The following is a 47,677-nucleotide window of genomic DNA, read 5'->3' on the forward strand; positions in this document are numbered from 1 at the left end:
GTGCAGCGCCACGGTGCGCGCCCGGTTGAAGCCCTGGTTGTAGTAGAGCTTCTGCGGCTGCCAGGGCTCGCCCGCCTCCGGGTACTTCTCGGGGTCACCGGCCGCCTCGAAGGCCACCATCGAGATCTTGTGGGTCATGATGTGGTCTGGGTGCGGATAGCCGCCGTTCTCGTCATAGGTGGTGATCACCTGCGGCTTGAACGTGCGGATCAGCTTCACCAGGGGCTCCGCCGCGGCCTCCACGTCCTGGAGTGCGAAGCAGCCCTCGGGCAGCGGCGGCAGCGGATCGCCCTCGGGCAGTCCGGAGTCCACGAAGCCCAGCCACTCCTGCTTGACCCCGAGGATCTGGCGCGCCTCGTCCATCTCCTTGGAGCGGACCTCGTGAATGTGCTCCTCAATGTAGGGGTCACCCTGGAGCTTGGGGTTGAGGATGGAGCCGCGCTCACCGCCGGTGCAGGTGGCGACCAGCACGTCCACCCCCTCGGACACGTACTTGGCCATGGTGGCCGCGCCCTTGCTCGACTCGTCATCCGGGTGCGCGTGCACGGCCATCAAACGCAGCTGCTCAGTCAAGTTCGATCCTCAGTGATTCGTCGTGGAAGACGGCTTCTATAGTGACCTAAACCGGGGACGAATAATTCCGATCTCTCCCCCAGCAGGAGGAACGCCGATGGCCGCGGTGCGCGAGGGGCTGCCCGACGGGCGTTACGGCCGGTCCGCGGACGCGCGTGCCGACCGGACGCTGAAGATCGTCGGCGCCGTGCTCGGTGCCGGGCTGCTGGCCCTGATCGCGTGGTTCGGGTACGACTACATCGCCGGTCAGGACGTCAGCGGCCGGTTGACCGGTTTCAAGGTGGTCGCCGACGACGCCGTCGAGGTCCGGCTGGAGATCTCCAAGGAAAAGGACGCGACCGGTGTCTGCACGGTGCGTACCCTGGACAAGTACCACGACGAGGTGGGCCGGAAGGACTTCACCTTCGGCCAGCGCCAGGAGGACATGGTCAAGGTCGTGACCGTACGGACCACGGCCCGGGCGACCAGCGCCGAGTTGATCGACTGCGCGCCCGTTCGATAACCGAACAGGACGTGTCGGGCGGCTGCCCCGATCTGACCAGCGCTGACGCGTTTCCTACGCATTGCGCCCGGTTCCCTCCTCCCCGTTTCTTGCCGGAATTGTTAGGCTCGTGGTTTCGCCCGGCGACGAAGGCGCACCCTTCTGAGTAGGGCGTTCATTTGTATTCCCAGTACCGACGAGGAGCACCTGTGACCCAGACCAGCGAGAACGTCACCTGGCTGACCCAGGAGGCGTACGACCAGCTCAAGGCGGAGCTGGAGTACCTGTCGGGTCCCGCACGTGTCGAGATCGCGAAGAAGATCGAGGCTGCCCGGGAGGAGGGTGACCTCCGGGAGAACGGGGGTTACCACGCCGCCAAGGAGGAGCAGGGCAAGCAGGAGCTCCGAGTGCGTCAGCTGACGCAGCTCCTGCAACAGGCGAAGGTCGGCGAGGCACCCGCGGACACCGGCGTGGTCGCCCCCGGCATGGTGGTCACCATCGCCTTCGACGGCGACCCCGACGACACCCTGACGTTCCTGCTCGCCTCCCGTGAGTACGCGAGCGCGGACGTCGAGACCTACTCGCCGCAGTCCCCGCTGGGTTCGGGCGTGAACGGCAAGAAGGTCGGCCAGGACGCGGAGTACGAGCTCCCCAACGGCCGCACCGCCTCGGTGCGAATCCTCGAGGCCAAGCCCTACCAGGGCTGAACGCCCGGTGTGGAGCCCCGGCCGAACGGCCGGGGCTCCCCCGCGCCCCCGGGCCCCAGCCCCCTGGTCCCGTACTCGCGGAAGAACCGGTCAGGCGGTAGCCGAGCGGTACTTGCGCACCGCCAGCGTCCGGAAGACCACGATGATCAGGGCCGAGTAGATCAGCGAGGCCCAGACCGGATGCTGCATCGGCCAGGCGCCGGACCGGGACAGACCGGGGTCACCGAAGAGCTGACGGCACGCCTGCACGGTGGCGCTGAACGGGTTCCATTCGGCGATATGCCGCAGCCACGGGGTCATCTGGCTGGAGTCCACGAAGGCGTTCGAGATGAACGTCACCGGGAACAGCCAGATCAGACCGCCGGAGGTCGCCGCCTCCGGGGTGCGGACGGACAGCCCGATCAGCGCCCCGATCCAGGTGAAGGCGTATCCCAGGAGGAGCAGCAGACCGAAGCCGCCCAGGATCTGCCCGATGTTGGTCGAGTCCACGAAGCCGGGGCGCCAGCCCACGATGAGCGCGACGACGGCCAGCACCACCAGGGTGAGCGTCGTCTGCACCAGGTCGGCGAAGGTCCGGCCGGTGAGCACCGCGCCCCGGGCCATCGGCAGCGAGCGGAACCGGTCGATCAGCCCCTTGTGCATGTCCTCCGCGATCCCCGCACCCGCGCCCGCGGTGGCGAAGGTCACGGTCTGCGCGAAGATCCCGGCCATCAGGAAGTTCTTGTAGACGTCCGGGTCGGTGCTGTTGCCGATCTTCATCGAGCCGCCGAAGACGTACGTGAAGAGGATCACGAACATCACTGGCTGAACCAGCCCAAAGAGGACCATTTCGGGAATTCTGGTCATCCGGATCAGATTCCGTCGGGCGATGACCAGGGAATCGCTCATCGTGCTCATTTCGCCTCCCCCTTCCCGGCGCCATGGCCGGTGAGCGAGATGAATACGTCGTCCAGGGTCGGGCGGCGCAGCCCGATGTCGTCGATCTCGACACCGCGGGTGTCCAGTTCGCGGATGACCTCGGCGAGCAGCTTGGCGCCGCCCACGACCGGGACGGTGACCTTACGGGTGTGCTCCTGCACGGTCGTCTCGCCCTTGCCCAGGACCCGCAGCACTTCCTCGGCGGCCGCGATGTCCTCGCGCTCATGCACCACGACCTCCACGCGCTCACCGCCCGTACGGGCCTTGAGCTGGTCGGAGGTGCCGCGGGCGATGACCCGGCCGCGGTCGATCACACAGATGTCATGCGCCAGATGGTCCGCCTCTTCCAGATACTGCGTGGTCAGCAGCAGCGTCGTACCGCCGGCCACCAGCTCCTGGATGACCTCCCACAGCGCCTGTCTGTTGCGCGGGTCCAGACCGGTGGTGGGCTCGTCCATGAACATCACGGGCGGGCTGACCACCAGGGCCGCGGCGAGGTCCAGCCGTCGGCGCATCCCGCCGGAGTACGTCTTGGCGGTGCGGTCGGCCGCATCCGCGAGGCTGAACCGCTTCAGCAGCTCACTCGCGCGGGCCTTGGCCGCCCGCGCTCCCATCTGGTAGAGCTGGCCGACCATTTGGAGGTTCTCACGGCCGGTCAGATACTCGTCCACGGCGGCGAACTGGCCGGACAACCCGATGGAGCGACGGACCTCGTTGGGGTTCTTGAGCACGTCCACCCCCGCGACCACCGCCGTTCCGCTGTCCGGGCGCAGCAGCGTGGTGAGCACGCGCACCGCGGTGGTCTTGCCGGCGCCATTGGGGCCGAGCAGTCCGAGCACGGTTCCTTCCGGCACGTCGAGATCGACGCCGTCCAGAGCCTTTACGTCACCGAAGGTCTTCACCAGACCCTCGGCGTGAATAGCGCCTGGCATGTTGGCACTCCCGGGGTTGGGTCAGTTCCACACTCAATCAAGGCATAAGTCCGCCCATATGGGCAGCGCTCGGCAGCAACTGGACGGCAATCGTAACCGAGACGCGATACATCGCGACATACGCGAGGCGAACAAAATGAAGAAAGCGAGCTGCGAGCCGCGGGGCCCCTACCCCCGCGAGAGAAGCCCCGTTCCCGGGCTCCGGCTCGGACCCGTTACCGTCGTCAGGCCATCACCGTGTACCCGGCGCCGCGCAGCGCCTCCCGGACGTCCTCGCAGTGGCCCGGCCCCTTCGTCTCCAGGTGCAGCTCCACCTCGGCCTCGCTCAGCCCGAGCCGCGGGTTGGTGCGTACATGGCTGACGTCGAGCACATTGGCGTCCACGGTCGACAGCACCCCCAGCAGCGTGGCCAGCGCCCCCGGCCGGTCGGTGAGCCGCAGCCGCAGCGACAGATAGCGCCCCGCAGCGGCCATGCCGTGCCGCAGGATGCGCTGCATCAGCAGCGGATCGACATTGCCGCCCGAGAGCACCGCGACCACCGGCCCCTCGAAGGACTCCGGCGCCGACAGCAGCGCGGCCACCGGGCTCGCGCCCGCGGGCTCCACCACCAGCTTCGCCCGCTCCAGGCAGAGCAGCAGCGCGCTGGACAGCTCGTCCTCGGTGACCGTACGGACCTCGTCGACCAGGTTCTCGATGATCTGGAACGGCACATCGCCCGGCCGCCCCACCTTGATGCCGTCCGCCATCGTCACGGGCGCGTCGATCGTCACCGGCCGCCCGGCCGCCAGCGACGGCGGATACGCCGCGGCGCCCTCCGCCTGCACCCCCACCACCCGTACGTCCGGCCGCAGCGCCTTCACCGCCACCGCGATCCCGGCGGCCAGCCCGCCCCCGCCGATGCCCACCACCACGGTGCGCACCTCGGGACACTGCTCCAGGATCTCCAGCCCGACCGTGCCCTGCCCGGCGATGATGTCCGGGTGGTCGAAGGGGTGGATGAAGACCGCGCCCGTGCGCTCGGCGTACTCCTTCGCCGCCCGCATCGTCTCGTCCACGATCTGCCCGTACAGCCGCACCTCGGCGCCGTAGTCCCGGGTGGCGGCGATCTTCGGCAGCGGTGCGCCCTCGGGCATGAAGACCGTCGAGCGCACCCCCAGCAGCGAGGCCGCGAGGGCGACGCCCTGTGCATGGTTCCCGGCGCTCGCCGCAACCACCCCGGCCGCCCGCTCCTCGGGGCTGAGCCCCGCGATCCGCACATAGCCGCCGCGCAGCTTGAACGACCCGGTGCGCTGGAGGTTCTCGCACTTGAAGTGGACCGGCGCGCCGACCAGACCGGACAGATAGCGGCTGCCCTCCAGCGCGGTGAGCCGGGAGACTCCCGAGAGCGACTTCTGCGCGCCGCGGATGTCGTCGAGGGTGATCCTCGCCCCGGACCCGGTCCCGGACCCGGCCCCCTCGGAGGCGGAACGTCCGGATACGGATCCCTCGGGCCCGGACGGAGCCCCGGACGGAGACGCGGACGGAGACCCGGTCGCGGGGGCGGACGCAGGGGCGAGAGAGGCGGGAGGGGTGAGGTGCGAGGCCGGGCCGGACCCGGAGCCGGGCCCGTCCTCGTCGCCGTGTCGTGCAGCCATGGTCCCCAGTCTCGCAGCTCACCCCCGACAGACCCCGGCGGGCCGAGCCGGCGGCAGGGCCGGCCCTGGACCGGCGCCGGACGAGGGGCCGCCGACGGGCCACGGCGCCGGGGAACGGCCCAGAACGGCAGGTTGTGGCTCGGAGGCCGTCAGGTTTTTGCAGCCCCCGTACGGGCGGGCCCCCGGCCGCGTACTCTGTGCCACATCCCACAGACCACCGCATGAAGTGAGCCCTAGGCCATGCCCACCCAATCGGACATGACGACTCAACTCGACACCGGCGTACTGGACGCGCTCCAGCATCAGGTCGCCGTCTTCGCCCGCCGTGCGGAACAGACCCGGCTCGGCGGCGTCGGCCAGGCCCGCAATTCCATGGACCGAGCCGCGTATCTGCTGCTCAACCGGCTCGACCAGGAAGGCCCGATGGGGGTCAAGGCGCTCGCGGGGAGCATGGGCATCGACTCCTCCACCGTGACCCGCCAGGTCGCCCCGCTGGTCGACTCCGGCATGGTCAAGCGCACCTCGCACCCCGAGGACGGCCGGGCGGTCGTGCTGCAACTCTCCCCGCGCGGCAAGGCCCGCCTGGAGGAAGTGCGTTCGTCACGGCGCGATCTGATGTCCCGCGTGACCGGGGACTGGACGGCGGAGGAGCGCGATCTCTTCTGCGACCTCCTGACCCGCTTCAACGTCGCCCTCTCCGCCGCGCACACCACGGTGCCCCAGGCGACGCCCGCCACCTGACTCCAGACGACGCCCGCCACCTGACCCCGGCGCAGACATCTTGACCAGGTGCCTGTGCCTGCCGTGTCCTAAAAGGAACGGGAGGCGGAGGGCGTGGTGCGAGAGCGGCGGGCAGCACGGGATGGCCGCCGGGCCCGGGAGTTCGAGGCATTCGTCGCGGGCGCGGGTGGCCGACTGCTGCATGCGGCCACGCTGCTCACGGGGGAGCCGACGGGGGACACCGAAGCCGCCGAGCGTCTGCTGACCGCCGCGCTCGCGCGCACGTACGCCCGCTGGGACCGGCTGCGCGGCGAGGATCCGTACGACCACACCCGCCGGACGCTGGCCGCCCTCTTCGCCCACCGGGGCCACCGCTACCGCCGCCCGCGCGGCGGCACCCTGGCCCGGCTCACCCCGCAGGAGCGGCTGGTGCTGGTGCTGCGGCTGTACGAGGGGGTCGCGGAGGAGCAGACGGCGGCGGCGCTCGGGCTCCCGGTCGAGCGGGTCCGGGCGATCTGCACCCGCGCGGTCACGGCGATGCGCAGCGCGGCGGCCCGGCGCGGCACGACTGGAACGCGCCCGTCCGCCGGAACGTCGTCTTCCACCGAAGCGCCGCCCTCCGGCGGAACGTCATCCTCCGCCGGAGCGTCGCCCTCCGGCGGAACGCCCCCGTCCGGCGGCAGCCGGTCGGCCGCCGAGGCGACGGGGGCGGAAGCCGAGGCAGGAGCCGGAGCCGGAACGGGAGCGGGCCCATGAGCTTTCCCGACCGCAAGGAGACCGAGGTCCGCCGGATGCTGGAGGGCCCGCACCCCGCGCTGCCGCCGGATCTGGCGGGCCGGGCCGCCGAACGGGGGCGGCGGATGCTCCACCGCCACCAAGTGGTCCGCACCATCGGCTGGTTGCTGCTGCTCGCCGCGGTCGTCGCGTTCGGCGTCTGGGCGGCGATCGTCGAACCGTGGGCCGCGCCGCCGCCCACCGACACCACCCCTCCCCTCGAGGGGTGGTGACCCCTCGAGGGGTGGTGACCCCTCGAGGAGAGGTGATCGCTCGAGGAGAGGTGATCGCTCGAGCGGGTGACCACCCTCAAAATCCCGTAGTCCAGGCGTCAGCCCAGAGCCTGGCCCAGATCCATCAGCAGATCGTCGATCGACTCGATACCGACCGACAGCCGTACGAGATCGGCCGGCACCTCGAGCGCCGAGCCCGCCGCCGAGGCGTGCGTCATCCGCCCCGGGTGCTCGATCAGCGACTCGACGCCGCCGAGGGACTCCCCCAGCGTGAACAGCCGCGCCCGGTCGCACACCTCGACCGCCGCCTCCTCGCCGCCCGCGACCCGGAACGACACCATGCCGCCGAAGGCCCGCATCTGCTTGGCCGCGATCTCGTGCCCCACGTGCTCCGGCAGCCCCGGGTAGTAGACCTGGGTCACCTTGGGGTGCGCGGTGAGCATCTCCGCGATCCGCGTGGCGTTCGCGCTGTGCCGGTCCATCCGGACGGCGAGGGTCTTGATGCCGCGCATCACCAGCCAGGAGTCGAAGGGCCCGGCGATGGCACCCATCGCGTTCTGGTGGAAGGCGAGTTCGTCGCCGAGACCGGGGTCGGAGACGATCAGCGCACCGCCGACGACGTCCGAGTGCCCGCCCATGTACTTGGTGGTGGAGTGCACCACGACGTCCGCGCCGAGCGCGAGCGGCTGCTGGAGGTAGGGGCTGGCGAAGGTGTTGTCCACCACCAGCCGGGCCCCCGCTTCGCGGGCGACGTCGGCGACGGCGGCGATGTCGGTGATGCCGAGCAGCGGGTTGCTGGGCGTCTCGACCCAGATCACCTTCGTACGGGGGCGGAGCGCGGCCCGTACCGCCGCCGGGTCGGAGCTGTCGGCCACCGACCACTCCACGCCCCAGCGCTCCACGACCTTCGCGAACAGGCGGAACGTACCGCCGTACGCGTCGTTCGGGATCACGACGTGGTCGCCCGGCACCAGGAGCGTGCGCAGCAGGCAGTCCTCGGCGGCGAGACCCGAGGCGAAGGCCAGGCCGCGGCGGCCGCCCTCCAGCGCCGCCAGGTTCTCCTCGAGCGCGGTGCGGGTGGGGTTGGCGGAACGGCTGTACTCATAGCCGCCGCGCAGACCCCCCACGCCGTCCTGCTTGTAGGTGGAGACCTGGTAGATCGGGGGGACGACGGCGCCGGTGAGGGAGTCCGCCTCCTGGCCCGCGTGGATGGCGAGCGTCTCGAAACTCTGAGGATGCCCCTGGGGGTGCTGGTGACTCATGGGGCCGAGCGTAACGCCCGACGCGCCCGTGCTGGATTCAACGACCGCCGGGGCGCATAGGCTGGACCACAAGCCGTTCCGCACCACGAGCCGTTACGGGCCTTCACACGGGGACACCTCATGGAGCTTCTGATCTTCCTCATCGCCATCGTCATGATCGGCGGGCTGATCGTCGTACCGGCGTTGCGGCGGATGCGCGGGGGCCGCGGAGGCCGCGGGGCCGTGCAGGGTGCGATGCGCGCCTCGGACCCGCAGGAGTACGGCTTCGTCCCGCGCGAGCGGCTGGACGTACGGCTGCCCGGCCCGGACCGGCAGCTGATCGACGCGCTCGAGGAGGTCCAGGCCCGGCAGGACTGGCAGCCGGCCGCCCGGCTGCTCGCCCTCACCGAGGCCGGCTCGGAGCTGCGCTGGCAGCGGGTGCAGACGCTGGCCGGAGCGGCGGCCTTCGAGCTCGCCCAGGCCCCCGGCCAGGGCGGGATGTGGCTGCGCACCTGGCGGGTGGCGGCCCCCGAAGACCCGGGCGCGGCGGCGGTGCACGCGGAGTTCCTGGTCCGCCAGGCGCTGCTCGACCCGTCCTCGCAGGACTTCCGGATGATCCTGGAGGAGGCCCGGGACGTCTGCCACGAGGCGGCCCGGCTGGCCCCGGAGGACCCGGTGCCGCACATCATCGAGCTCGGCGTGGCCCGCGGTCTGGCCTACCGGCAGGCCGACTTCGAGGAGCTGTGGACCAAGGTCACCAAGCTCGCCCCACACCACATGGGCGCCCATCTGGCCGCCCTCCACTACTGGTGCGAGAAGTGGCACGGCTCCCAGGACCGCGCCGACGCCTTCACCCACGCGGCCGCCGCCTCCGCCCCCGCGAAGAGCCTGCTGCCCGCCCTCCCCCTCTTCGGCGTCTTCGAGCACCTGCCGGAGGCCAACCTCGTGCGCACCCTCTACCGCAGCGAGGTGATCACGAAGGCGATGGAGGGCGCCCTCTACGCCGTCCGCCAGGCCCCTGCCGACCACCCGGTGCTGCCGCACGTCCGCCACCTGCTGGTCTTCTTCCTGGTCCGCGCGGAGCGGTACGCGGAGGCCCTGGAGCAGCTGCGCCATGTGGACGGCCACGTGGGCGCGGTCCCGTGGTCGTACGGGGCGGACCCGGCGGCCGAGTACACGGTCTACCGGGCGCTGGCGGTGGCGGGCTGGGAGGGCGGCGGCGGCACCCCGGCGAGCCTGCCCCGGTGACGCTGAGATGGGCCCATCGGGGCCCCGGAATTCCCGCACCCCCATACCCGTTGGATTAAAAGCACGCCGCGCGAACGTGGCAGCCGCCGTACCCGTCCCGCGAGGAGCCCGAAGATGCTGTTCAGCCGCCACAGGAACCACCTCCCCACCGCCGAGGAGGCGCTGAAGGGCCGCCCCGAACCGGGCTTCCCCGTGCCCGACCGCCACACGGTCCTCGGCAACCCCCTGACCGGCCCGTACCCGGAGGGCCTGGTCGTCGCCGACTTCGGCCTGGGCTGCTTCTGGGGCGCGGAGCGGAAGTTCTGGCAGGCCCCGGGCGTGTGGACGACGCTCGTCGGCTACCAGGGCGGCCACACCGAGAACCCCACCTACGAGGAGGTCTGTAGCGGCCTCACCGGCCACACCGAGGCCGTCCGCGTCGTCTTCGACCCGAAGATCACCTCCTACGCCGCCCTCCTGAAGGTCTTCTGGGAGTCCCACGACCCCACCCAGGGCTTCCGCCAGGGCAACGACGTCGGCACCCAGTACCGCTCGGCGATCTACGCCCACTCCCCCGAGCAGCAGTCCGAGGCGGAGTCCTCCCGCGCCGCCTACCAGTCCGTCCTGACGGGCTCCGGCTACGGCGAGATCACCACCGAAATCCTCCCCGCGGGCCCCTTCTACCCGGCCGAGCCCTACCACCAGCAGTACCTGGACAAAAACCCCGCCGGCTACTGCGGCATCGGCGGCACGGGCGTCAAGCTAAGTGACCCCTCCGGCGGCGGCTCCTGCCCTACGGGCATCGCCCCCGCTGGAAGCTGAGGCCTCCGCCTCACTCATTCGGGCGATGTGATCGAGCTTGGACTCGATACGCTGCTCCCAGGGATCAGAATCACGCCCATGGGAGCAGCAATGACCACCTCCAGCGCCGGGCAGCCACTCATCCCTCAGCCGCCTGCCACCGTCACGGCCCTCCGCCAGGCCGTCGCGCAGATCGTGCCCGCCGCCCTGCCCGCCTTCACACGGGAGCTGGATCAGGCTGCCGATCAGTCCCGCCAGGCTTCCGATCTCGCCCCCCTCCAGCGGTTCATCGCCCAGTGGGCCGTCTACATCCACATCCAGCGGCAGCCGAATGTCGCGAAAGAATTCCGTCGCTGGGAGGACACCGCCGAGGTCGGTGACGCGACGCAGGCCCGCCGCGCCGCATCCGCTCTCGGCAAGATCCTGGACGACGCATACGCCGCGCTCGGCCTCCCGCCGCGGTGAGCGCCGACTGGCGCTGGGAATACGATCCCGATCACGCCCACGTCGCAGGCGGCATCCCCGCTCACGTGGTGGCCGAAGTCGAGCGTCTCGCGGAGCAACTGGTCGACTTGGCAGGGATGGGAGTCGACGTCAGCGATTTCGGCAATGGCCCCCGACCGGGAGGCATGCGCCGCATGGACGCGGCCGACGGCTGGTTCCACTTCCTAGTGGCACCGCGAGACCAACTCATCGTGATCGTCCGCATCATCCCACCCTTCCCACACATCTAAGTCGGACACCCGCTGCCGAACCGGTTGAGGAGCGGAATGCTCACCGAGAAGTAGCCCGCCTCACCCTCACCCGAACCGACCGCCCGTAAAAGCGCCGGCCGTACGTTCCGGAGATTTCTACCCTTCCGAACGTGAGCACGGACATCTACGGCTGCATCGAGACCCGCCATCCGTGTGCCGATCACGACTGGTACGACGACGAGCCGTGGCTGTACGCCATGGACCTGTCCCCGCTGTACTCCGGTAACGACTACACGGCCTTCGGATGCCTCTTCGGCGTCCGGAACTACGCCGGCTGGGAGCCGGTGGCCGCCGGTCGCGGGCTGCCGGAGGACGCCTCAGCCCAGGTCCGCGGTGACTGTGAGAAGTGGGCTCCCCACGATGCCCTCCACGGTGCCACCTGGGTCACCTGGCAGGAGCTGGAGGCCGTCAACATGAGCGCCGCTCCACGAGGATCCAGCGGGCTCCTACGAGTCCAGGAGCCCGAGACGTCGGCAGCGGCCTGGGAGTACTGGGTGACGGACACCTGGCCGATCGAGATCATCAACCGCTTCGGGGAACCACCGGTCGGCAGCTCCCCCGCGACAGCTCGCCACGGAACCTGGACATCGGGATCAGCGACGTTGGGCTTCCACCGTGTCACGCGCGGGCAGGCCCTCGGGCCCGGCAGTGGCTGGGAGCACGTCTTCGCCGTGATGAAGGCCCTGGCAGGACGCTTCGGCCCACAAGGGGTTCGGCTGGTCACCTACTTCGACTGACCTGCGCTGTACTACGGGGCACTCGGCACGACCGACTCGGCGGCAATGGGGTATGGGGCTTTCTTGCCCGACAGGCGTGGCACCCGCCCCCGAAGCCACGGACAAGTAGAACGCCTCAAGCCAGGGCGACACATCGCTCCACAGCGAGGGCGACGGCCGGCGCGGGAGGCATGCCCTGTATCGGGTCCGGGTCGCTTCGGCGGCGGCTCCGGTCCGTCATCCACTGGCAACCGGGCCGCGGATGTCAGTCGTTGTCGCCATGTCCGCCGCCATCGGCGGTCTTGGAGAAGCCGTCGTGCCAGGCGGCCTTCGCTCCGGAGTCGCCGATCCGGTACACGTCCACCACGGCGCCCGCGGCCACCACGACGGAGAGCACCACTGCCGCCGCACGGACGATCAGAGCGGACCGGGGCGTGGCCACCCGGGTCCGCTCCCCGGGGGCCTCCTCCGCCGACGCCGACCTGCGGGCCGTCCACCAGACCGCCGTCGCCAGCACGAACAGGCCCGCCGCCCAGGGAAGCAACCCGTCGCCGAGTTCGGCGTGCTCGCGCACCAGGGCATTGCTGTCGACGTGCTCCTCCAGCCACTCGCCGGCGTTCGTGGCCACGGGCACACTCGCCAGCGTCACGAGGGCCAGAAGTGGAAGCGCCACCCCCATCCGCCGGGCGGCACTCGGCCATATCGCGCCGACCACGACCGCCAGGGCACTCAGGGGGACAAGCACGACGACGAAGTGCACGACCAGGACGTGTGCGGGAAGGCCGTTGACAACGGTAATGCTCATCAGTTGTTCCTCCAGAAAGTGACCACGAGAAGTCGGCGCGTGCACGGGCGCTCCGTGTGTCGGCCTGTGAGGCGCGCCAGACTGTCACAGGAAGTTCTGAGCTTCCTCTGAACCCGCCGTCTTCCCGAGGCCCGCACCGGGCCCGAAGGCGCCGCCCAGCTCGAACTGCCGCTTCACGTTGACCGAGCTGGGCGAAGCGCTGACGCTCGTCGGCGTGGAGACGGCAGGTGTGCGGCTGCGTGCCGCTTCGGGTGCGGACGGCTCCGGGGTCGTGCGGCGCTGTTGTCAGGCGGAGTCGGAGCGCGCCTGCCGCAGGTTGTCCCGCACGGTACGCGTCGTGGGATGGTCCTCGCCCAGGACCCGGACGCATGCGGTGAGGGTCTGCTCGTACAGCGGGATGGCGCGGTTCAGGTCCCCTGCTCCTTTGTAAGCGTGGGCAAGGTTGTTGCGGGAGGCCAGGGTGTCGGGGTGGTCTTCGCCCAGGATCCGCACCCGGTCGGTGAGGGTCCGCTTGTGCAGGGGGATGGCCCGGTCCGGGTCCCCCGCCGCTTCATAGGCCCCCGCGAGGTTGTTACGGGAAGTCAGGGTCTGGGGGTGGTCTTCGCCCAGCACCCGAATGTGGTCGGTGAGGGTCTGCTCGTACAGAGGGATGGCCCGGCCCAGATTCCCCGCCGCCAGGTAGATCCCCGCGAGGTTGTTGCGGGAGGTCAGGGTGTCTGGGTGGTCTTTGCCCAGGATCCGGATCCGGCCGTCGAGGGTCTGCTTGAACAGACGGACGGCCCGGACCAGGTCTCCTTTCAACTCAAAGGAGTAGGCGAGTGTGTTGCGGGAGTTCAGGGTCTGGGGGTGGTCTTCGCCCAGGATCCGGATCTGGTCGGTGAGGGTCTGCTGGTGCAAGGGGATGGCCCGGTCCGGATCCCCGGCCGCCTGGTAGGCGCTGGCGAGGCTGTAACGCGAGATCAGGGTGTTGGGATGGTCATCGCCCAGCACCCGAATGTGGTCGGTGAGGGTTTGCTCGTACAGGGGGATGGCACGAGCCAGATTCCCCGCGTTGAGCTGTGCCCCTGCGAGGCTGTGACGATAGATCAGGGTGTGGGGGTGGTCTTCGCCCAGGGTCCGGACGCTGTCGGTAAGGGTCTGTTCGTGCAGGGAGATTGCCTGGTTGAGGTTCTCAGCCATCTGGTAGGCCCTGGCGAGGCTGTGACGGCAAGCCAAGGTGGTGGGGTGGTCCTCGCCGTAGAGGCGGGCTGAGGCAGCGGCGGCACGTTCGGCATAGGCGGTGGCTTGGACAGGTTGACGTTGGCTCAGCAGGAAGCGGGACGTGCCGTGCAGGATGAGGGCGGTGTCCGTGGTGTCTGTATGGAAATGGGTGAGATGGGTCTCGATGTGGGGGAGCAGGTCACGCCAGCGTGGCCATCCCGTGGGGTTGTTCTCCGGAACCTGGGGGAGGGCGGCCATGAGGAGGGATGTGCTGGTGGCGCGGGCTTCGGCGATGGCGTGTTCGGTGCGGTGGGGGTCGTCCGGGTCGGGGGTACGGGCGACGGCTTGAACCAGGCGGTGTGTGGCCGCGGCGGTCTCGGTGAGCGTGATCATGCTGAAGTCGGCGAGAAGGGCCAGTGCGTCGGCTTCCGCGCCAGGGTCGTTGGCAAGGCCGTCCAACAGATCACGGGGGATCTCGTTCGGAGCGAACCAGGCCATGATCTGGAGCAGGCGGACGGCCAAGGGATCGCGGCCCGCGATCGTGTCGACGGTGACGCGCCAGGTGCGGGCGATGGTGGTGCTGTGAGGGTCGCCATTGCCGGGGGTGGCAAGCATGCGAGCGGTCTGCGCACGGAAGCGTTCCAGATAGCCGGAGAAGGTGTTACGTGTACGGCGGATGTACGTACCGGCCTGCTCCAGCGCCAGAGGCAAGCAGCCCAGTTCAGCGGCCAGGCCCGCGGCGGCCGAGTGCTCGGCGGCATCGTTTCGACTTGCCAAGTGGCACAACAGGCCTGCGGCAGCCTCCAGGGCCAGGACGTCCAGGTGCAGCGGCTCGTCGGCCAGCGCGTCCCAGCCCTGAGTCAGTCGGCTAGTGATGAGGTGGCTGCCACCGGTCAGCCTGGCCAGATAGGGGGCGAGATGGTGAGGGTCGGTGGCGTTGTCGAAGACCAGAAGCCACCCGGGATGGGTCTCCAGCCAGGCCAGGGCCCATTCAGCCAGGACGTCGCTCGCGATGGTGCTGGCATCGATTCCAGGAGTGAGCCGGGCGGTGAGCTGGGCGAGGGACGCGGTGATGGTCTCAGGGATCCCGGCGTTGATCCACCAGACCGCCGTGTACTCGGTGCGGTGACCATGGGCGTAGTGCAGGGCCAGAGAGGACTTCCCGATTCCGCCCAGACCGGAGACGGTCTGCGTCACTACCTGCGTGGCGGTCCGCGCGTTTCTGGGGTGCAAGGCGCGTTTCAGGTTGGCTGTTTCGTCCTCCCGGCCGACGAATCGGTGCGAGGCGGGCCGTGGAAGATTGTGCATCCCGTGCGGCGTGGGCAGGTCTACCGGTGGTGGTAGTGCCACCGGGGTTTGGACACGCACGTCTCCTGTGTGGACGGTGCCGTAATTGATTCCAACGGCAGGTGACCGGCTCCCAGAGGTGGCTGAGCCGAGCTGGGGCGGTAGGCCGGGCTGCGCGATATCTCCGGTCATGAGAAGGGGCTCAGGACTGGTCGCCGGTGTGGATGGTGCCGTAGTTGTTGTGGACGGCTGGTGACCTCTCCCCCGAGGTGGTCACGGTCACCGTGGCGGCTGCGGCCGGGCGGGCCCATCCAGCGATCTCGGCGGCGAGAGTCGGATCCGCGACCATCAGGCGGCGGATCTGGACGCGCACCATCGCCACCAGGTCCGCGTCATCGGGCGCACCGGCCAAATCGGAGACGCTGTCCGCGACGGCGTCCTGTTCGGCAGTCGGCTGAGCATCGGGCGCATCGCGGCCAGTGAGGCGGAGCAGGAGGCGTTGGCCGAAGGAAACGGTCGCGTCGGCGGCATCGCTCTCCACGCGGGCCAGTACTGCCGCGCCGTAGGCGGTGACAGCTGCGGTGGCGTACGGCGTGAGCTCTTGCGCTAGCTGGATCGCGTCCACGGACATATCGACAATCCCCCTGGAGATTCACGAGCCGCCAGCGCCCCGATACGCGGCGGTGCGGTGGGCCATCCAGCCTAGCCATCCGGGGAGACAACAGCCCCACCAACTGCACGACAACTCCACGGGCAATGGCGTGAACGCGGCCTGGGTCATATAGCTACACCCTCGTAGACACAGGCGTCTCCTGCCCCATCGGCGTGGCCCCGGCGGGGGGCCGCGCTCGGCCGTTTACCGCCCTGCCGGGGCGACTGCGGCAACGCCGTCGATCTCGACGAGCACGCCATCGCGCACGAGTTGCGTGACCACCGTGGTCCGGGCGGGCAGCGGAGAGCAATCCGCGAAGAACTCCCCGTATACGCGGTTGAAGGCGGCGAAGTGGCTGCGGTCGCTGAGGTAGCAGGTGCACTTGACGATCAGGTCCTTGCCGCTACCAGCTGCGACGAAGACCGCGACGAGGTTGAGCAGAACCTGCCGCACCTGGGCGTCGAAGTCGGCCGGTATCTCGTGCGTAACGGGGTCGAGCGGCCCCTGCCCGGAGGTGAAGATCAGCTCACCGGCCCTGATGGCCTGGGACAACGGGGGCTCGGTGCCGTCGGGGAAACGTACGAACGGGGCGTTCTCGGTGTGGATGCCTTCGATCATGGAGGCATTCTCCGTTACGGGCGCAGTCCGAGCTCAAAGTTGCGCGGGGAGCCGCACAACCTGGGCACCCCGCCGGGCACACCCCGGGAGGAACAAGTGGCTGTGTGAGCCCAGGGTCGGCCGCCGAAATTCAGTGGCCACCAGAACCGGCCGACCCCACGCTGTACCCCATGGAAGATCCGCGACGCGGGATCCGTGCCGTCCATTCGGAATCCACGATCACCGTCTACCAGGCGTACTCCCCCGAAATCGGCCTGCCCGCGGTCCGCGAGGGCCGTTTCCCGGCCCGGTGGAAGCGGGACAGGATGACGTGGATCAAGCCGTCGTTCCTGTGGATGATGTACCGCTGCGGCTGGGGCTCGAAAGCGGGGCAGGAGACCGTCCTGGCCGTCGAGATCAGCCGTGACGGCTTCGAGTGGGCGCTGCGCCACGCGGTTCTGTCGAGCTACGTGCGCGGGGTACACCCCGACCAGGCCACCTGGCAGCGTCAGTTGAAGCGCGCGCCCGCTCGCGTGCAGTGGGACCCCGAGCGCGACCTGCGCCTACGGCCCCTGCCGTACCGCTCCCTGCAACTCGGTCTCTCCGGTGAGGCCGTACGACGCTACGCGGACGAGTGGACGGTCGCCATCCGGGACGTCACCCCGCTCGCCCGCGAGATCCACTCCCTCGTCAGCGGTGGTGACCTGGACTCCGCGGCCCGACTGCTGCCCCAGGAGCGTCCCTATCCCACCGCGGACGACCTTCTTGCCCACCTGCGGGGATGACCGGCCGGTTCGCCGAACAGCCGACCGCGGCCGATGGACCGGCCGATCAGGACCGGCCGGTCAGGACCAGCCGATCGGCCCGTTGCGGTCGATGAAGCGTCCCGATCCGGCGCCGGGCCCTTCGGTCGCGAGGCGGACGATCGCGTCGGTGCCCTCGGTGACGGTCTGAGGGCCGGTGCGGCCGTTGAGATCGGTTGCCGTGTAGCCGGGATCGGCGGCGTTGACGCGGATGTCCTTCAGCCCCTTGGCGTACTGGGTGGTCAGCATGGTGAGGGCCGCCTTCGAGGCGGTGTAGAGGGGCGCGACCACCGAGGATTCGACCCGGGACGGGTCGTGGGTGATGGCGAGCGATCCCATCCCGCTGCTGACGTTGATGATGACCGGGTCCGGCGAGCGGCGCAGCAGCGGCAGGAAGGCGGTGGTCGTCCGCACCACACCGAACAGGTTGACATCGAAGACGCCCAGAGCGTCCGCGCCGGTCAGGTCGCCGGGATCGCCATGCGGGCCGTGCACCCCGGCGTTGTTGATCAGGACGTCGATCGCGCCCTCGTGCGCGGCGACGTCGGCCGCCGCGGCGGTGACGGAGGCGTCGTCGGTGACATCGATACGGACGAATCGCGCACCCAGCGTGGCGGCGGCCGCCGCGCCCCGCTCCGGGTCGCGGGCCCCGACGATCACGGTGTGACCGAGTGCGATGAGACGGCGGGCGGTCTCGTGGCCGAGCCCCTTGTTGGCTCCGGTGATGAACGTAGTGGTCATGGATCGATCGTCCGCGCGGCGCCGAGGCCGTACCAGGGACGCTTCGACCGTAGGAACGGCAGTACCAGAATGGGGGCGGGAAGGGGCAGGATGGCCGGTATGGCGATGAACGAGGGAGTCGGGCTGGGCGCGACGATCCGCGCCTGGCGGGAGCGGTTGTCTCCCTCCGCCGTGGGGCTGCCGACAGGCCGGGCACGCCGCGCGACCGGGCTGCGCCGTGAGGAGCTCGCCGAACGCGCCGGTGTCTCCGTCGACTATGTGGTGCGCCTGGAGCAGGGCCGGGCCACGGCACCTTCGGCCCAGGTCGTCGTGTCCCTGGCGCGCGCCCTGCGACTGACCGACGCCGAGCGTGACCACCTCTACCGCATGGCCGGGCTGGCCCCTCCGAATGACGAGCGGATCCCGGATCGCATCCCGCCGGGCGTTCACCGCGTACTGCACCGTCTCGGAGACGTCGCGGTCGCCGTATTCGCCGCGGACTGGCAGATGATCTGGTGGAACACCGGATGGGCGGCGCTTCTCGGCGACCCGTCGGCGTCGCCACCGGCACTGCGCAACTTCGCCCGCGAAAGGTTCCCGATCGGCTCCGACCCCGTACGCATCGCCGCGTGGCCGGTCATCGCGCGGAACAGCGACGACTCGGATCTCGCCATCGTCTCCGACCTCCGCCGCGCCACCGGCCGCTTCCCCCATGACGCACGCCTGGCGGAACTGATCCAGGTGCTCACCACGGGCAACCCGACATTCGCCCGGCTGTGGGCGAGCGGCACGGTGGCCGCACACCGCGAGGACCGCAAGACGGTCGAGCATCCCGAGGCCGGCACCGTCGACGTGGACTGCGATGTCCTGACCGACGGTGATTCCGACTTCAAGATCGTGATCTTGACCGCCGTGCCCGGCAGCGCGGATGAGGCCAAGTTGAGGCACCTTACGGCGACCCACGCCGACAGCACATCCGCGCCCGTCTTCTGACCGCACTGCCCTGGAGGTCGCATGCACGAAGAGCCGACAAGCGTCGTTGAGGCGGCGTTCCGCTATTACCGGTCACAGGACCGCGAGGCGGCCCTCCCCCTTTACGCTGACGACTTCACGTTCACCAGCCCCCAGGACGACCACATCGACAAGGCGACGTTCTTCGGGAAGTGCTTTCCCACCGCCAGCCGGCTCAGGGAACAGCGGTTGCTGCACGTGACGCCCGCGGATCAGGAACTCGTCTTCGCCTACTACGAGTACGAGCTCACGACGGGCGACCGGCACCGCAATGTCGAGGCGATCACCGTGCGGGACGGGCTCATCCGGGAGGTGCAGGTCTTCTTCGGCGGCAAGGTGTGAGCCGTCGGGACGCCCGTCGGCGTCCTCCGCTTCGGCCTCGCTACTGGCCGGAGGGCGTCGGTGCCGGTGCGAGGCCGTCTTCTACCAGGCCCGCGAGGACCGCTTCGCCCAGGGCGTGGACGGCGGACTGGGGGCGGACCATGACGGTGAACTCCTTGATGCGGCCGTCGTCGGCGAAGTGCAGCAGGTCGATGCCGTGGATCTCCTTGTCGCCGACCCTGGTGCGGAAGAGCAGCACCGCGGACTGGGCGGACGTGCCGTCGGTGCTGGTCTGCGCGGTGCCGGTGTGGTCGCCGATGTAGCGGAAGTCCTGGAAGGTGCGCAGCAGGACCCCGAAGAGGCCCAGCACCATCGGTTTGCCCTCGAAGGGGGTGAACTTGACGGGGCTGTAGAAGCGGATGTCCTCGGTGAAGAGGTCGTCCAGGGCCGCGAGGTCACGGTTGTCGATGGCGGTACGGAAACGGTCGGCAGTGGTCATCGCACACCCGCCTGCTTTCATAATCATGGATGTGAGTAGTCATTTTCATGACTATCATGGTTGCGTGTCCGGCGACAGAGGCATGCGGAGACACGAGGACACGGAGACATGAGGGAGGCGATCCGATGGCCCTACGGCACGCCGTGCTGGCGGCACTGCTCGAGGGGGAGCTCAGCGGATACCAGCTGACCAAGGCGTTCGACATCGGCGTGGCCAACTTCTGGCACGCCCAGCCACAGCAGCTCTACGCCGAGCTGACCCGCCTGGAGAAGGACGGGCTGATCGCGGGCCGGGCGGTGGTCCAGGAGACCCGCCCCACCAAGCGGTTGTTCCATGTGACCGATGCCGGGCTGGCGGAGCTGGAGGAGTTCACGGCGGCGTTCGCCAAGCCGTCCTTCATCCGTGACGACCTGCTCGTCAAGGTCCAGGCCGCCGACCACGTCGACACGGAGACCCTGATCGGCCAGCTCACCGAGCGTGCCAGCTTCGCCGAGGCCAAGATCCAGCTCTTCGGCAAGCTGCTGCGCAAGATGCGGGGTGACCTTACGGAGGAGGAATTCCTGCGCCACGGCCGCCGCATCGGCCCGTATCTGACCTGTCTGCGCGGCCTGGCCCTCGAACAGGGCAACCGCGACTGGTGCGAGCGCACCATCACCGTCCTGCGAGAGAGGCAGCACAGCCGTGCCCGACACTGACGCGGCGTACAGCCGCTATGTCGCACTGGGCGACAGCCAGACCGAGGGCCTCGGCGACGGCGACGACGTCACAGGGCTGCGCGGGTTCGCCGATCGCCTCGCCGAGCACCTCGCGCATGCGAATCCTGGCCTCTCGTACGCCAATCTCGCTGTACGGGGCCGTCTCGCCGCGCAGGTCCACGCGGAGCAGCTCGCACCGGCCCTGGCGCTCCGCCCCGATCTGGCCACCGTCGTCGCCGGGGTCAACGACCTCCTCCGCCCCCGCTTCGACGCCGACCGCACCGCCCACCACCTGGAGGCGATGTTCGCCGCGCTCAGCACGCACGGGGCCCACGTCGCCACGCTCACCTTCCCCGACCCCGCCCGCATCAGCCCCCTGGCGCGCCCCCTCACCCCGCGCGTCATAGCCCTCAACGAGCGCATCCGCGAGGCCGCCAGGCGCCATGGCGTCACCGTCGCCGAAACCGGCCACTACCCCGTCGTCACCGACCCCCGGCTGTGGAGTCACGACCGTCTCCACGCCAGCCCCATCGGCCACCAGCGCATCGCCGCCGCACTCGCGTACACCCTCAATCTCCCGGGCACCGACGACACCTGGAGCCACCCGCTGCCCCCGCCGGCGACGCCCGCGCCGACCGGATGGCGCGCCGCCACCGACGAACTCCGCTGGACCGCCACCTTCCTCGGCCCCTGGCTCACCCGCCGCCTTCGCGGCCGCTCCTCCGGCGACGGCCGCACGGCCAAGCGACCGCAGCTGGTGCCGGTGCGTGTCGAGACGTCCGAGCCGAGGTCTCGCGGTGAGCAGGTCGGCGAGAGTCCGTGAGCGAAGGGTGAGTTGTTCGAGGCGCTGACCTCCCTTCCGTGACGTCAGGCCGGGGCGGTTCGGGTCGCGGTGATCACCACCGTCGCGTACGGCATCGCGAAACTGCCGCCCATCGCGTCGATGGCCGCGCCGACACCCTCCAGCACCTCCGCCAGCCCAGCCGGAGGGAGTCGGGTGAAGGCGCCCTGGGTGGGGATCTGCTCGAGCCAGGCGTCCCGGGTGTAGGTCCACTCCCAGTCGAACCGCCACTGTTCCGGTTCGCCGAACGCGCCCGCCGCCCGTATCCCGTCGGCGGCCTTGGTAAGGATCGGCTGATGCGTGTCCAGGCCGCCCCGCGCCACCGCCCGGAAGTCGAAAGGCGCGTCGGGCATCACCCGTCGGCAGACCGCGGCGAGGGCTTCCGCCAGCTCGGTTGGGGGCCGGAAGACGTTCCAGAACGCGGCCAGCCGGGCGCCGGGCCGCAGTACCCGGGCGGCTTTGGCCGCTCCCGCGACCGGGTCGATCCAGTGCCACGCCTGGCCCGCGATCACCGCGTCGAAGTGCCGGCCGGCCGGATCCCAGGCTTCGAACGTCGCGACCTCGACCGCCGTCCCGAGCCGCCGCGCCACGTCGGCCATCCGCGCGTCCGGCTCGACACCGAGCACCGTGCGGCCGGTCTGCTGGAACTGCCGGGCCGCGATACCGGTGCCGCAGCCGACGTCGAGGATGTCGGGGACATCGCGGACGCCGGGGGCATCGAGGGCGCCGGGGGTATCGAGGGCGCCGGGGCCCGGGCTGCCGGTGGCGATCCGGTCCACCATGGCCTGGGGGTAGCGGGGCCGGGCCTGGTCATAGCGTTCGGCATCCGTGCCGAACGACTCGGCCATCTGCCGCTGTTGATGGGGCTCGTTCCCGGAGAACGGTAGAGTGGGCATGCGCCCACTATGAGTGGGCACTTGCCCACTCGTCAACCGGGCGGGCCCACGAGCGAGGTGAGGAGGGACGCACGGTGCCGACAGGGGTGGCCATGCGTGACGTACGCGAGCAGTTGTTCCAGGCCGCCGAGCGGGTCCTGCTCCGGGACGGGCCGAGCGCGCTGACCAGCCGGGCGGTCACCACGGAGGCGGGCTGCGCGAAGGGCGTCCTGCACCGGCACTTCGCCGACTTCGACGCCTTCCTCGCCGAGCTCGTACGGGATCGCATCGCCCGGCTCGACCAGCAATCCGCCGACCTGCGCGACGCCGCGGGGACCGGCACCGTCGCCGGCCACCTCGCCGACGCCCTGACGACCCTGTTCGAGTCGGTCGCCGTGGCCCTCGTCAGCCTGGTCACCTCGCGGGACGAGCTCCGCGCCCGGCTCCGCGAGACCACACCGATCGGCATCCCGCTCCTGACGGAGGCCACGGCCATGCTCGCCTCCTACCTCACCGCCGAGCGGGACCGGGGACGCATCGCGGCCGACGCCGACATCGACGCGCTCGCACCCACGGTGATCGGGGCCGGACACCTGCTCTTCGCGGACCGCGAGGCCGCGCCGCCGGACGCCGTGGCCGTCCGCAAGATGGTCACCACCGTCATCGCCGACGTCGTACGGGAGCCGTCGCCCTGACACCCGGCGACGCCCGCGGACCGGGGGCCCGCGTCGTATGGACGTGCCCCCATCAGTCGGCCGCACCCCCATCGGTACGATCAGTAGAGAACAGGAACCCATCCCACGGGGGTGCAGGTCATGTCCGAGTCGACCGTGTCCGGAGCCGGGCGGAGTGAGTCGCCCGCCGTCGCGTTGGGGCCCACCGCGCTTGTTCTCGGGGTGTGCTCCGCCGTGGGCGCATTGGGCGTATTCGGGTCCACGCTCGTGCTCATCGCCCTTCCGTGGACGATCATCGCCGGGGCGCTCGCCGTCGTTCTCGGGGCCATGGGTGTGCACCACGCGCGCCGCGGGGTCGGGCGCCTGTGGGTCGCCGTCACCGGAGCCGCCCTCGGTGCCGTTGGGTTCTTCGGCACCACCGCCCTTCTCTGGTCCTTGGGCGGCTGACCAGCGGCCGACTACACGTTGGTGTCGAGCTCGGCGGCGGACGCGATGATGGCGTCGAGGACGGTCAGGACCTCCTTGCGGGGCTCGGAGCGGGTGGTGCGGTGCCGGGCGATCAGGCGGCGGGTGCCCAGGCCGGGCAGGGACACCGCCTTTACGCCGTCGGGCAGCACACCCAGCACGGCCAAGGCGGGCACGATCGCTATGCCCAGGCCTCCCGACACCAGGGAGAGCGCGACGTCGTAGTCGTAGTAGCTGTGGGCCGGGGGCGTGGCCTTCAGGCCGCGCCGGGCCTGTTCGGTGGCGCTGTGGGCGGCCGCGTCCGGGTCGACCCCGAGCCAGGTGAGGTGCTCCAGGTCCGCCGTGCTCATCGGGACCGGCGTCGCCGCGGGCATGATCACCACCCACGGTTCCTCGAGCACCGGCACATCGCGGGTGCCGCGCGCGGCGCGGTGGCCGAGGGGGGTCTCGGCCTCCAGAATGATCAGGTCGACCGCACCCGACCGCAGCTCCTGCTGGGCCTTTTCGCCGTCCATCTCCCGGATCAGCAGTTCCAGACCGGGGAACTGCTCGCGCAGCCCGTGCACCAGCGGTACGAGCAGCATGCGGATCACCGTCTTGAAGGCGCTGATGACGACGGTGCCCGTCACCTCCCCCTGTAGCGCCGCCAGTGCTTTGCGGGCGTCGGTCAGCTCGGACTCGATGCGCTCCGCGGTTTCGGCGAGCACCCGTCCCGCCTGTGTGAGGACGGCTCCGCGCGGCTGACGGTCCAGAACGGTGACGCCCACCGCGCCCTCCAGGCGGGCGATCTGCTGGGACACGGCCGACGGTGTGAGATGCAGGACATCCGCCGCCGCCAGCACCCCTCCGGCCCGGTGGACGGCCAGCAGTACGGCCAGTTTGCGTGCGTCGATATCCATTCAGTTCAGCTTAATGCAGGGGGAAGACAACTTCGATTGATCTGTATGCCCATGGCCGCCACCATGGCGGTATGGAGGAGTTGCTGCCCCTGGTCGCCGCGGCGGCCGGGTGGATCGGTGCCCTGTGCACCGCCACGGCCTACGCCCTGGTGTCACGTCGGCGGATCGAACCGGATTCGCGTACATCCCAGTCGATCAACATGCTCGGTGGCGCACTGCTGGCCGTATCGGCGGCCGCCAATGGGGCCTGGCCATCGGTCACTTCGAACTTCGTGTGGATCATCATCGGCATGCAGACCCTCGTGAGCGTACGCCGCGGCCTGGGCGTGACCGACGGTCGCTAAGCGCTCCGCTGGAAGTGTCGCGATGGGTCGTCGGCCGGCTGCGGTGCCGTCGTGGCTGGTCGCGCCCGCGCGGCGGAGCCGCATATCGACACGGCCCCGCGCCCCTTCGGGGCGCTGCCCGGACATGGCGGTTGGCGGCCTCGGCGGTGGTCTTCAGATCGCTCAACCACGCTTCGAGGCCCTGGCCCAGGGCCTCGGTCGCGGTGGAGGGGTCGTGGCGGCGGCTTGGGTGGTGTTGGCCTTGTTGGCCCTTGCCCGTGCGGCTTGGGTCTGTGGCGCGGCCATCCCTACGACGCCCGCGGCGGCGAGCGCGATCGTGAGGGCGCCGCGACCCGCGGGTCATCTCTGCGCGCTGATCCTGAACACCGGGAAGCCGGGCGCGATCTCCAGCAGCTTCTCGTCGCTCGAATTCGCGTCGACATCGTCGAAGAAGCGGCCGACCTCCCACGCCCACTTCTTCAGGTACAGCCGCAGGATCTCCGGCTTCGCGCCGTCCTCCACCTCGACGGCGCTGAACGGCTCCACCCTGCGGCCCAGCCGCAGTTCGCCGCCGCCCGCCGCGCGCATATTGCGCACCCACTGGGTGTGGCCGCGCGGGGCGACGAGGTAGCGCTCACCGCGCAGGGTCAGCGGGTTGACCGGGGTGGTGCGCCACTCGCCGCTCTTGCGGCCGCGGACGGCCAGGATCTGGCTCCCGGCCAGGCCGATGCCGAGCTTCGTCAGGTACTTGGCCAGGCCGTTGAAGATCCTGTCGAACGTGCTGGGCTTGAGGTTGCGGAGCTCGGTCATGTCATTCCTCTTCGGCTTCCGGCGTGCGAGAGCAGTGTTCAGGTGGCGAGAGCAGTGCTCTCTCTTGAGATCACTGAACACCGGAACCCATCCGCAAGTCAAGAGCAGTGCTCTCGAAATCGTGCGCCGCTCTCGTTCATGGCACACTGGTCGGCATGAACGCCAGTCGGACAGCCAGGGACCGGGCCCGCGCGGAGCTCACGCAGGAGATCAAGAACGAGGCCCGGCGTCAGCTCGCGGTGGATGGCGCCCAGAAACTCTCGTTGCGCTCGGTCGCCCGGGAGTTGGGCATGGTGTCGTCGGCCCTGTACCGCTACTTCGCCAGCAGGGACGAGCTGCTCACCGCGCTGATCATCGACGCGTACGACGCGGTGGGCGAGCGGGCGGAGCAGGCCGCGAGCAAGGCCGCGGAGGGGGACGCGCCGCGGGAGCGCTGGCGCAAGGCGTGTCACGCGGTCCGGGACTGGGCGCGGGCCAATCCGCATGAGTACGCCCTGATCTACGGTTCGCCGATCCCGGGGTACGCCGCCCCGCAGGACACGGTCGCCTCGGCGGCGCGCGTACCGATGGTCCTGATCAGGATCCTGCGGGAGACGAACCCCTCGCCCGCGTTCGAAGGCCCGCCCCTGACCGAAGGGCTGGCCGGTCAGTTGCGGGCACTGGGCGAACAGGTCGCGCCGGACGGTGAACGGATCGCGCCGGATCTACCGCCGGAGACGCTCAACCGCGGCATCGTGGTGTGGACGCAGCTGTTCGGGATGCTGAGCTTCGAGCTGTTCGGTCAGTTCGTCGGCAGCGTGGACCCCACCGACGAGTTCTTCGACCACACGATCGAACAGCTCGCCGACTTCCTCGGGCTTCCGCCGACCCGTTGACGGGTCACGGGCGGCGGGCCGCCCACAGGGTGCGCTCGGCGCGGACGGCGAGGTCGTCGCGTCGCAGCACGCTGTCCGGGCCGTCGCTGTCGATGAGGTGGTCGAGGGTGGCCAGGTCGTCGGGGCTCAGGCGGGCCGCCACATGGGAGCGCACTCGGCGGAGGAACGCCTGGGCGTAGCGGCCGGTGGGCTCGGGGAGCGGGGGACGCAGATCGATGGTGAAGGGGCGCTCCACCGCGATGCCGAATCCGGCGCGGGAGAGGCGAGGGCCCCAGTCGGAGCCCAGCTCCGGCATCCGCTCGGCGTGCTCCTGGGCCTGTACGGCGTGACAGCGGGCCTCGAGTCCTGGGCGCCCTCGGCCGACGTCCTCGGGGAGGAAGCGCGGGAAACCGGCCATCTCGATCACGGCCAGGAGACCGCCGGGGCGCAGCCGCTCGAAGATCTCGCGCAAGGCGCGGTCGGGGTCGGCGAGGTGGTGGACGGACGCCGACGCCCACACCAGGTCCACGGGGCCGAAGTCCGGCCATGTGTCGTCCAGATCCGCCTGGACGGTGCAGACGCGGTCCTCCACTCCGCGTGCGCGGGCCTTGTCCCGTAGGTGCTCCAGGAGGTCGGGGGATCGGTCGACGGCGATCGCCTCGGCGTCCTCGAAGCGCTGGAGCAGGGCGAGGGTGCCGGTGCCGGTGCCGCTGCCCAGGTCGAGGATGCGGCGGGGCGGGTCGTCCCGCGTCAACTGGGCGAGCTGAGACGTCACTTCGGACAGGTAAGTGTGCAGGACTTCGGCGTCGAGGTCCAGGAGTTCGGCCCAGCCCGAGTCGTCCGGCCCGTCCCCGCCGTGGTGGTGCTCGTGGTTGTGCTCGTGGTGGTGGTCCGTCATGTTTCGAGCGTAAGTGGGCCTTGCCTCAGCGGCATACCATCTTGCGTATGACGCAAGAGGACAGCGCTCTCGACGCCCTGGTTCGCAAGCGGATCAGGGGACTGCGTTCGGCCATGGGCTGGTCGCTGGACGATCTGGCCGCCCGCTGCTATCTGAGCCCGTCCACGCTGAGCCGGATCGAGACGGGGCATCGACGGATCGGTCTTGATCAGTTGAGCGCGATAGCGCGGGCCCTGGGGACCAGCCTGGATCAGCTGGTGGAGTCGACCGCCGATGACGACGTGATCATCCGGCCGCAGCATAACGCGGCGCGCGGGCTGACCACCTGGATGCTGAACCGGCAGGCCGGGGTCATCGTGGCCAAACTACGCCTCACCAAACCGGCCCCGACCAGTGCCGCGGCGCTGAAGGTCCATCCGGGCAGGGACTGGTTCACGGTCCTGTCCGGGGCCGTGACGCTCGTGTTGGGGGATCGGAGGATCGTCGTCGAGACCGGGCAGGCGGCGGAGTTCTCCACGATGATCCCCCACGCCTTCGGAGCGCACGGCGGACCTGCCGAGGCCCTGGGCATCCTGGACCAGGACGGGCGCCGTACACATCTGCGGTCGCTGTCGGAGGAGGCGGAGGAGGGCGAGGGGACGGCCTGAACAGGTCGCAGGAAGTCCGCTACGGCTCGGGCAGCGCCCCGAAGGGGCGCGGGGCTGTGTCGATGTGCGGCTCCGCCGCGTGGGCGCGACCAGCCACGACGGCGCCGCAGTCGGCCGACGACGCATCGCCACACTTCCAGCGAAGCGCTTAGGCCGGGTTGGCGGCGGACTGGGCGCGGGACAGGGCCACGTCCAGGACGACCAGGAGCGCGTCGCGGACCGAACCCGTCTCGCGGGCGTCGAAGACGATCAGCGGGACGTGCTCGGAGATGTCCAGGGCCCAGCGGACCTCGTCCAGATCGTGCTGGACCTCGCCGTCGAAGGCGTTGATGGCGACGGCGAAGGGGATGTCCCTGTGCTCGAAGTAGTCCACCGCCGCGTAACAGTCGTCCAGGCGGCGGGTGTCCACGATCACCAGGCCGCCGAGGGCGCCCTCGACCACGTCGTCCCACATGAAGCCGAAGCGGTCCTGGCCCGGTGTGCCGAACAGATACAGCTTCAGCTTCGGGTCGATCGTGATGACGCCGAAGTCCATGGCGACCGTGGTGGTGGTCTTGCCGGGGGTGTGGGTGAGGTCGTCCACGCCCGCCGCGACCTCCGTGATCAACGCCTCCGTGGTCAGCGGCCGGATCTCGGAGATCGCGCCCACCGCCGTGGTCTTGCCGACCCCGAAGCCACCGGCGATGACCAGCTTGACCGGCAGTGGCGGTTCTTCAACCGCTATCGCGGAGTGAGCCCCGTGAGTCGGGGACGGCACGGAGACCATCGATAACCCTTCGCAGTACGGAGATGTCGTGGACGGTCCCGGCGTTCGGGACATGGACCGCCAGATGTCCCGCGGCGCACAGGTCCTCCGCGAGGACCCGGACCACGTTGAGATGCAGATGCAGCCGGGCGGCCAGCTCCGCCACCGACTGGGGGCGTCGGCAGGCGGCGACGATGTCGCGGCGTTCGAAGGCGAGCGACCGCAGGGCGGACAGCCCGTCCGGCGTCGCAACGATCTGGGTCTCGACCGGGAGCGGTGGCGCGGCGCCGCTCCCGGCCACCCTGCCCGCGGTCAGCAGGAACGGGCGGACGGCGGAGGCGCGGACGGCGGGCTCGGGCGGCGCCTCTGGCTCTGGCGGTGCCTCTGGCTCGGGCGGCTCGGCGGGCTCGGGCGGCGCCTCGGGCTCGGGCGGCGCCGGGGTGGCCCGGGTGCCGTCCTCCGCGTCCTGTCCTGTCCCCTCCCGCGCTGCCGCGTCGTGCGGTACTGGTTCACCGGCGGCCATCTCGCCCCCCTCCCTGCGCCGCGCGCCCCGTCAGCCGACGGACCCGGCGCTCTTCTTCAGCTCCATGACGAGCTGCGGGGTGAGCGCGGTCCCGGCCCGGTTGGCGAAGAGGGTCATCTCGTACGCGATGTTGCCCAGCTTCGCCTCCTTCGTGGTCACCACGCCGAGCACGGCACCGCAGCCGATGGACGACACCAGCACATGGCCGCCCTCGAGATCGATGATGACCTTGTTCAGCTCGCCGAGGCCGTAGTTGCCGGAGGCACCGGCGGCGAGGCTGGTGACACCGGAGACGATCGCGGCGAGCCGCTCGGAGTCGGCCTGTTCCCGCAGTTGGGAGACGGCGATCAGCAGGCCGTCGGAGGACACCGCGATGGCGTCGACGACACCGGCGGTCTGGGTGGCGAATCGGTCCAGCAGCCAGGTGAAGTCGGCCGCGGCGGCTCGCAGATCGGTGGCTTCCCGCTCAGCGGTACCGCTCTTATCTGTCGGCGTGGTCACTGCCCGACTCCTTCCGGGGTCGCTGATGTGTCGATGGCATGGCTTCGGCCGGGGTGGCGGCGGCGCTGTCCCGCTCCGCCCTGCGTACGGCCGCCTCGAACTCGTCGAGTTCGGAGCGGACCGCGTCGGCGTCGGCGGGCCGACGCGTCGCCGGGATCGCCCGGTCGGCCGGTGAGGTGGTCTTGTCGAGCGTCGCGCCCCGGACGCGGCGGCGGAGGGGGCGCGAGCCGGGGGCGGCGGCCGGGGCGACGTTCGGCTCGTTCGCGGCGGACCGCTCCCTCCCGGCGTTCGGCTCGTTCGCCGCCCGCGTCTCCTTCGCGGTACCGGCCGACTCCGCGTCCGTACGGGACGTCGCCGGGACGCGCCGCGGCAGACCCGACTCCGTCACCGGCGCCGCCGGGCGCCGCTCCAGCGCGCCGGCGGAGGACCCGGAGGACCCGGAGGACCGTACGGGCGGAGGCGTGACGGCAGGCGCGGACGCGGGCTCCCGCCCGGCCCCTGCCGCGCCCTTACCCGACCCCGCAGCACCCGACCCCGCGGGACCCGACCCCGCAGCCGTAACCGAAGCCGAAGCTGGACCCGAAGCCGGGCCCGAAGCCGCAACCGCCGGCTCCTCCCCCGCCCCCCGCGCCACCAGCAGCGCCGACGGCACCCACACACTGCCCGTGACCCCGCCGCCCGGCGTACGGCTCAGCGTGACCCGGATGCCCCAGCGCCGGGCGAGGCTGCCGACCACGAAGAGGCCGAGCACCTTGGTCGGTACGAGGTCGAGCCGCTCGCGCCGCACCAGGCGGGCGTTCTCCTCCTCGAGGCGTTCCGCGGCCAGGCCGAGCCCGTGGTCGATGACCTCGATCAGCGCGCCGCCGTCCGCCGTGACATCGGTGCCGGGCCGTACGACGACCTCGACCGGGGTGTCGGACGGGGAGAACGAGACCGCGTTCTCCAGCAACTCCGCCAGCATCAGCGTGAGGTCGCCGATGATGTCGGGCGCGACCGTGGCCTCGGTCTCGGACCGCAGGGACACCCGCTGGTACCCCTCGATCTGGCCGAGCGCCGCGCGGATGACATCGGCCAGTGTCGTCGGCCGGGCGTCCAGCTCGGTCTCCCGGATACCGGCGAGCAGCATCAGGCTGTCGGCGTTGCGCTGGAGGCGTACGGCGATGTGGTCGATGCGGTAGAGCCGCTCCAGGATGTCGGGGGAACTCTCCTCGCGTTCGACGGCGTCGATCAGGGTGAGCTGACGGGTGGTGAGGTTGCTGACCCGGCGGCCGACGTTGCCGAACATCTCGCCCACGTTGCGGCGGCTGAGCACCTGCCGCTCCAGCAGCGCCGCGGCGGTGACCTGCACCTTGTTGAACGCCTCGGCCAGATCGCCGATCTCGTCGCGCACCGGGACCGGGATCGGCCGGGGCCGCAGCGGGGTGGTGTCGGTCGTGTCGTCGTCCTCGACCTTGGCGAGTTCCTCGTCCGCCACCTCGACCACCTGGTGCGCCGCGCCGGTGAGGGCGGCCAGGGGGCGTACGACGGAGCGCCGGACCAGGAACGAGAAGGTCAGCCAGGCGGCGAAGCCGAGAACGGCGAGGGCGAGCAGGGCCAGCGCCTTGTACAGGGCGTTGTTGGAGGCGTCCTCGGTCCGGTCGGCGATCTCGCCGATCAGCGAGCGGGCGATCCCGAGACGGGCCTCGGCCTGCCGGTTGCCCTGGGCCATCGCCGCGCGCAGCTCCCGCGGCGACTGGCCCTGGAGGGAGCTGGGGTCGATCTGGAGCTCGGCGAACCGGTCCTCGATGCCGTTCTCCTCGGCGTTCCGCTCGATGCCGTCGAGGCGCAGGACCTGGCCGGGGTCGGCGACCCTGGAGAAACGTTCCGACTGCTCCTCGTAGACCCGGTGGGCGCCGACCGCGCGGGTGTACTCGGTGAGGCCGTTGGCGTCCCGGGTCTGGGCGGAGAACACCCCGCCCTCGAAGGCCGCGTGGGCGGCGTCGGCGCGCATCACGGCGTCGACCAGCTCGATCGCGGAGGACGAGGGGCTGTCGGAGAAGTGGTCGAGCCCGATGCCGTCGATGAGATAGCCGACGGCGGCGGCGTACGCGGGGTCGATACCGGCGGCGGGCACCGAGCCCCGCTCGACCTTGTCCCGCAGCACGCTCAGGCGCTGGACGTAGTCGAGGGCCCGGGCCTCGTCCTTCGGCAGGGCGGAGCCGAACGCCGAACGCACATCGGCGGCTTGCCCGTCGGTGATCCGCTGCGCCCGGCGGTAGTCGGCGGTGGACGGGAGGGTGGCCCCGGGGCGGACCGACTCCTGCTGGACGGAGAGCAGGAGCGCCTCCCGGTGCTCGGTCTGTACGTCGTTGATCAGCCGGGCCACCTGGCCGCTGTCGCGCACCCGCTCGGCGATCCGGTTGGCGTCCATGGCCTGCCGCACCTGGCCGAACACGGCGACGCCGAGGAGCACGCCGACGACCGTCAGCGGCACGATCACCAGGACGTTGAGCTTCCGCCGGAACGGCCAGCGGTCGAGGAGCGCGCCGAGGGCTTCCGTCCTACGACCCGCCTTACGACCCGTCGTGCGGCCCGCCGTACGATCCGCCGCGCGCCCCGTCGTGTGCCGGGACCGCGAACTCGGCGGCGGCGCGTGTCCGGACGGCTCCTGGTCGGCTGGCGGGTCCGCCGTGTCCACAGACACCCAGGTCCTCCTTCGATGTGCTCCTGAGCGGTGACCGAGGTGTTGTTGCCGCCGATCGCCGACACCGGGAAACGGGACGTCGGCGAAGGCGATTCCGGCCGGAATGCGAGCGATGGAATCGCGCCACATGCGTGGCCGGGCGTGAACACTACCGCCTGTGCGCACACGCGCAAGGCATGGCCTCTCAACGACCACGGAATTTCCACGGTTTGCAGGGTTTAGGTCATCTACGTATCCCCCGGCGCCCCGCCAACCGCCCAGCCGGTGGCCGGGAGGTGACCGCCCGGTGGTCGTGGGGTGGAGACCGAGGGCGGCGCATGGGCTGGCTTGTTCACGACTGTGCTCGACGGGGCTACGGGTGCCGAGGGGGCTGCCCGGCGCGGCGCCGCCACCCGTAACCTGTCTGCCCCAGCCCCCGACCCGCCCACCCCGGTCGACCCCGGCCCGTCCCCGGTCGACCCCCGAACCATCCCCGGCCGTACCCTCCGTACCACTCCGTGCCCCGCGAGGAGACCCGTGCACCCCACCCGCAAGGCGGCCCTGACGGCCATCGCGCTGCTGGCCGTGGCCACCGCCGGCTGCGAGCCCGGCGCCGCCTCCACCACGACCCACCGGACCTCCGCGAAGCCCGGCTGCCCGACCGTCCTCGCCAGAGCCGAACGAGCCGTCAAGAAGGCCGAGGCCGTGGACGCCCCGTGGAAGGGCCCCACCACCGGGCCCGAGGCGGCCGGTCACGGCAAGAGCATCGTCTTCATCGCCCATGACCTCTCCAACCCCGGTCCGGCCGGAGTCGCCCAGGGCGTCCAGGAAGCCGCGTCACTGCTGCGGTGGAGCGCCCGCACCCTCAACGGCCAGGGCACGCCGGAGGGTTACCGGTCCGCCTTCAAGAAGGCGCTCGCCCTCAAGCCGGACGGCATCGCCATCGCCGGTTTCGACCCCGGCAGCGTCGCCGACGAGATGAAGGAGGCCAAGGCGGCGGGCATTCCGGTGATCGGCTGGCACTCCGCCCCGACCCCGGGCCCGGACGGGAGCCCCGATCTCTTCACCAACGTCACCACCCGGGTCGAGGACGTCGCGAAGATCAGCGCCGACTGGATCATCGCCCGCTCGGGCGGCCGCGCGGGTGTGGTGCTGTTCACCGACGGCACGGTCCCCTTCGCGAAGCGCAAGTCGGACCTGATCAAGAAGGAGCTCGCCACCTGCTCCGACGTCAAGCTGCTGAGCTACCGGAACGTGCCGATACCCGAGGCCAACAAGCGCGCCATCGGGGAAGTCCGGTCCCTGCTCGCTCGCTTCGGCGACAAGTGGACGTACTCGGCCGCCATCAACGACCTGTACTTCCGGCACACCGCGGCCGCTCTGCGCGCGGCGGGCAAGGACGGCGCGGGCGCCCCGTTCAACATCGGCGCGGGGGACGGCGACCCGTCGGCCTTCCAGCGCGTCAACGGCAAGCGGTTCCAGGCGGCCACGGTGCCCGAGCCCCTCACCGAACAGGGCTGGCAGATCGCCGATGAGTTCAACCGCGCCTTCGCGGACAAGCCCGCCAGCGGATACGTCCCCTCGGTGCACATCACCACCGCCGCGAACAGCGGTGGCGCGCTGTCGTGGGACTCCGAGGGCTATCGGCAGGCGTATCGCAAGATCTGGGGGAAGTAGCCGAAGGGGAGCAGGCACGGGGAGGGCCGGGGCTCGTGAGGGGAGCCCCGGCCCCGGTGAGACCTAGTCCTGCCCGGTCTCAGTCCTGGTGGACCTCGTTGTTGCCCGCGCCGCCGGAGAGTGTGTCATTGCCCTCGCCGCCCCACAGCACGTCGTCGCCGCTGTTGCCGTAGAGGGTGTCGTCGCCCTTGCCGCCACGGAGGGTGTCGTTGCCGGTGCCCCCGCGCAGGATGTTGTCCTCGGAGCCTCCGGTGATGGTGTCGTTCCCGGCGTCACCGTGGCATTCCTGCGCGCAGTTGGTGATGGTGTCGTCGCCGTCGCCGCCATAGGCGCCGAAGCCCATGACACCGCCGCCACCGTCGATCTTGTCGTTGCCGCCCTCGCCGTAGAACGTGGGCGCCGCGCTGCCCTGAAGGACATCGTTGCCCGCGCCGCCGTGAATTCCGGCGTAGGCCGAGCCATTGGGGTCGATCTTCGCGGTGTCATTGCCGTCACCGAGATCGACATCGAAGTTGTCGGAGTCGTCGGAGTTCTGCGGGATTTCGACCGCGCACTGGGCGACGGTGTGATCGCTCGCGGTCGGGTAGGTGCACTCGTCCCAGTTGGCCGCCTCCGGACCGATGGTGATGTCACCCTTGTCGCGGAAGGTGAGGACGTAATATTCCTCGAATTCCCCACGGCTGACGATCTGCTCGGAGACGGTCAGATTGTTCTTCTGTCCCGCGGCGGCCTTGTACCAGAGCTCGCCGTCCTCGTGGACGAGAGAGCCCGAGGTCGTCGGGGCCGCCTGGGCGGCGGGCGCCGCGAGCGCGGCTCCGCCCAGGGCGAGCGCGAGGGTGGCCGTGGCGGCCATGATCCGGTATCTGCGCATAGGGAAAGGGCCCTTCGTGCCATCAGCGCCGATCGGGCCGGCGAGTAAGCGCGGTTTCAGTCACCGGGCGCCGGCGATCGGCTATTGGGTGTTTCCGATCGCCCCGGTAGACCGGGATGGACGGCAAGCGGTTGCCCCGGAAATTACCTAGTTTGCCGCAGGATTCCCGCATGATTCCCGCAGTCGCAGGTCATCGAGTTATTCGAAGGGAGTCGCACAAGGAATGACGACATCGCCGTAACCGGCCTTTCCGGGTGCATTAACCCCTCGTTCACCCGAGTCGCGGTGAGGGCGGGGGTCACCGCGCCGGAGGAGACGGAGCGGACCCGGCCGTGGGCGGTGGTCCATGGATCCGGCGCCCGTACGGCGGCCGCGCCGGAAAGCCTCCGCGGGAAAGTCACCAGGACAAAGCACCGCCGGAAACTGATCCGGATTCCAGTAAACATTTCCTGGAGAACATCTCCGGAATCCGTGGAGTTCTGCCGCACCCGCCTGTCAAGATCTTCCCTCATGCCTTCCCCGTTCACTCAGGAATATCAGGGATTCTCGTGCGGAAAATGAATGCGGCCGCCACCGTGGCCGTCGCGGTACTGGCTCTGGCGCTGACCGGCTGCGGCAAGGACGACGACAAGGACGCCAAGTCGTCCGGCGCCTCCGACAAGACGGCGTCCGCCCAGCAGGCCGACGATGCGGAACGCTCCACCGCGTCCGCCACTCCCACCAGCGCGAGCCCCAGCCCGAGCCGTACGAAGCCCGCCAAGCGCCCCAGTGCGAGCCCGAGCAGCCCCCGGGCCACCCGCACCGCCGACGGCACCACGCCGGCCCCGCGCCGCACGGCCCCGAAGACGCAGGCCCCCGCGCCGACCCGGGCGGGCGCCCCGGCGAGCGTGCAGGGCACCTGGTACTCCGAGGTGCGCGACCCGAATGGCAACGCGCTCGTCATGACCGTGTCCGGCAGTTCCCTCAGCGTGGGGTACCAGGGCAAGTCCTGCCCCGGGACGATCAGCGCGAGCATGGCCGTCACCATGACCTGTCAGGGCGAGACCATCTCCGGCGGCCACGCCGTGGTCAGCGGTGACGGCCAGAGCCTCACCGTCAACTGGCCCCAGGGCAAACCCGACCGGTACGTCCGTCCGTGAGCCGACTCCCGGCCGACGCGGCCCGTCAGTGGGATCGGCCGGTGTTGAGCCGGGCGGCCTGGCGGGTCAGATAGTCGCGTTCGGCGAGGTTGGACGCCTGGTGGGCCGCCTCCGCGTACAGCCGGGCCGCCGTCGCCAGGTCGCCGTCGCGCTCGTGGAGGTACGCCGCCACCGCCGCGTGGCGGGGCAAGGGGGACCCCTTGCTCGAAGAGCCGGGGGAAGAGGCGTCCAGTTCCGCGAGCGCGGCCAGCCCGGCGCGCGGCCCGTCGGCCTCGCCGACGGCCACCGCGCGGTTGAGCCGCACGACCGGGCTGTCGGTCAGGCCCGCGAGCTCGTCGTACCACTCCACGATCTGCACCCAGTCGGTCTCCTCGGCGGTGGGCGCGTCCGCATGGAGGGCCGCGATGGCGGCCTGGGCCTGGAACTCGCCCAGCCGGTCGCGGGCCAGCGCCGCCTGGAGGATCTCCACCCCCTCGGCGATCGCCTCGGTGTCCCACCGGGAGCGGTCCTGCTCGGCGAGCGGCACCAGGCTGCCGTCGGGCGCGGTCCGGCTGGCGCGCCGGGCGTGGTGGAGCAGCATCAGGGCGAGCAGCCCCGCCACCTCGGGGTGATCGATCGCGGCCGCGAGCTGCCGGGTGAGCCGGATGGCCTCGGCGGCGAGGTCGACGTCGCCCGAGTAGCCCTCGTTGAAGACCAGGTACAGCACGCGCAGCACGGTGGCGACGTCGCCGGGCTGGTCGAACCGTACGCCGGAGACGGTGCGCTTGGCCCGGCTGATCCGCTGCGCCATGGTCGCCTCGGGCACCAGATACGCCTGGGCGATCTGGCGGGTGGTGAGGCCGCCGACCGCGCGCAGCGTGAGCGCGACGGCGGACGACGGCGTCAGCGACGGGTGGGCGCACAGGAAGTACAGCTGGAGCGTGTCGTCCACCGGGGCGGCCGGGCCGGGCGCCGGTTCCTCCTCGACGAGGTCCTCGCGCCGGCGGCGGGCCACGTCCGCCCGGGTCGCGTCGAGGAACTTGCGCCAGGCCACGGTGACCAGCCAGCCCTTGGCGTCCCGCGGGGGGTCGGCCGACCATACGCGGACCGCCTCGATGAGCGCGTCCTGTACGGCGTCCTCGGCCGCCGCGAAGTCGGCTCCGCGGCGGACGAGGATGCCGAGCACGCCCGGCGTGAGGCTCCTGATCAGGGCCTCGTTCATCCGCGTCACTTGAAGGTGCACTCCGTGGTGCTGGGCTTGGCGGCCAGGAACGGGCGCACCTCCAGCCACTCGTGGATCGGCTTCCCGTCCTTCCCCGGAGCGGCCGACAGCTCACCGGCCAGCTCGACGGCGCGCTCGTGGCTGTCGACGTCGATCACCATCCAGCCCGCGATGAGGTCCTTGGTCTCGGCGAACGGACCGTCGGTGACCGGCGGACGCCCCTCGCCGTCGTACCGCACCCACGACCCCTCCGGGGCGAGCGCCTGACCGTCGACGAACTCGCCGGTCTTCTCCAGCCGGGCCGCGAAGTCGTTCATGAACTGCACATGCGCCGAGATCTCCTCCGGCGTCCACTGGTCCATCGGCACGTTGTTCACCGGAGCCGGAGCGCCGCGGTAGTGCTTCAGCAGCAGGTACTTGGCCATCGTGGTTCTCCTCGATGCGGATGCGACCCATTGTGGTCGCGTTCACCCCCGGGACGGAGCCGGTCCCGCGTTCTCGACATCCCCGTCCGAAGATTTTTTCCGCTGCTCCTCGATCCGGTGCAGCACCGAGTCCAGATGCGCCTCGGAGGCCGCCCGGGCCGCCTCCGGGTCGCGGTCCTCGATCGCCCGCAGGATGGCCTGGTGCTCCTCGATGGTGGCGCGCCGGCGGGCGGCGGACAGCGAGGTCCTGCGCCGCCCGGGCTCGCCGATCTCGTAGACCCGGTCCAGCAGCCGCAGCAGCAGCGGGTTGCGGGTGTACTGGGCGATGGCGCGGTGGAAGGTGCGGTCCAGGTCGGTGAACTCCTGCCGCGTGGGCTCGCGTCGCATCGCGTCCAGCAGGGCGTGGAGCTGGACGAGGTCGGAGGGGGTGGCGCGGCGGGCGGCCCGCGCGGTCACCGAGGGCTCGATGCACGCGCGCACCTCCATGACCTGCAACAGCTCCGCCGTGGCATCGAGCCCCGAGGCCAGGACGTCGCCGCGCGGAGTGGCCCCGGGGTCGAGCACGACGGTGCCGGAGCCGGGGCGCCGGGCGACCAGTCCGCGTGAGGCGAGGGCGCGCAGCGCCTCGCGGACCGAGCCCCGGGAGACGCCGAGGCTCTCCGCGAGCTCCCGCTCCGGGGGGACGCGGGAACCGGGCGCCAGCTCTCCGCTCAGGATCAGCCGCTCCAGGCCCACGGCCAGGGCGTCCGGCCTCGACAGGGTGGAGTGCCGCAGTTGCCGCCAGTCCATCTCCTGGCTTTCCTCCGCCTTCTTCAGCTTTCTCCAGCTTTCCGGTCCGGCCGGTGGTCCAGAGTCTCACACCCGGCGGGCGCCATCCCGGTGTCCTCCCGGCCTCCACCCAGGGTCCTCCCCGCCGCCGCGAGCGGATTTAACCAGGTGGTGACGGGCGGGCAACCGGAGTCACCGGGTCCGCACGCTAGCGTCCACCGACATCAATTTGGTCCTACCAATGGACCAAGTGCGGCCGCTGCGCCATCCTGGCCGCACCGCAGCGCGCGCCCCGACGTCCCCAGCAGTGAGGCATCCCGCCATGCGCCAAAGAACGAGCGGACCCAGCGACCGGCCCCCACCCATCCGCCACCGACCGCGCGCCGCCGCCCTCTCCGCCCGGGTGCTGTGTGTGCTGGCCGCCGGCGCCACCGCCGGCTGCGCCTCCCTGGCCTCCCCCACGGCCGAGGTGGGCGCCGACCGGATGACCGACCCCCGGCCCGCCCGCGACGGCGGAACGCTCACCATCGCCCTCAAATCGGACCCGGACAAGCTGGACCCCACCTTGGCCAGCACCGCCGTGGGCCGGACCGTGTTCACCGCGATGTGCGAGAAGCTCTACGACGTCGACGCCGCGAACCGGATCGTGCCGCAGCTCGCCGCCGCCCCGCCCACGACCAGCGACGGGGGCCGCACCGTCACCATCAAGCTGCGGCACGGCGTCCGGTTCGCCGACGGCACCCGCATGGACGCCGAGGCGGTCAAGACCTCCCTGGACCGGCACCGGACGCTGACCGGTTCCGTGCGCGCGAGCGAGCTGAAGCCCCTCACCTCGGTCCAGGCGGTGGGCGACGACACCGTACGGCTGCGGCTGACCAAGCCGTACGTCCCGCTGCTCGCGCTGCTCGCGGACCGCGCGGGCATGGTGATGTCCCCCACCGCGCTGAAGCGCTACGGCAAGGGCTTCGCGAGCCACCCCACCTGCGTCGGCCCGTTCCGCTACGCCGAGCGCGTGGTGGGCGACCGCATCGTGCTGGACAAGGACCCGAACTACTACGACGCCGACGCCGTCCATCTGCGGCGGGTGATCTACCGCACCATCACCGACGGCAACGTCCGGCTGGCGAACCTCCAGTCCGGCGACATCCAGGTGGGCGACCAGATGGACCCGGTCCAGGTGGGCAGGGCGCTCACCGAACCCGGGCTCCAGCTCTTCCACTCCCCCTCGCTCGGCTACTACGGGCTGACCCTCAACATCGGCAACACCAAGGGCGCCGGGGCGCCGCCGGGCCGGATCGACACCCCGATCGCGCGGGACGTACGGGTGCGCGAGGCGTTCGACCTCTCCCTGGACCGCGACCTGATCAACACCATCGTCTTCCAGGACCGCTACCGGCCCACCTGCGGTCCACTCCCCGCCGGCACCCCGTACGCCACCGGATCCCAATGCCCGGCCCGCGACCTGGCCAAGGCCAAGCGGCTGCTCAGGGCCGCCAAGGTGACCACCCCGGTCCGGGTCCGGCTCCAGATCAGCACCACCCCGGAGGACAACCGGCTGGGCCAGGTCATCCAGGCCATGGCCAAGGAGGCGGGCTTCGCGGTGAGCCTGGCACCCACCGAGTTCGCCACCGGCCTGGAGCACTCCCGCGCGGGCGACTTCCAGGCGGCGACCACCAACTGGTCGGGACGGCTCGACCCGGCGGGCAACATCGACGTGTTCACCGGCACCGGCGGCGCCCAGAACTACGGCGGGCTCTCCGACCCCGCCATCGACCGGCTGATCGCCGAGGGCGGCACCACCGCGGCCAAACCCGCCCGCAAGAAGATCTACGCCCGGCTCGTGGAGCGCGTCCGCGCCGCGCACACCGTGCTCTATCTGATCCAGCCCACGAACTACGTCTCCGTGACGAAGCAGGTCGCCGGGGTGAAGGTCTTCGGCGACGGGCTGATCCGGGTCAAGGACGCCGGATATGTGAAGGGAGGGAGCTGATGTCGTATCCGATCCGCCGCCTCGGCGAATCACTGATCACGCTCTTCCTGGTCAGCGTCGTGGTCTTCGCCGGTGTACGGGCGCTGCCCGGCGACACCGCCACCGCGCTGGCCGGGGAGGAGCCCACGCCCGAGGCAATCGCCCAGATCCGCGAGAGCTACGGGCTCGACGACAACATCGTGGTGCAGTACGCGCGCTATGTGCGGCACGCCGCCACCGGCGACCTCGGCGTCTCCTCCCGCACCGGGCTGCCGGTCCTGGACTCGGTGATGGAGGCGCTGCCCGTCACCCTCGAACTGTCCGCGCTGGCCCTGCTGCTCGCGGTCGTGGTCGGCGTGGGCGCCGGGGTGGTGGCGGCGGTCCGGCGCGGCAGGCCCGAGGAGTGGCTGGTCAACGCGGTGGCGCTGCTGGGGCTTTCGGTACCCGCCTTCTGGCTCGGCATCGTGCTCGTCCTCGCCTTCGCGATCGCCGTTCCGGTCTTCGCGGCCTCCGGTTTCGTGCCGTTCGGCGTGGACCCGATGGAGAACCTGCGCCATATGGTGCTCCCGGTGATCGTCCTCGGCTCCGGTCTTGCGGCGGTCGTGATGCGGCAGACGCGCGCGGCCATGCTGGGCTCGCTGTCCGCCGACTACGTGCGCACGGCGCGCGCCAAGGGGCTCTCCCGACGCCAGGTGATCATGGGGCATGCCCTGCGGAACAGCCTGGTCACCGTGGTGACCGTGCTCGGGCTCCAGCTCGGGCACCTCATATCGGGCGCGGTGGTCACCGAGCAGATCTTCGTCCTGCCGGGCTTCGGCAAGCTCACCATCGACGCGGTCTTCTCCCGCGACTACGCGATGGTGCAGGGCGTGGTGCTGTTCACCTCCACCGCCTACATCGTCGTCAACCTCCTGGTGGACCTGGCCTATTCGGTGATCGACCCCCGTATCCGGCTCGGAGGTGCGCAGTGAGCGCCGCGACCACCGCCCTTCCCGCCGCCGGGGAGCGGGAGCGGGCCCCGCTCGCCCCGCTGTCCCGGCTCCGGCTGCTGACCCGTAACAAGCTGGCCCTCACCGGGGCCGTGGCCGCCGCGCTCCTGGTGCTGATCGCCGTGTGCGCACCGCTCATCGCGCCGTACGACCCGGCCCGCCCCGACTTCACCGCCGCCCTCCGGCCGCCGGGCTGGGCCCACTGGCTGGGCACCGACGACCTGGGCCGCGATCAGCTCTCCCGGGTCGTGTACGGGGTGCGGGCCTCGCTCCAGATCGGGCTGCTCGCGGTGGCGCTGGCCTTCGCGGCCGGGGTGCCGCTCGGGCTGATCGCGGGCTACTACGGGCGGTTCGCCGACTCGGTGGTCTCCCGGCTCACCGACACCCTGCTCGCCTTCCCGTTCCTGGTGCTGGCGGTGGGCCTTGCCACCATTCTCGGGCCGTCCCTGCTGAACGCCACGATCGCGGTCGGCGTCTCGCAGATCCCGGCCGTCATCCGGATCACCCGGGCGGAGACGCTGCGGCTCAAACACCTGGACTATGTGGCGGCGGCCGTGGCAAACGGCGGCGGGGACGGCACCGTGCTCTTCCGCCACATCCTGCCCGGCGCCCTGTCCGCGCTGACCGTCCAGGCCACCGTGGGCATCCCCACCGCGATCATCGGTGAGGCGCTGCTGAGCTTCCTCGGCCTCGGCGTCCAGCCGCCGTCCCCCTCGCTCGGGGTGATGCTCTCCAGCGCCCAGGCGTACATCGCCGCCGCGCCCTGGATGGCGGTCTTCCCGGGCCTCGCGATCATCACCGCGACGCTCGCGTTCAATCTGCTCGGGGACGGGCTGCGCGACATTCTCGACCCCCAGGGAGACAGCCGATGACCACGTCCACCGCGCCGTCCACCGCGCCCCCCGCCCTGAGTGTGCGGGACCTGTCCGTGGTCTTCCGCACCCCGACCCGCGTGGTCCACGCGGTGGACGGGCTGTCGTACGACATCGCCGCCGGTGAGGTGTTGGCCGTGGTCGGCGAGTCCGGCTGCGGCAAGTCCGTGACCTCCACCGCCGTCATGGGGCTGCTGCCGCCCACGGCGAGCGTCGGCGGCTCCATCCGGCTGGGCGGACGGGAGCTGGTGGGGGCCGACGAGAGCGAACTGCGGGACGTCCGCGGCCGGGAGATCGCGATGATCTTCCAGGAGCCGATGACCTCGCTGAACCCGGTGCTCACCATCGGCCGCCAGGTCGGCGAGGTCCTCCGGCGCCATCAGGGGATCGGCCGCCGGGAGGCGCGCGAGCGGGCCGTGGACCTGCTCGACCTCGTCGGCATCCCCGCCCCCGCCCAGCGGGCCCGCGACTATCCGCACCAGCTCAGCGGCGGAATGCGGCAGCGGGTGATGATCGCCATCGCGATCGCCTGCGACCCCGCCGTGCTCATCGCCGACGAGCCCACCACCGCGCTGGACGTCACCGTGCAGGCGGGCATCCTGGAAGTGCTGCAATCCCTGCGGGAGCGGCTCGGCACCGCGATCGTGCTGATCACCCACGATCTGGGCGTGGTCGCCGACATCGCCGACCGGGTGCTGGTGATGTACGCGGGCCGGGGCGTCGAACAGGCCCCGGTGGACGAGTTGTTCGGCGCGCCCCGCCATCCGTACACCCGCGGGCTGCTCGGCGCGGTGCCGGTGCCCGGCCGGCGGCAGGCGGAGGGCGGGCGGGCGCGGCTCCAGGAGATCCCCGGACTGGTGCCGAGCCTCACCGAACAGCCCGACCGCTGCACCTTCCAGCCCCGCTGCTCCTACGCGGACGAGCGGTGCGGGGAGCAGAGGCCCGTACTGCGGGGGCTGCGGGGGCCGCGAGGGCCGCGCGAGCGGGATGAACGGTACGGGCGCTCCGAGCAATCCGAGCCGCATGAGGCCGCGTGCTGGTATCCGGTGCCGGTGCACCCTGAACGCCTTGAACACGCCGAACGCCCTGAACACCCCGAATACCCCGGACAGGAGGCCGCCTCATGACCGCCGCCGTCGCGCCCGCGGAGGCGTCGCGGGATGACGCCGTGCTCGACATCAGCGGCCTGGTCCGCCACTTCTCCGGCCCCGCCGGCACCGTCAGGGCGGTGGACGGGGTCAGCCTCAGCATCGGCCGGGGCGAGATCGTCGGCCTGGTCGGGGAGTCCGGCAGCGGAAAGTCGACGGTCGGACGGTGCGCCGTACGGCTGGACCGGCCGACCGCGGGCCAGGTGACGATCAACGGCCGCGATGTGACCCGTCTTTCGAAGCGGGCGCTGCGTCCGCTGCGCAAGGACTTCCATCTGGTCTTCCAGGACCCGTCCTCCTCGCTCGACCCGCGGATGACCGTGGGCGCCATCGTCGGCCAGCCGCTGCGGCTGCACCGCCTGGCCTCCGGCGACGCCCTGCGCGACCGGGTCGCCGCGCTGCTGGCCCAGGTGGGGCTGCGGCCCGAACTGGCGGGGCGGCGGCCCCATGAACTCTCCGGCGGACAGCGGCAGCGGGTCTCCATCGCCCGCGCGCTGTCGGTCGACCCCCAGCTGCTGGTGGCCGACGAGCCGACGTCGGCGCTGGACGTCTCCGTCCAGGCGTCCGTGCTCAATCTGCTGGTGGACCTCCAGCGGGAGCGGCGGTTCGGCTGTCTGTTCATCACCCATGACCTGGCCGCCGTCGAGTACCTCGCCGACCGGATCGCCGTGATGTACCTGGGGCAGCTGGTGGAACAGGCCCCGGCCGCCGAGCTGTTCGCCGACCCCAAGCATCCGTACACCCAGGCCCTGCTGTCCGCGGCCCCGGTGCCGAACCCGGCCGCGCAGCGGTCGCGCGCCCGGATCGTGCTCAGCGGGGAGCTGCCCAGCCCGCTGGATCCGCCGAGCGGCTGCCGCTTCCACACCCGCTGTCCGCTCGCCGTCGACCGCTGCCGCACCGAGCCGCCCGTGCCGCGGCGGCTCGCGGAGGGCGGCGGCCGCCGCCAGGTCGCGTGCCATCTGGTGGCGGACGATGGCACCGCGCCCGACGCCTCTGCCGTCTGACTGCCCCGCACGTCCGCACCCGCCGTCCGCACCCGCACCCGCACCCGCACCCGCACGAGACCAGGAGCCTGCCGACATGTTCACCACCCGGCCCACCCTTCAGGGCACCCATGGCATGGTGTCCTCCACCCACTGGCTGGCCTCGCAGTCCGCCATGGCCGTCCTGGAGGACGGCGGCAACGCCTTCGACGCGGCCGTGGCCGCCGGGTTCGTCCTGCATGTGGTCGAGCCGCATCTGAACGGGCCCGCCGGTGAGGTGCCGATCATCCTCGCCCCGGCGGGCGGCGAACCCACCGTGCTGTGCGGCCAGGGCCCGGCCCCCGCCGGGGCCACCATCGACCACTACACCGCGCTCGGCCTCGACCTCGTCCCCGGCACCGGCCCGCTCGCGGCGGCGGTGCCCGGTGCGTTCGACGCCTGGATGGTGCTGCTGCGCGACCACGGGACGAAGCGGCTCGCGGAGGTGCTGCGGTACGCGATCGGCTACGCCGAACACGGCCATCCGGCGGTCGAGCGGATCGGGGAGACGGTCGAGACGGTGCGGGAGCTGTTCGAGACCGAGTGGACCACCTCGGCCGAGCTGTATCTGCCGGACGGGAAGTCCCCCGCCGCCGGACGGCTGCTCACCAACCCCGCGCTGGCCGCCACCTGGCGGCGGCTGGTCACCGAGGCGGAGGGGGCGGGGCCGGGGCGCGAGACCCAGATCGAGGCGGCCCGCCGGGTCTGGCGCGAGGGCTTCATCGCGGAGGAGCTGGCGGACGCGGCGGCCCGGCCCGCGATGGACTCGTCCGGGCACCGTAACGCCGGGACCATGACCGGGGACGACCTGGCCGCCTTCGAGGCCACGTACGAGCCGCCGGTCCGCCACTTCTGGAACGGCTGGACCGTGTGCAAGGCCGGGCCCTGGAGCCAGGGGCCGGTGCTGCTCCAGCAACTCGCCCTGCTGCCGTACGGGCTGAGCGAGGCCGACCTGGGCACGCCCGACTTCCTGCACCTCCTGATCGAGGGCGGCAAGCTGGCCATGGCCGACCGCGAGGCGTGGTACGGGGACGCCGCCGACGTGCCGCTGACGGAGCTGCTCTCGCGTCCGTACAACGACGAGCGGCGGGCGCTGATCGGCGAACGGGCCTCGTACGAGCTGCGCCCCGGGCACCCCGGGGGCCGTACGCCACGGCTGAGCAAGCAGGCGCTGGCCGCGGTGGCGCGCGCCGCGTCCGGGGCGGCCGGACCGGCCGCCGGGCCGGGCGGCGGCGAGCCGACGGTCGGCGGCGGGGAACCAACGGTCGGCGGCGGGGACCTGGGCCTGGGGCTGGGCGGACCGGCTCATGGCGAACCCGTCGTCGACCGGGACGGGGTGACCCGGGGCGACACCTGCCACCTCGACGTGGTGGACCGCTGGGGCAACATGGTCGCGGCCACGCCCAGCGGCGGCTGGCTCCAGTCCAACCCCGTCATCCCCGCGCTGGGTTTCCCGCTCGGCACCCGGCTCCAGATGACCTGGCTCGACCCCGGCCTGCCCAACTCCCTCACCCCCGGCCGCCGTCCGCGCACCACGCTCACCCCCTCGCTCGCGCTGCGCGACGACACCCCCGTCATGGCCTTCGGCACTCCCGGCGGCGACCAGCAGGACCAGTGGAGCACCCACTTCTTCCTCGGCGTGGCGCTACGGGCGCCGGTGCGCTCCGGCCTGGATCTCCAGGGCGCCATCGACGCCCCCAACTGGCACCAGGAGTCCTTCCCCGGCTCCTTCCACCCCCGGGCGATGACGGCGGGCCGGGTGGTCGTCGAGTCCCGCGTCGGCGAGCCCGCCCTTGCGGAACTCCGCCGCCGAGGCCACGACGTCGTGGTCGGCGACCCCTGGTCGGAGGGCCGCCTGTGCGCGGTCGCCCGCGACCCGGAGACGGGCGTCCTGCTCGCCGCCGCCAACCCGCGCGGCGCGCAGGGCTACGCGGTGGGGCGCTGACGCCTGCGGCGGGCTACTCCCCTCCCCGCCCCTTCCCACAACTGGGGCTCCGCCCCAGCCCCCGGCGCCCAGGGGCGGAGCCGCATATCGATGCCGCTGGAAGGGCGGGGAGGGGCATAGCCCGCCGCCCAGTCATCCGCCACGCCGACGTCCCGACCACGACCACCCCCGGGGTCCGGGCCCGCCGAACGGCGTGGTCGCTAAGCGGCCTCATTGAAGTCCGGTGCGGTTCGGGTGCGCCCCGAAGGGGCGCGGGGCTGTGTCGATATGCGGCTCCGCCGCGTGGGACCAGCCACGACGGCGCCGCAGACGATCGACGACAGGTCAGGGCACTTCCCGCGGAGCGCTTAGGAGCTGTCCGGGCGATCATGTGACTGCCCTGTGCCTGAGTCGTTGTTGTGTGCATGGGGCGGGGTGATCTGACGGATGCGGAGTGGGAACGGTTGCGGCCGTTCCTGCCGGTGAGCAATAGGCGTTGTGGCCGGTGGCGGGATCACCGGCAGGTGATCGACGGGATTCTGCACCGGGTGCGGACCGGGGTGCACTGGCGGGATCTTCCCGAGCGTTTCGGGCCGTGGAAGACCGTCTATGAACGCCACCGGCTGTGGTCGGCCGACGGCACGTGGGAGCGCCTGCTGCAACAGGTCCAGGCCGCTGCCGATGCCGCGGGCGAGATCGACTGGGACATTTCGGTGGACTCCACCATCGTGCGGGCCCACCAGCACGCGGCCGGTGCCCGGACCGAACCGCCGCCGACACTTGCATCAAAGGGGGCCGAGACGGCAGAACACCAGGGCGAAACGCCGTGGCAGAGCCTGCTCGCCCGGCTGGCGGAGGTGGTGCAGGAGGTGAGGGACTGGGCCGCTCGCGGGGCGGGTTCACCAGCAAACTCCACCTGAGCGCCGACGGCCGGTGCCGTCCATTGTCCCTGTTCATCACGCCGGGGCAACGGGCGGACTGCACCCAGTTCCAGACGGTGCTGGCAAAGATCCGCGTTCCGCGGGTCGGTCCGGGCCGGCCCCGCACGAAGCCCGACAGCATTGCGGCCGACAAGGGATACAGCAACGGCCCGTGCCGCGCATACCTGCGGCGCCGAGGCATCCGGCACACGATCCCGGAGAAGACCGACAGCCGGTCCGCCCGCCTGGGCAAAGGCTCACATGGCGGACGGCCACCCGGTTTCGACGAAGAGCGCTACAAGAAGCGCAACACCGTCGAACGAGCGATCAACAGACTGAAGCAGTACCGAGCCGTGGCCACCCGCTATGACAAGCGCGGCTACGTCTTCCTCGGCACTACAACCAGCGCGGCTCTGCTTATCTGGCTTCGGAGTTGACCAGCGACCTCACAAAGCGATCGGCCGATACGCCAGGGCCTGATCGACTACTTCATCAGCAGAAAGCTCCGGCTCCCGTGGCCAGAAGATCAAGCCGCTGACATGACCGGACGGGCATGCCAGCGCTCTGTCGAGCCGATCCAGCCAGCCGTCCACCTCGTCGTCCGAGGCGTAGTCCGCTTGCATGATCCGCTGCACGAGCGCGACCGCCTCCACGCGACTCATCTCCACAGCACTCATCAAGTCCCTCCACCGGGTCACCCTAGCGGGACGCGTGATCGCCCGGACAGCTCCTA

General features: G+C 71.1%; 53 protein-coding genes (1 of these 53 only partly in view). 29 read left to right on the top strand and 24 right to left on the bottom strand.

Annotated elements, in window-relative coordinates; translation table 11 throughout:
* Window positions 1-573: the 5' portion of a mycothiol conjugate amidase Mca gene (gene mca / locus ACT2CW_RS12995; protein WP_445516625.1), read on the bottom strand. 300 nt of this gene lie to the left of the window's left edge; 573 of the gene's 873 nt are visible here — the first part of the coding sequence; its start codon is at window positions 571-573; the stop codon falls past the left edge of the window.
* Window positions 574-670: 97 nt separating this feature from the next.
* Between mca and ACT2CW_RS13000 the strand changes: the two genes are divergently transcribed.
* Together ACT2CW_RS13000 and greA are read left to right on the top strand one after the other, a co-directional pair.
* A complete protein-coding gene (locus ACT2CW_RS13000) occupies window positions 671-1,075 on the top strand; it encodes a DUF4307 domain-containing protein (RefSeq protein ID WP_164428595.1) in 405 nt (134 codons plus the stop codon).
* A gap of 188 nt (window positions 1,076-1,263) precedes the next feature.
* Complete coding sequence (gene greA / locus ACT2CW_RS13005; RefSeq protein WP_020868807.1) at window positions 1,264-1,761, top strand: transcription elongation factor GreA; 498 nt, start codon at window positions 1,264-1,266, stop codon at window positions 1,759-1,761.
* Window positions 1,762-1,851: 90 nt separating this feature from the next.
* On the opposite strand, the gene ACT2CW_RS13010 is transcribed toward greA, so the two are convergent.
* The 3 genes from ACT2CW_RS13010 to ilvA form a co-directional block, all read right to left on the bottom strand.
* A complete protein-coding gene (locus ACT2CW_RS13010; protein ID WP_445516626.1) occupies window positions 1,852-2,658 on the bottom strand; it encodes an ABC transporter permease in 807 nt (268 codons plus the stop codon).
* Window positions 2,655-3,611 (bottom strand): ATP-binding cassette domain-containing protein, encoded by a 957-nt coding sequence (locus ACT2CW_RS13015; protein ID WP_445516627.1) that lies wholly within the window; start codon window positions 3,609-3,611, stop codon window positions 2,655-2,657. The genes ACT2CW_RS13010 and ACT2CW_RS13015 overlap by 4 nt, the downstream gene beginning before the upstream one ends.
* A gap of 224 nt (window positions 3,612-3,835) precedes the next feature.
* On the bottom strand, window positions 3,836-5,245 hold the full coding sequence (ilvA, locus tag ACT2CW_RS13020; protein ID WP_445516628.1) for a threonine ammonia-lyase: 1,410 nt from the start codon (window positions 5,243-5,245) through the stop codon (window positions 3,836-3,838).
* A gap of 240 nt (window positions 5,246-5,485) precedes the next feature.
* On the opposite strand from ilvA, the gene ACT2CW_RS13025 reads away from it, so the two are divergent.
* From ACT2CW_RS13025 to ACT2CW_RS13035, 3 genes are all read left to right on the top strand, one after another.
* Window positions 5,486-5,986 (top strand): MarR family winged helix-turn-helix transcriptional regulator, encoded by a 501-nt coding sequence (locus ACT2CW_RS13025; RefSeq protein ID WP_171072617.1) that lies wholly within the window; start codon window positions 5,486-5,488, stop codon window positions 5,984-5,986.
* 93 nt (window positions 5,987-6,079) lie between these two features.
* The gene (locus tag ACT2CW_RS13030; protein WP_445516629.1) at window positions 6,080-6,721 is read left to right on the top strand and encodes a sigma factor-like helix-turn-helix DNA-binding protein; all 642 of its coding nucleotides are present in this window, start codon (window positions 6,080-6,082) and stop codon (window positions 6,719-6,721) included.
* A complete protein-coding gene (locus ACT2CW_RS13035) occupies window positions 6,718-6,972 on the top strand; it encodes a hypothetical protein (protein ID WP_086886529.1) in 255 nt (84 codons plus the stop codon). The genes ACT2CW_RS13030 and ACT2CW_RS13035 overlap by 4 nt, the downstream gene beginning before the upstream one ends.
* A gap of 98 nt (window positions 6,973-7,070) precedes the next feature.
* Here ACT2CW_RS13035 and ACT2CW_RS13040 read toward each other — a convergent pair whose 3' ends face one another.
* The gene (locus tag ACT2CW_RS13040) at window positions 7,071-8,234 is read right to left on the bottom strand and encodes a cystathionine gamma-synthase (protein ID WP_164428593.1); all 1,164 of its coding nucleotides are present in this window, start codon (window positions 8,232-8,234) and stop codon (window positions 7,071-7,073) included.
* A gap of 120 nt (window positions 8,235-8,354) precedes the next feature.
* On the opposite strand from ACT2CW_RS13040, the gene ACT2CW_RS13045 reads away from it, so the two are divergent.
* The 5 genes from ACT2CW_RS13045 to ACT2CW_RS13065 all read left to right on the top strand — a co-directional run bounded on the left by ACT2CW_RS13045 (window position 8,355) and on the right by ACT2CW_RS13065 (window position 11,733).
* Window positions 8,355-9,461: a hypothetical protein gene (locus ACT2CW_RS13045; protein WP_414082872.1), complete on the top strand. Its 1,107-nt coding sequence runs from the start codon at window positions 8,355-8,357 to the stop codon at window positions 9,459-9,461.
* A gap of 114 nt (window positions 9,462-9,575) precedes the next feature.
* Entirely contained in the window at window positions 9,576-10,262 is a 687-nt protein-coding gene (gene msrA / locus ACT2CW_RS13050) for a peptide-methionine (S)-S-oxide reductase MsrA (protein WP_164428589.1), read from the top strand.
* Window positions 10,263-10,352: 90 nt separating this feature from the next.
* Window positions 10,353-10,706 carry a DUF6247 family protein gene (locus ACT2CW_RS13055; RefSeq protein ID WP_164428696.1) on the top strand — a complete coding sequence of 118 codons (354 nt, stop codon included), beginning with the start codon at window positions 10,353-10,355 and terminating at the stop codon, window positions 10,704-10,706.
* A complete protein-coding gene (locus ACT2CW_RS13060) occupies window positions 10,703-10,975 on the top strand; it encodes a hypothetical protein (RefSeq protein WP_164428587.1) in 273 nt (90 codons plus the stop codon). The genes ACT2CW_RS13055 and ACT2CW_RS13060 overlap by 4 nt, the downstream gene beginning before the upstream one ends.
* 131 nt (window positions 10,976-11,106) lie before the next feature.
* Complete coding sequence (locus ACT2CW_RS13065) at window positions 11,107-11,733, top strand: hypothetical protein (protein WP_445516630.1); 627 nt, start codon at window positions 11,107-11,109, stop codon at window positions 11,731-11,733.
* 244 nt (window positions 11,734-11,977) lie between these two features.
* On the opposite strand, the gene ACT2CW_RS13070 is transcribed toward ACT2CW_RS13065, so the two are convergent.
* From ACT2CW_RS13070 to ACT2CW_RS13085, 4 genes are all read right to left on the bottom strand, one after another.
* Window positions 11,978-12,517, bottom strand: a complete 540-nt coding sequence (locus tag ACT2CW_RS13070; protein WP_445516631.1) for a DUF2231 domain-containing protein — start codon at window positions 12,515-12,517, stop codon at window positions 11,978-11,980.
* 285 nt (window positions 12,518-12,802) lie between these two features.
* Window positions 12,803-15,196, bottom strand: coding sequence for an FxSxx-COOH system tetratricopeptide repeat protein (gene fxsT, locus ACT2CW_RS13075; protein WP_445516632.1), 2,394 nt, complete (start codon window positions 15,194-15,196; stop codon window positions 12,803-12,805).
* 10 nt (window positions 15,197-15,206) lie between these two features.
* The gene (locus tag ACT2CW_RS13080) at window positions 15,207-15,629 is read right to left on the bottom strand and encodes a hypothetical protein (RefSeq protein WP_445516633.1); all 423 of its coding nucleotides are present in this window, start codon (window positions 15,627-15,629) and stop codon (window positions 15,207-15,209) included.
* A 231-nt stretch (window positions 15,630-15,860) separates the two neighbouring features.
* On the bottom strand, window positions 15,861-16,274 hold the full coding sequence (locus ACT2CW_RS13085) for a RidA family protein (RefSeq protein WP_164428581.1): 414 nt from the start codon (window positions 16,272-16,274) through the stop codon (window positions 15,861-15,863).
* Window positions 16,275-16,444: 170 nt separating this feature from the next.
* Here ACT2CW_RS13085 and ACT2CW_RS13090 point away from each other — a divergent pair, with 170 nt between their 5' ends.
* Window positions 16,445-17,038, top strand: a complete 594-nt coding sequence (locus ACT2CW_RS13090; protein ID WP_445516634.1) for a DUF4291 domain-containing protein — start codon at window positions 16,445-16,447, stop codon at window positions 17,036-17,038.
* A gap of 60 nt (window positions 17,039-17,098) precedes the next feature.
* Here ACT2CW_RS13090 and ACT2CW_RS13095 read toward each other — a convergent pair whose 3' ends face one another.
* Window positions 17,099-17,797, bottom strand: coding sequence for an SDR family NAD(P)-dependent oxidoreductase (locus tag ACT2CW_RS13095; RefSeq protein ID WP_414082879.1), 699 nt, complete (start codon window positions 17,795-17,797; stop codon window positions 17,099-17,101).
* 90 nt (window positions 17,798-17,887) lie between these two features.
* Here ACT2CW_RS13095 and ACT2CW_RS13100 point away from each other — a divergent pair, with 90 nt between their 5' ends.
* Together ACT2CW_RS13100 and ACT2CW_RS13105 are read left to right on the top strand one after the other, a co-directional pair.
* A complete protein-coding gene (locus ACT2CW_RS13100) occupies window positions 17,888-18,769 on the top strand; it encodes a helix-turn-helix transcriptional regulator (RefSeq protein WP_445516635.1) in 882 nt (293 codons plus the stop codon).
* A 21-nt stretch (window positions 18,770-18,790) separates the two neighbouring features.
* Entirely contained in the window at window positions 18,791-19,129 is a 339-nt protein-coding gene (locus ACT2CW_RS13105; RefSeq protein WP_445516636.1) for a nuclear transport factor 2 family protein, read from the top strand.
* A gap of 40 nt (window positions 19,130-19,169) precedes the next feature.
* On the opposite strand, the gene ACT2CW_RS13110 is transcribed toward ACT2CW_RS13105, so the two are convergent.
* Window positions 19,170-19,607, bottom strand: a complete 438-nt coding sequence (locus ACT2CW_RS13110) for a nuclear transport factor 2 family protein (protein ID WP_138914089.1) — start codon at window positions 19,605-19,607, stop codon at window positions 19,170-19,172.
* 125 nt (window positions 19,608-19,732) lie between these two features.
* Here ACT2CW_RS13110 and ACT2CW_RS13115 point away from each other — a divergent pair, with 125 nt between their 5' ends.
* Window positions 19,733-20,302 (top strand): PadR family transcriptional regulator, encoded by a 570-nt coding sequence (locus ACT2CW_RS13115; RefSeq protein ID WP_445516637.1) that lies wholly within the window; start codon window positions 19,733-19,735, stop codon window positions 20,300-20,302.
* On the top strand, window positions 20,289-21,125 hold the full coding sequence (locus ACT2CW_RS13120) for an SGNH/GDSL hydrolase family protein (RefSeq protein ID WP_445516638.1): 837 nt from the start codon (window positions 20,289-20,291) through the stop codon (window positions 21,123-21,125). Before ACT2CW_RS13115 ends, ACT2CW_RS13120 begins: the two co-directional genes overlap by 14 nt.
* A 44-nt stretch (window positions 21,126-21,169) precedes the next feature.
* Here ACT2CW_RS13120 and ACT2CW_RS13125 read toward each other — a convergent pair whose 3' ends face one another.
* On the bottom strand, window positions 21,170-22,039 hold the full coding sequence (locus tag ACT2CW_RS13125) for a class I SAM-dependent methyltransferase (protein WP_445516639.1): 870 nt from the start codon (window positions 22,037-22,039) through the stop codon (window positions 21,170-21,172).
* A 74-nt stretch (window positions 22,040-22,113) separates the two neighbouring features.
* Between ACT2CW_RS13125 and ACT2CW_RS13130 the strand changes: the two genes are divergently transcribed.
* On the top strand, window positions 22,114-22,713 hold the full coding sequence (locus ACT2CW_RS13130) for a TetR/AcrR family transcriptional regulator (protein ID WP_445516640.1): 600 nt from the start codon (window positions 22,114-22,116) through the stop codon (window positions 22,711-22,713).
* Between the two features lie 120 nt (window positions 22,714-22,833).
* Window positions 22,834-23,139, top strand: a complete 306-nt coding sequence (locus tag ACT2CW_RS13135; protein ID WP_445516641.1) for a hypothetical protein — start codon at window positions 22,834-22,836, stop codon at window positions 23,137-23,139.
* A gap of 11 nt (window positions 23,140-23,150) precedes the next feature.
* Here the strand turns inward: ACT2CW_RS13135 and ACT2CW_RS13140 are convergent, their stop codons facing one another.
* Window positions 23,151-24,056 (bottom strand): LysR family transcriptional regulator, encoded by a 906-nt coding sequence (locus ACT2CW_RS13140; RefSeq protein WP_445516642.1) that lies wholly within the window; start codon window positions 24,054-24,056, stop codon window positions 23,151-23,153.
* A gap of 71 nt (window positions 24,057-24,127) precedes the next feature.
* Here ACT2CW_RS13140 and ACT2CW_RS13145 point away from each other — a divergent pair, with 71 nt between their 5' ends.
* Complete coding sequence (locus ACT2CW_RS13145) at window positions 24,128-24,400, top strand: CBU_0592 family membrane protein (RefSeq protein ID WP_164428558.1); 273 nt, start codon at window positions 24,128-24,130, stop codon at window positions 24,398-24,400.
* Between the two features lie 339 nt (window positions 24,401-24,739).
* On the opposite strand, the gene ACT2CW_RS13150 is transcribed toward ACT2CW_RS13145, so the two are convergent.
* The gene (locus tag ACT2CW_RS13150) at window positions 24,740-25,189 is read right to left on the bottom strand and encodes a nitroreductase family deazaflavin-dependent oxidoreductase (protein ID WP_164428555.1); all 450 of its coding nucleotides are present in this window, start codon (window positions 25,187-25,189) and stop codon (window positions 24,740-24,742) included.
* Between the two features lie 155 nt (window positions 25,190-25,344).
* Here ACT2CW_RS13150 and ACT2CW_RS13155 point away from each other — a divergent pair, with 155 nt between their 5' ends.
* Window positions 25,345-26,064: a TetR/AcrR family transcriptional regulator gene (locus ACT2CW_RS13155; protein WP_445516643.1), complete on the top strand. Its 720-nt coding sequence runs from the start codon at window positions 25,345-25,347 to the stop codon at window positions 26,062-26,064.
* A 4-nt stretch (window positions 26,065-26,068) separates the two neighbouring features.
* On the opposite strand, the gene ACT2CW_RS13160 is transcribed toward ACT2CW_RS13155, so the two are convergent.
* Window positions 26,069-26,941: a class I SAM-dependent methyltransferase gene (locus ACT2CW_RS13160; RefSeq protein WP_445516644.1), complete on the bottom strand. Its 873-nt coding sequence runs from the start codon at window positions 26,939-26,941 to the stop codon at window positions 26,069-26,071.
* A 47-nt stretch (window positions 26,942-26,988) separates the two neighbouring features.
* Here ACT2CW_RS13160 and ACT2CW_RS13165 point away from each other — a divergent pair, with 47 nt between their 5' ends.
* Window positions 26,989-27,588 carry a helix-turn-helix domain-containing protein gene (locus ACT2CW_RS13165; RefSeq protein ID WP_445516645.1) on the top strand — a complete coding sequence of 200 codons (600 nt, stop codon included), beginning with the start codon at window positions 26,989-26,991 and terminating at the stop codon, window positions 27,586-27,588.
* A gap of 148 nt (window positions 27,589-27,736) precedes the next feature.
* Here ACT2CW_RS13165 and ACT2CW_RS13170 read toward each other — a convergent pair whose 3' ends face one another.
* The 4 genes from ACT2CW_RS13170 to ACT2CW_RS13185 all read right to left on the bottom strand — a co-directional run bounded on the left by ACT2CW_RS13170 (window position 27,737) and on the right by ACT2CW_RS13185 (window position 32,040).
* Window positions 27,737-28,354, bottom strand: a complete 618-nt coding sequence (locus tag ACT2CW_RS13170) for a GTP-binding protein (protein ID WP_445516646.1) — start codon at window positions 28,352-28,354, stop codon at window positions 27,737-27,739.
* Window positions 28,302-28,652 (bottom strand): DUF742 domain-containing protein, encoded by a 351-nt coding sequence (locus ACT2CW_RS13175; protein ID WP_233361397.1) that lies wholly within the window; start codon window positions 28,650-28,652, stop codon window positions 28,302-28,304. Before ACT2CW_RS13175 ends, ACT2CW_RS13170 begins: the two co-directional genes overlap by 53 nt.
* Window positions 28,653-28,886: 234 nt before the next feature.
* On the bottom strand, window positions 28,887-29,357 hold the full coding sequence (locus ACT2CW_RS13180) for a roadblock/LC7 domain-containing protein (RefSeq protein WP_037950842.1): 471 nt from the start codon (window positions 29,355-29,357) through the stop codon (window positions 28,887-28,889).
* Window positions 29,338-32,040, bottom strand: coding sequence for an ATP-binding protein (locus tag ACT2CW_RS13185; RefSeq protein WP_445516647.1), 2,703 nt, complete (start codon window positions 32,038-32,040; stop codon window positions 29,338-29,340). The genes ACT2CW_RS13180 and ACT2CW_RS13185 overlap by 20 nt, the downstream gene beginning before the upstream one ends.
* A 516-nt stretch (window positions 32,041-32,556) precedes the next feature.
* On the opposite strand from ACT2CW_RS13185, the gene ACT2CW_RS13190 reads away from it, so the two are divergent.
* The gene (locus ACT2CW_RS13190; protein WP_445516648.1) at window positions 32,557-33,696 is read left to right on the top strand and encodes a substrate-binding domain-containing protein; all 1,140 of its coding nucleotides are present in this window, start codon (window positions 32,557-32,559) and stop codon (window positions 33,694-33,696) included.
* Between the two features lie 79 nt (window positions 33,697-33,775).
* On the opposite strand, the gene ACT2CW_RS13195 is transcribed toward ACT2CW_RS13190, so the two are convergent.
* Window positions 33,776-34,567: a calcium-binding protein gene (locus ACT2CW_RS13195; RefSeq protein ID WP_445516649.1), complete on the bottom strand. Its 792-nt coding sequence runs from the start codon at window positions 34,565-34,567 to the stop codon at window positions 33,776-33,778.
* 548 nt (window positions 34,568-35,115) lie between these two features.
* Here ACT2CW_RS13195 and ACT2CW_RS13200 point away from each other — a divergent pair.
* A complete protein-coding gene (locus ACT2CW_RS13200) occupies window positions 35,116-35,706 on the top strand; it encodes a hypothetical protein (RefSeq protein ID WP_445516650.1) in 591 nt (196 codons plus the stop codon).
* A 25-nt stretch (window positions 35,707-35,731) separates the two neighbouring features.
* On the opposite strand, the gene ACT2CW_RS13205 is transcribed toward ACT2CW_RS13200, so the two are convergent.
* Genes ACT2CW_RS13205 through ACT2CW_RS13215 form a run of 3 tightly spaced genes read right to left on the bottom strand, consistent with a single transcriptional unit; the run spans window position 35,732 to window position 38,121 of the window.
* Window positions 35,732-36,907: an RNA polymerase sigma factor gene (locus ACT2CW_RS13205; RefSeq protein WP_445516680.1), complete on the bottom strand. Its 1,176-nt coding sequence runs from the start codon at window positions 36,905-36,907 to the stop codon at window positions 35,732-35,734.
* Window positions 36,908-36,912: 5 nt separating this feature from the next.
* A complete protein-coding gene (locus ACT2CW_RS13210; protein WP_137979281.1) occupies window positions 36,913-37,332 on the bottom strand; it encodes a YciI family protein in 420 nt (139 codons plus the stop codon).
* Between the two features lie 42 nt (window positions 37,333-37,374).
* Window positions 37,375-38,121: a FadR/GntR family transcriptional regulator gene (locus ACT2CW_RS13215; protein WP_182468652.1), complete on the bottom strand. Its 747-nt coding sequence runs from the start codon at window positions 38,119-38,121 to the stop codon at window positions 37,375-37,377.
* Window positions 38,122-38,422: 301 nt separating this feature from the next.
* Here ACT2CW_RS13215 and ACT2CW_RS13220 point away from each other — a divergent pair, with 301 nt between their 5' ends.
* The 7 genes from ACT2CW_RS13220 to ACT2CW_RS13250 all read left to right on the top strand — a co-directional run bounded on the left by ACT2CW_RS13220 (window position 38,423) and on the right by ACT2CW_RS13250 (window position 47,381).
* Window positions 38,423-40,090 (top strand): ABC transporter substrate-binding protein, encoded by a 1,668-nt coding sequence (locus ACT2CW_RS13220; protein ID WP_445516651.1) that lies wholly within the window; start codon window positions 38,423-38,425, stop codon window positions 40,088-40,090.
* Window positions 40,090-41,040 carry an ABC transporter permease gene (locus ACT2CW_RS13225; protein WP_198280642.1) on the top strand — a complete coding sequence of 317 codons (951 nt, stop codon included), beginning with the start codon at window positions 40,090-40,092 and terminating at the stop codon, window positions 41,038-41,040. The genes ACT2CW_RS13220 and ACT2CW_RS13225 overlap by 1 nt, the downstream gene beginning before the upstream one ends.
* A 74-nt stretch (window positions 41,041-41,114) precedes the next feature.
* Window positions 41,115-41,930 (top strand): ABC transporter permease, encoded by an 816-nt coding sequence (locus ACT2CW_RS13230; protein ID WP_445516681.1) that lies wholly within the window; start codon window positions 41,115-41,117, stop codon window positions 41,928-41,930.
* Window positions 41,927-43,057 (top strand): ABC transporter ATP-binding protein, encoded by a 1,131-nt coding sequence (locus tag ACT2CW_RS13235; protein WP_445516652.1) that lies wholly within the window; start codon window positions 41,927-41,929, stop codon window positions 43,055-43,057. Before ACT2CW_RS13230 ends, ACT2CW_RS13235 begins: the two co-directional genes overlap by 4 nt.
* A complete protein-coding gene (locus ACT2CW_RS13240) occupies window positions 43,054-44,082 on the top strand; it encodes an ABC transporter ATP-binding protein (protein WP_445516653.1) in 1,029 nt (342 codons plus the stop codon). Before ACT2CW_RS13235 ends, ACT2CW_RS13240 begins: the two co-directional genes overlap by 4 nt.
* A 76-nt stretch (window positions 44,083-44,158) precedes the next feature.
* The gene (locus ACT2CW_RS13245) at window positions 44,159-46,045 is read left to right on the top strand and encodes a gamma-glutamyltransferase family protein (protein WP_445516654.1); all 1,887 of its coding nucleotides are present in this window, start codon (window positions 44,159-44,161) and stop codon (window positions 46,043-46,045) included.
* 404 nt (window positions 46,046-46,449) lie between these two features.
* Window positions 46,450-47,381 (top strand): IS5 family transposase gene (locus tag ACT2CW_RS13250; RefSeq protein WP_445516655.1). Its coding sequence is split into 2 segments (ribosomal slippage): window positions 46,450-46,827 and window positions 46,830-47,381, totalling 930 coding nucleotides; the frame shifts between segments, so codons are not numbered across the junction.
* A gap of 9 nt (window positions 47,382-47,390) precedes the next feature.
* On the opposite strand, the gene ACT2CW_RS13255 is transcribed toward ACT2CW_RS13250, so the two are convergent.
* Entirely contained in the window at window positions 47,391-47,621 is a 231-nt protein-coding gene (locus ACT2CW_RS13255) for an e9imm peptide (RefSeq protein ID WP_445516656.1), read from the bottom strand.
* Window positions 47,622-47,677: the final 56 nt, after the last annotated feature.

Source organism: Streptomyces sp. NEAU-174 (assembly GCF_052665095.1).

Excerpts from the sequence above, each read along its gene's own strand:
- ACT2CW_RS13235 (WP_445516652.1), top strand. The coding sequence starts at position 41,927 with ATGACCACGTCCACCGCGCCGTCCACCGCGCCCCCCGCCCTGAGTGTG.
- ACT2CW_RS13015 (WP_445516627.1), bottom strand. The coding sequence starts at position 3,611 with ATGCCAGGCGCTATTCACGCCGAGGGTCTGGTGAAGACCTTCGGTGAC.
- ACT2CW_RS13245 (WP_445516654.1), top strand. The coding sequence starts at position 44,159 with ATGTTCACCACCCGGCCCACCCTTCAGGGCACCCATGGCATGGTGTCC.
- ACT2CW_RS13215 (WP_182468652.1), bottom strand. The coding sequence starts at position 38,121 with ATGGACTGGCGGCAACTGCGGCACTCCACCCTGTCGAGGCCGGACGCC.
- ACT2CW_RS13110 (WP_138914089.1), bottom strand. The coding sequence starts at position 19,607 with ATGACCACTGCCGACCGTTTCCGTACCGCCATCGACAACCGTGACCTC.
- ACT2CW_RS13205 (WP_445516680.1), bottom strand. The coding sequence starts at position 36,907 with ATGAACGAGGCCCTGATCAGGAGCCTCACGCCGGGCGTGCTCGGCATC.
- fxsT (WP_445516632.1), bottom strand. The coding sequence starts at position 15,196 with ATGACCGGAGATATCGCGCAGCCCGGCCTACCGCCCCAGCTCGGCTCA.
- ACT2CW_RS13100 (WP_445516635.1), top strand. The coding sequence starts at position 17,888 with ATGGCCGGTATGGCGATGAACGAGGGAGTCGGGCTGGGCGCGACGATC.
- ACT2CW_RS13095 (WP_414082879.1), bottom strand. The coding sequence starts at position 17,797 with ATGACCACTACGTTCATCACCGGAGCCAACAAGGGGCTCGGCCACGAG.
- ACT2CW_RS13035 (WP_086886529.1), top strand. The coding sequence starts at position 6,718 with ATGAGCTTTCCCGACCGCAAGGAGACCGAGGTCCGCCGGATGCTGGAG.
- ACT2CW_RS13225 (WP_198280642.1), top strand. The coding sequence starts at position 40,090 with ATGTCGTATCCGATCCGCCGCCTCGGCGAATCACTGATCACGCTCTTC.
- ACT2CW_RS13125 (WP_445516639.1), bottom strand. The coding sequence starts at position 22,039 with ATGCCCACTCTACCGTTCTCCGGGAACGAGCCCCATCAACAGCGGCAG.
- ACT2CW_RS13010 (WP_445516626.1), bottom strand. The coding sequence starts at position 2,658 with ATGAGCACGATGAGCGATTCCCTGGTCATCGCCCGACGGAATCTGATC.
- ACT2CW_RS13195 (WP_445516649.1), bottom strand. The coding sequence starts at position 34,567 with ATGCGCAGATACCGGATCATGGCCGCCACGGCCACCCTCGCGCTCGCC.
- ACT2CW_RS13085 (WP_164428581.1), bottom strand. The coding sequence starts at position 16,274 with ATGATCGAAGGCATCCACACCGAGAACGCCCCGTTCGTACGTTTCCCC.
- ACT2CW_RS13210 (WP_137979281.1), bottom strand. The coding sequence starts at position 37,332 with ATGGCCAAGTACCTGCTGCTGAAGCACTACCGCGGCGCTCCGGCTCCG.
- ACT2CW_RS13090 (WP_445516634.1), top strand. The coding sequence starts at position 16,445 with ATGGAAGATCCGCGACGCGGGATCCGTGCCGTCCATTCGGAATCCACG.
- ACT2CW_RS13025 (WP_171072617.1), top strand. The coding sequence starts at position 5,486 with ATGCCCACCCAATCGGACATGACGACTCAACTCGACACCGGCGTACTG.
- ACT2CW_RS13000 (WP_164428595.1), top strand. The coding sequence starts at position 671 with ATGGCCGCGGTGCGCGAGGGGCTGCCCGACGGGCGTTACGGCCGGTCC.
- ACT2CW_RS13155 (WP_445516643.1), top strand. The coding sequence starts at position 25,345 with ATGAACGCCAGTCGGACAGCCAGGGACCGGGCCCGCGCGGAGCTCACG.
- ACT2CW_RS13145 (WP_164428558.1), top strand. The coding sequence starts at position 24,128 with ATGGAGGAGTTGCTGCCCCTGGTCGCCGCGGCGGCCGGGTGGATCGGT.
- msrA (WP_164428589.1), top strand. The coding sequence starts at position 9,576 with ATGCTGTTCAGCCGCCACAGGAACCACCTCCCCACCGCCGAGGAGGCG.
- ACT2CW_RS13150 (WP_164428555.1), bottom strand. The coding sequence starts at position 25,189 with ATGACCGAGCTCCGCAACCTCAAGCCCAGCACGTTCGACAGGATCTTC.
- ACT2CW_RS13240 (WP_445516653.1), top strand. The coding sequence starts at position 43,054 with ATGACCGCCGCCGTCGCGCCCGCGGAGGCGTCGCGGGATGACGCCGTG.
- ilvA (WP_445516628.1), bottom strand. The coding sequence starts at position 5,245 with ATGGCTGCACGACACGGCGACGAGGACGGGCCCGGCTCCGGGTCCGGC.
- ACT2CW_RS13255 (WP_445516656.1), bottom strand. The coding sequence starts at position 47,621 with ATGAGTGCTGTGGAGATGAGTCGCGTGGAGGCGGTCGCGCTCGTGCAG.
- ACT2CW_RS13140 (WP_445516642.1), bottom strand. The coding sequence starts at position 24,056 with ATGGATATCGACGCACGCAAACTGGCCGTACTGCTGGCCGTCCACCGG.
- ACT2CW_RS13220 (WP_445516651.1), top strand. The coding sequence starts at position 38,423 with ATGCGCCAAAGAACGAGCGGACCCAGCGACCGGCCCCCACCCATCCGC.
- ACT2CW_RS13070 (WP_445516631.1), bottom strand. The coding sequence starts at position 12,517 with ATGAGCATTACCGTTGTCAACGGCCTTCCCGCACACGTCCTGGTCGTG.
- ACT2CW_RS13105 (WP_445516636.1), top strand. The coding sequence starts at position 18,791 with ATGCACGAAGAGCCGACAAGCGTCGTTGAGGCGGCGTTCCGCTATTAC.
- ACT2CW_RS13160 (WP_445516644.1), bottom strand. The coding sequence starts at position 26,941 with ATGACGGACCACCACCACGAGCACAACCACGAGCACCACCACGGCGGG.
- ACT2CW_RS13040 (WP_164428593.1), bottom strand. The coding sequence starts at position 8,234 with ATGAGTCACCAGCACCCCCAGGGGCATCCTCAGAGTTTCGAGACGCTC.
- ACT2CW_RS13045 (WP_414082872.1), top strand. The coding sequence starts at position 8,355 with ATGGAGCTTCTGATCTTCCTCATCGCCATCGTCATGATCGGCGGGCTG.
- ACT2CW_RS13135 (WP_445516641.1), top strand. The coding sequence starts at position 22,834 with ATGTCCGAGTCGACCGTGTCCGGAGCCGGGCGGAGTGAGTCGCCCGCC.
- ACT2CW_RS13115 (WP_445516637.1), top strand. The coding sequence starts at position 19,733 with ATGGCCCTACGGCACGCCGTGCTGGCGGCACTGCTCGAGGGGGAGCTC.
- ACT2CW_RS13170 (WP_445516646.1), bottom strand. The coding sequence starts at position 28,354 with ATGGTCTCCGTGCCGTCCCCGACTCACGGGGCTCACTCCGCGATAGCG.
- ACT2CW_RS13055 (WP_164428696.1), top strand. The coding sequence starts at position 10,353 with ATGACCACCTCCAGCGCCGGGCAGCCACTCATCCCTCAGCCGCCTGCC.
- ACT2CW_RS13165 (WP_445516645.1), top strand. The coding sequence starts at position 26,989 with ATGACGCAAGAGGACAGCGCTCTCGACGCCCTGGTTCGCAAGCGGATC.